56 protein-coding genes and 1 tRNA gene (2 of these 57 only partly in view) are annotated in these 56,249 nt (G+C 71.8%); 19 read left to right on the top strand and 38 right to left on the bottom strand.

Annotated elements, in window-relative coordinates:
- The 3 genes from G514_RS28235 to G514_RS28230 all read right to left on the bottom strand — a co-directional run.
- Positions 1-160: the start of a hypothetical protein gene (locus G514_RS28235; RefSeq protein WP_211222203.1), read on the bottom strand. The gene continues 1,385 nt to the left of window position 1, outside the view; the window shows 160 of its 1,545 coding nt (coding positions 1-160); it begins with the start codon at positions 158-160; its stop codon lies beyond the left edge, outside the window.
- A gap of 118 nt (positions 161-278) precedes the next feature.
- Positions 279-689, bottom strand: a complete 411-nt coding sequence (locus tag G514_RS29570; protein WP_028653434.1) for a hypothetical protein — start codon at positions 687-689, stop codon at positions 279-281.
- A 367-nt stretch (positions 690-1,056) separates the two neighbouring features.
- Complete coding sequence (locus G514_RS28230; protein WP_051247984.1) at positions 1,057-3,402, bottom strand: AAA family ATPase; 2,346 nt, start codon at positions 3,400-3,402, stop codon at positions 1,057-1,059.
- 327 nt (positions 3,403-3,729) lie between these two features.
- Here G514_RS28230 and G514_RS30530 point away from each other — a divergent pair, with 327 nt between their 5' ends.
- From G514_RS30530 to G514_RS0121465, 5 genes are all read left to right on the top strand, one after another.
- A complete protein-coding gene (locus tag G514_RS30530; RefSeq protein ID WP_157545106.1) occupies positions 3,730-4,680 on the top strand; it encodes a hypothetical protein in 951 nt (316 codons plus the stop codon).
- 144 nt (positions 4,681-4,824) lie between these two features.
- Complete coding sequence (locus tag G514_RS0121480; protein ID WP_028653432.1) at positions 4,825-5,238, top strand: single-stranded DNA-binding protein; 414 nt, start codon at positions 4,825-4,827, stop codon at positions 5,236-5,238.
- Between the two features lie 12 nt (positions 5,239-5,250).
- Positions 5,251-5,787, top strand: coding sequence for a hypothetical protein (locus tag G514_RS0121475; protein ID WP_028653431.1), 537 nt, complete (start codon positions 5,251-5,253; stop codon positions 5,785-5,787).
- A gap of 120 nt (positions 5,788-5,907) precedes the next feature.
- On the top strand, positions 5,908-6,207 hold the full coding sequence (locus G514_RS0121470; protein ID WP_028653430.1) for a hypothetical protein: 300 nt from the start codon (positions 5,908-5,910) through the stop codon (positions 6,205-6,207).
- On the top strand, positions 6,207-7,517 hold the full coding sequence (locus G514_RS0121465) for a hypothetical protein (protein WP_028653429.1): 1,311 nt from the start codon (positions 6,207-6,209) through the stop codon (positions 7,515-7,517). The genes G514_RS0121470 and G514_RS0121465 overlap by 1 nt, the downstream gene beginning before the upstream one ends.
- 42 nt (positions 7,518-7,559) lie before the next feature.
- Here the strand turns inward: G514_RS0121465 and G514_RS0121460 are convergent, their stop codons facing one another.
- From G514_RS0121460 to G514_RS30995, 7 genes are all read right to left on the bottom strand, one after another.
- Positions 7,560-8,753, bottom strand: a complete 1,194-nt coding sequence (locus tag G514_RS0121460) for a tyrosine-type recombinase/integrase (RefSeq protein WP_028653428.1) — start codon at positions 8,751-8,753, stop codon at positions 7,560-7,562.
- Between the two features lie 6 nt (positions 8,754-8,759).
- The gene (locus G514_RS0121455; RefSeq protein ID WP_028653427.1) at positions 8,760-8,990 is read right to left on the bottom strand and encodes a helix-turn-helix domain-containing protein; all 231 of its coding nucleotides are present in this window, start codon (positions 8,988-8,990) and stop codon (positions 8,760-8,762) included.
- A gap of 182 nt (positions 8,991-9,172) precedes the next feature.
- Positions 9,173-9,246 (bottom strand) — tRNA-Met (locus G514_RS0121450).
- A 43-nt stretch (positions 9,247-9,289) separates the two neighbouring features.
- On the bottom strand, positions 9,290-12,385 hold the full coding sequence (locus G514_RS0121445) for a UPF0182 family membrane protein (protein ID WP_028653426.1): 3,096 nt from the start codon (positions 12,383-12,385) through the stop codon (positions 9,290-9,292).
- Complete coding sequence (locus G514_RS0121440; RefSeq protein WP_028653425.1) at positions 12,382-12,954, bottom strand: PPA1309 family protein; 573 nt, start codon at positions 12,952-12,954, stop codon at positions 12,382-12,384. Before G514_RS0121440 ends, G514_RS0121445 begins: the two co-directional genes overlap by 4 nt.
- On the bottom strand, positions 12,951-14,039 hold the full coding sequence (locus tag G514_RS0121435) for a YlbL family protein (RefSeq protein WP_028653424.1): 1,089 nt from the start codon (positions 14,037-14,039) through the stop codon (positions 12,951-12,953). The genes G514_RS0121440 and G514_RS0121435 overlap by 4 nt, the downstream gene beginning before the upstream one ends.
- A gap of 42 nt (positions 14,040-14,081) precedes the next feature.
- Positions 14,082-14,405, bottom strand: a complete 324-nt coding sequence (locus G514_RS30995; RefSeq protein WP_028653423.1) for a hypothetical protein — start codon at positions 14,403-14,405, stop codon at positions 14,082-14,084.
- Between the two features lie 30 nt (positions 14,406-14,435).
- On the opposite strand from G514_RS30995, the gene G514_RS0121425 reads away from it, so the two are divergent.
- From G514_RS0121425 to G514_RS0121415, 3 genes are all read left to right on the top strand, one after another.
- The gene (locus G514_RS0121425) at positions 14,436-14,888 is read left to right on the top strand and encodes a molybdenum cofactor biosynthesis protein MoaE (protein WP_036565804.1); all 453 of its coding nucleotides are present in this window, start codon (positions 14,436-14,438) and stop codon (positions 14,886-14,888) included.
- Positions 14,889-14,963: 75 nt separating this feature from the next.
- Entirely contained in the window at positions 14,964-16,331 is a 1,368-nt protein-coding gene (locus tag G514_RS28225; RefSeq protein ID WP_051247981.1) for a zinc-dependent metalloprotease, read from the top strand.
- Positions 16,328-16,876, top strand: a complete 549-nt coding sequence (locus G514_RS0121415) for an NUDIX hydrolase (protein ID WP_028653421.1) — start codon at positions 16,328-16,330, stop codon at positions 16,874-16,876. Before G514_RS28225 ends, G514_RS0121415 begins: the two co-directional genes overlap by 4 nt.
- Here the strand turns inward: G514_RS0121415 and G514_RS0121410 are convergent.
- From G514_RS0121410 to G514_RS0121400, 3 genes are all read right to left on the bottom strand, one after another.
- Positions 16,873-17,415, bottom strand: coding sequence for a M48 metallopeptidase family protein (locus G514_RS0121410; RefSeq protein ID WP_028653420.1), 543 nt, complete (start codon positions 17,413-17,415; stop codon positions 16,873-16,875). The genes G514_RS0121415 and G514_RS0121410 overlap by 4 nt on opposite strands.
- Positions 17,416-17,465: 50 nt before the next feature.
- Entirely contained in the window at positions 17,466-18,515 is a 1,050-nt protein-coding gene (locus G514_RS0121405; RefSeq protein ID WP_028653419.1) for a PHP domain-containing protein, read from the bottom strand.
- Positions 18,516-18,903: 388 nt separating this feature from the next.
- Positions 18,904-19,698: an enoyl-CoA hydratase/isomerase family protein gene (locus G514_RS0121400; protein WP_028653418.1), complete on the bottom strand. Its 795-nt coding sequence runs from the start codon at positions 19,696-19,698 to the stop codon at positions 18,904-18,906.
- 237 nt (positions 19,699-19,935) lie between these two features.
- Between G514_RS0121400 and G514_RS30795 the strand changes: the two genes are divergently transcribed.
- A complete protein-coding gene (locus G514_RS30795; protein WP_169576535.1) occupies positions 19,936-20,094 on the top strand; it encodes a DUF5679 domain-containing protein in 159 nt (52 codons plus the stop codon).
- Between the two features lie 133 nt (positions 20,095-20,227).
- Positions 20,228-21,031, top strand: coding sequence for a hypothetical protein (locus tag G514_RS0121390; protein ID WP_157545104.1), 804 nt, complete (start codon positions 20,228-20,230; stop codon positions 21,029-21,031).
- Positions 21,032-21,184: 153 nt separating this feature from the next.
- Here G514_RS0121390 and G514_RS30790 read toward each other — a convergent pair whose 3' ends face one another.
- The 5 genes from G514_RS30790 to G514_RS0121365 form a co-directional block, all read right to left on the bottom strand.
- Positions 21,185-21,346, bottom strand: coding sequence for a hypothetical protein (locus tag G514_RS30790; RefSeq protein ID WP_169576533.1), 162 nt, complete (start codon positions 21,344-21,346; stop codon positions 21,185-21,187).
- Positions 21,347-21,521: 175 nt separating this feature from the next.
- Positions 21,522-21,719, bottom strand: coding sequence for a hypothetical protein (locus G514_RS28220; RefSeq protein ID WP_028653416.1), 198 nt, complete (start codon positions 21,717-21,719; stop codon positions 21,522-21,524).
- A 71-nt stretch (positions 21,720-21,790) separates the two neighbouring features.
- Entirely contained in the window at positions 21,791-22,117 is a 327-nt protein-coding gene (locus tag G514_RS0121375) for a WhiB family transcriptional regulator (RefSeq protein ID WP_084152286.1), read from the bottom strand.
- 157 nt (positions 22,118-22,274) lie between these two features.
- Entirely contained in the window at positions 22,275-22,490 is a 216-nt protein-coding gene (locus tag G514_RS0121370; RefSeq protein ID WP_157545102.1) for a hypothetical protein, read from the bottom strand.
- 154 nt (positions 22,491-22,644) lie between these two features.
- On the bottom strand, positions 22,645-24,678 hold the full coding sequence (locus tag G514_RS0121365; RefSeq protein WP_028653413.1) for an ATP-dependent DNA helicase UvrD2: 2,034 nt from the start codon (positions 24,676-24,678) through the stop codon (positions 22,645-22,647).
- 83 nt (positions 24,679-24,761) lie between these two features.
- On the opposite strand from G514_RS0121365, the gene G514_RS0121360 reads away from it, so the two are divergent.
- The gene (locus G514_RS0121360; protein ID WP_036565801.1) at positions 24,762-25,013 is read left to right on the top strand and encodes a mycoredoxin; all 252 of its coding nucleotides are present in this window, start codon (positions 24,762-24,764) and stop codon (positions 25,011-25,013) included.
- Positions 25,014-25,044: 31 nt separating this feature from the next.
- Here the strand turns inward: G514_RS0121360 and nudC are convergent, their stop codons facing one another.
- Positions 25,045-25,953 (bottom strand): NAD(+) diphosphatase, encoded by a 909-nt coding sequence (gene nudC / locus G514_RS0121355; RefSeq protein ID WP_028653411.1) that lies wholly within the window; start codon positions 25,951-25,953, stop codon positions 25,045-25,047.
- A gap of 24 nt (positions 25,954-25,977) precedes the next feature.
- On the opposite strand from nudC, the gene deoD reads away from it, so the two are divergent.
- Together deoD and G514_RS0121345 are read left to right on the top strand one after the other, a co-directional pair.
- Positions 25,978-26,679 (top strand): purine-nucleoside phosphorylase, encoded by a 702-nt coding sequence (gene deoD / locus G514_RS0121350; RefSeq protein WP_028653410.1) that lies wholly within the window; start codon positions 25,978-25,980, stop codon positions 26,677-26,679.
- A 64-nt stretch (positions 26,680-26,743) separates the two neighbouring features.
- A complete protein-coding gene (locus G514_RS0121345) occupies positions 26,744-27,808 on the top strand; it encodes an NAD(P)-binding domain-containing protein (RefSeq protein ID WP_028653409.1) in 1,065 nt (354 codons plus the stop codon).
- A 281-nt stretch (positions 27,809-28,089) separates the two neighbouring features.
- On the opposite strand, the gene G514_RS0121340 is transcribed toward G514_RS0121345, so the two are convergent.
- A complete protein-coding gene (locus tag G514_RS0121340; protein WP_245582297.1) occupies positions 28,090-31,326 on the bottom strand; it encodes an ATP-dependent helicase in 3,237 nt (1,078 codons plus the stop codon).
- Between the two features lie 8 nt (positions 31,327-31,334).
- Entirely contained in the window at positions 31,335-34,583 is a 3,249-nt protein-coding gene (locus G514_RS0121335; RefSeq protein WP_036565800.1) for an ATP-dependent helicase, read from the bottom strand.
- Between the two features lie 92 nt (positions 34,584-34,675).
- Between G514_RS0121335 and G514_RS0121330 the strand changes: the two genes are divergently transcribed.
- Positions 34,676-35,242: a hypothetical protein gene (locus tag G514_RS0121330; protein ID WP_028653406.1), complete on the top strand. Its 567-nt coding sequence runs from the start codon at positions 34,676-34,678 to the stop codon at positions 35,240-35,242.
- A gap of 6 nt (positions 35,243-35,248) precedes the next feature.
- On the opposite strand, the gene G514_RS0121325 is transcribed toward G514_RS0121330, so the two are convergent.
- The 8 genes from G514_RS0121325 to G514_RS0121295 form a co-directional block, all read right to left on the bottom strand.
- A complete protein-coding gene (locus G514_RS0121325) occupies positions 35,249-35,914 on the bottom strand; it encodes a lysophospholipid acyltransferase family protein (RefSeq protein WP_245582296.1) in 666 nt (221 codons plus the stop codon).
- Positions 35,915-36,182: 268 nt separating this feature from the next.
- Entirely contained in the window at positions 36,183-36,593 is a 411-nt protein-coding gene (locus G514_RS28215) for an MGMT family protein (RefSeq protein ID WP_342662601.1), read from the bottom strand.
- On the bottom strand, positions 36,590-37,108 hold the full coding sequence (locus G514_RS30525; RefSeq protein WP_028653404.1) for a hypothetical protein: 519 nt from the start codon (positions 37,106-37,108) through the stop codon (positions 36,590-36,592). The genes G514_RS28215 and G514_RS30525 overlap by 4 nt, the downstream gene beginning before the upstream one ends.
- Positions 37,105-38,406 (bottom strand): DUF58 domain-containing protein, encoded by a 1,302-nt coding sequence (locus G514_RS0121310; protein WP_028653403.1) that lies wholly within the window; start codon positions 38,404-38,406, stop codon positions 37,105-37,107. The genes G514_RS30525 and G514_RS0121310 overlap by 4 nt, the downstream gene beginning before the upstream one ends.
- Positions 38,403-39,383 (bottom strand): AAA family ATPase, encoded by a 981-nt coding sequence (locus G514_RS0121305; RefSeq protein WP_051247979.1) that lies wholly within the window; start codon positions 39,381-39,383, stop codon positions 38,403-38,405. The genes G514_RS0121310 and G514_RS0121305 overlap by 4 nt, the downstream gene beginning before the upstream one ends.
- Entirely contained in the window at positions 39,380-39,856 is a 477-nt protein-coding gene (locus G514_RS28210) for a hypothetical protein (RefSeq protein WP_036565797.1), read from the bottom strand. Before G514_RS28210 ends, G514_RS0121305 begins: the two co-directional genes overlap by 4 nt.
- A complete protein-coding gene (locus tag G514_RS0121300) occupies positions 39,853-40,587 on the bottom strand; it encodes a DUF4129 domain-containing protein (RefSeq protein WP_157545100.1) in 735 nt (244 codons plus the stop codon). Before G514_RS0121300 ends, G514_RS28210 begins: the two co-directional genes overlap by 4 nt.
- Before the next feature lie 228 nt (positions 40,588-40,815).
- Positions 40,816-41,688 (bottom strand): S1 family serine peptidase, encoded by an 873-nt coding sequence (locus G514_RS0121295; RefSeq protein WP_028653400.1) that lies wholly within the window; start codon positions 41,686-41,688, stop codon positions 40,816-40,818.
- 145 nt (positions 41,689-41,833) lie between these two features.
- Between G514_RS0121295 and G514_RS0121290 the strand changes: the two genes are divergently transcribed.
- Positions 41,834-43,000, top strand: coding sequence for a CaiB/BaiF CoA transferase family protein (locus G514_RS0121290; RefSeq protein ID WP_028653399.1), 1,167 nt, complete (start codon positions 41,834-41,836; stop codon positions 42,998-43,000).
- A gap of 382 nt (positions 43,001-43,382) precedes the next feature.
- Here the strand turns inward: G514_RS0121290 and bar are convergent, their stop codons facing one another.
- From bar to G514_RS0121270, 4 genes are read right to left on the bottom strand one after another with little or no spacing between them, the layout of a single operon-like run.
- Positions 43,383-44,486 carry a barbiturase gene (bar, locus tag G514_RS0121285; RefSeq protein ID WP_028653398.1) on the bottom strand — a complete coding sequence of 368 codons (1,104 nt, stop codon included), beginning with the start codon at positions 44,484-44,486 and terminating at the stop codon, positions 43,383-43,385.
- A gap of 12 nt (positions 44,487-44,498) precedes the next feature.
- Complete coding sequence (locus G514_RS0121280) at positions 44,499-45,437, bottom strand: carbamate kinase (RefSeq protein ID WP_028653397.1); 939 nt, start codon at positions 45,435-45,437, stop codon at positions 44,499-44,501.
- 60 nt (positions 45,438-45,497) lie between these two features.
- Positions 45,498-46,841 carry an ArsB/NhaD family transporter gene (locus G514_RS0121275; RefSeq protein ID WP_245582295.1) on the bottom strand — a complete coding sequence of 448 codons (1,344 nt, stop codon included), beginning with the start codon at positions 46,839-46,841 and terminating at the stop codon, positions 45,498-45,500.
- A complete protein-coding gene (locus tag G514_RS0121270; RefSeq protein WP_051247977.1) occupies positions 46,828-47,373 on the bottom strand; it encodes an SPFH domain-containing protein in 546 nt (181 codons plus the stop codon). The genes G514_RS0121275 and G514_RS0121270 overlap by 14 nt, the downstream gene beginning before the upstream one ends.
- Positions 47,374-47,510: 137 nt before the next feature.
- Here G514_RS0121270 and G514_RS0121260 point away from each other — a divergent pair, with 137 nt between their 5' ends.
- The 3 genes from G514_RS0121260 to G514_RS30520 all read left to right on the top strand — a co-directional run bounded on the left by G514_RS0121260 (position 47,511) and on the right by G514_RS30520 (position 49,560).
- Positions 47,511-48,464 carry a sensor histidine kinase gene (locus G514_RS0121260; RefSeq protein WP_028653394.1) on the top strand — a complete coding sequence of 318 codons (954 nt, stop codon included), beginning with the start codon at positions 47,511-47,513 and terminating at the stop codon, positions 48,462-48,464.
- On the top strand, positions 48,461-49,123 hold the full coding sequence (locus tag G514_RS0121255) for a response regulator (RefSeq protein WP_028653393.1): 663 nt from the start codon (positions 48,461-48,463) through the stop codon (positions 49,121-49,123). The genes G514_RS0121260 and G514_RS0121255 overlap by 4 nt, the downstream gene beginning before the upstream one ends.
- A 98-nt stretch (positions 49,124-49,221) precedes the next feature.
- Complete coding sequence (locus G514_RS30520) at positions 49,222-49,560, top strand: hypothetical protein (protein WP_028653392.1); 339 nt, start codon at positions 49,222-49,224, stop codon at positions 49,558-49,560.
- Between the two features lie 46 nt (positions 49,561-49,606).
- On the opposite strand, the gene G514_RS0121245 is transcribed toward G514_RS30520, so the two are convergent.
- From G514_RS0121245 to G514_RS0121235, 3 genes are read right to left on the bottom strand one after another with little or no spacing between them, the layout of a single operon-like run.
- Positions 49,607-50,404 carry an isocitrate lyase/PEP mutase family protein gene (locus G514_RS0121245; protein WP_028653391.1) on the bottom strand — a complete coding sequence of 266 codons (798 nt, stop codon included), beginning with the start codon at positions 50,402-50,404 and terminating at the stop codon, positions 49,607-49,609.
- Positions 50,405-50,450: 46 nt separating this feature from the next.
- Positions 50,451-52,382, bottom strand: coding sequence for a hydantoinase B/oxoprolinase family protein (locus G514_RS0121240; protein ID WP_028653390.1), 1,932 nt, complete (start codon positions 52,380-52,382; stop codon positions 50,451-50,453).
- A complete protein-coding gene (locus G514_RS0121235; protein ID WP_028653389.1) occupies positions 52,379-54,487 on the bottom strand; it encodes a hydantoinase/oxoprolinase family protein in 2,109 nt (702 codons plus the stop codon). Before G514_RS0121235 ends, G514_RS0121240 begins: the two co-directional genes overlap by 4 nt.
- 52 nt (positions 54,488-54,539) lie before the next feature.
- Here G514_RS0121235 and G514_RS0121230 point away from each other — a divergent pair, with 52 nt between their 5' ends.
- On the top strand, positions 54,540-54,788 hold the full coding sequence (locus G514_RS0121230) for a DUF2630 family protein (protein ID WP_028653388.1): 249 nt from the start codon (positions 54,540-54,542) through the stop codon (positions 54,786-54,788).
- A gap of 4 nt (positions 54,789-54,792) precedes the next feature.
- On the opposite strand, the gene G514_RS0121225 is transcribed toward G514_RS0121230, so the two are convergent.
- On the bottom strand, positions 54,793-55,539 hold the full coding sequence (locus G514_RS0121225) for a GntR family transcriptional regulator (protein ID WP_028653387.1): 747 nt from the start codon (positions 55,537-55,539) through the stop codon (positions 54,793-54,795).
- Positions 55,536-56,249: the 3' portion of an amidase gene (locus G514_RS0121220; RefSeq protein WP_028653386.1), read on the bottom strand. Its footprint extends 675 nt past the window's final position; the window shows 714 of its 1,389 coding nt (coding positions 676-1,389); the start codon falls outside the window, past its right edge — the gene reads right to left on this strand; its stop codon occupies positions 55,536-55,538. Before G514_RS0121220 ends, G514_RS0121225 begins: the two co-directional genes overlap by 4 nt.

Genomic DNA, 56,249 nt, shown 5'->3' with positions numbered 1-56,249 from the left:
CGGCGGGGGCACCCAGAGGTCCGAGGACTGTCTTGCTGAACTCCTTGACGATGCCCATCACCGCGAGCAGTGCTGATGTTGCGCGGCGCTCCTGTTCATCCGCACCAGAGATCCCGGATGTTGGGATCAGACGCGCCTCGTGCCAGGCCTCTTCAGTCACGACCATCGCCTCCCTGCAAACCGTCGCGAGACTGCAGGGTAAGTCGGCAAACGGCCAGATGGGCTCAGCGAACGTTTGCGCGCGCGGCGACACGGAGAGATCCTCATCGCCCGCGCCGCTACCCCTTGGGCAGCCACTCGGCGGTCTCGGTGCCGCCTGGTCGCCAGACGACTGAGGCGATCTTGGTGCCCTTGGGCGCCTGCAACGAGACCCAGCCCTTGTAGCAGCGGCCGGGGTTGAGGGTGACGCTCTCGGGGAACTTCGGTGACGGCCAGTCGCTCCAACTCGATCCGTCCCCGCCGTACTCGAAGCCCTGCGGGTCCAGGATCACCCAGTCGCCGTTGTAGGTCGTGGTGTCCGGGTACTCCGGGTCCACCTGGGCGTCCTTGTCGAAGCACTGCTCCAGCTCGAGACCGACGAAGTCGTTGCCGGCGTCGGGCTCCCGCGCGTAGTCCGGCGGGTACGGGTACTTCACGCCCTTCAGCGTGGTGCGGATCGCCTGGCCGACTCGGGTGTCACCGATCTTCAACGCCCGCTCGCCGACGTTTGGGGCGTACGGGTCCGCATCCTCACTGGGTGTCGGCTCAACCTCCGGTTCGATAACCGGCGCCGTCTCTGTCACGGTGATGGTGGCGGTGGGCAACGCGGCAGGATCACCCGAATCGTCTGAGCACCCCATCAAGATCCCAAGCGACGCCAACATCACGACAACCAGTCCTGCTCCCCGTTGCATGGCCGCAGAGTAAGCACGTTCCGACGCCATTGTCAGTGCCGTCGCTCTGACATTGGCGTGACATCTGCGTCATACCCCCGCCTGACGGACACACGGATCTGCCGAGATTCGTGCTGACGAGGTCACGCTCAAGTCAACACAGTGCAACGGGCGATGAACTGGGTTAGTCATCACCAGCGGAGCCGAGCCGCTTCTGGTATTCCAATCGCTCCAGGTGGCGCAGGTTCCTGAGGCCCTCAACGAAGGCCCCATAGTTCGAGACGTTCTTGAGGGGATCCTTGTCGAGCTCGAAATCTCTCCGCAGTTGTGCCGCGCCTCCCCGGATGATGTCGCCAGCCGAGGTGTTGTCCACGGCTGCTTCAACCCGAGACAACGTGGCGGCTGCGACGTCGCGCTTACACCCGATCGGGTGATCCGCGGTGAATGAGTCGATGATGCGCTCGAGACGGTGGTCGCGACGTTCGTCGAACTCACGCTCGCGGGCGCGAGTCAGCGTCGCTGACACCGTCTTGATTAGGGCGGCAAAGTTGGCATCCAATGCGGGGACACCTACGGGCCTAGAGTTGCCCTTGGTTCTCGAGGCGTAGGCAATGACCTCTTTCGCGAACCCCGCTTTGGTGATATCTGTCTCGAAAGCTGCGACGAAAGCTGCCTCAAGGGCATCCCACAGACTGCCATTCGCTGCCTCAAGGCGCGATGAGATGTCCTGGTCGGACAACCTCTTCGCGTCAGTCTCACTTAGCCCGAGGAGATTGACGGCGTAGCCACGTGCAGCTGCGACAGCGACTGCCAGGGGCACTAGGTCTTCTGGCTCGCGGACGGTCACTCCTTCGGCGACATCAGGAGTCGCCGAGGCCGCCCAGTCACCCAACATGACGATCAGGTCATCGCCTATCGCGGGTCTTCCTCGCGCACCGCCGCGTCGGATCTGCCTCTGCATAGTCTCGCCCGAGCTGTCGCTGTCGAGGAGCGCAGCACATGGAGGCTTCACCTTGTCGCGACCTCGCGCGAGGTAGAGCATGTAGGGGACGTCGGCGCCGCTGGGAACGATGGTCACCCGATTCAGGTCGATGCAATCTGACGGCGACCAGCCTGTTCGCAGGAGACGCGAGTTCATCCCGGCTAGGTAGACCTGGTCCGAGATGCCCTCAACAAACAAGTTGTCGCCTCCGATGAATGCTGTCTCAGCAAACAACGCTCCGAGCGACGATCGGAGAGGTTCGTAGCTCGCCTGGGTGGCGTCCTTGACGAGTCTCGTGCCCTCGTCTTTAGAGCCCTTATCGACGACGCGCACTCGGTGACCGGCATTTCTGTCGATCAAGAACGGAGAGTGCGTCACGTACACGACCTGGTCCAGCCGGTCGGAATCTTCCGGGCGGGCATGGTTCTCAAGTACGCGTAGGAGGTCCTGCTGGCCGCTCGCTGACAGGTAGGCGTCAGGCTCATCCATCAACAGGACCTCAGTCCGGTCGACGGGCAGGTCGTGTGCGAGCAGCTGTACGTAGTAACTGAGGAAGTAGGTCAGGCCGCGGCTTCGCTCTGTGAACGAGTAGTCGGTGCCCGTTCGGTCCCGGATAGTGAACACCAGCTCGTGCTCGCGAGGCGACACCCGAAGCTGGAACTCCGAGTCTTGACTCCACCAACGCGAGATGTTGAGGTGACGCGCGAGGGAGTTGTTCATCTCTTGGATCAGGCCGTTGACGAGGCCTTCGCGTTCGTTCTGAAGGGCGTCGAGTAGTTCGATGAAGCTCGATTGCTCGATGCGAGCGACCTTGACAAGCAGGAGCTTTCCGAGGTCTTGCGCCGCCTCCGCCTCCTCGGTGAGTGGGGTCGTGGTCTGGAGGAGCGCTAGCAAAGCGGCGGCGTTCGTGGTGATGTCATCCGCCGTGAGAATCGCAGCCAACAGCTTCAAGAGTTCGAATCTGCGACGCCGTCCGCTCAATGAGTCGTCCGATCCAGCCAACGCCGCGATGGAAACTGCGTCAGGCAAAGCCACCCGGGTGTTCAGCCAGTGCGGGACCGGAAGGAGCTGCTGAAGACCAGCGCTCTGCTCGCGGGTCAGGACCTGACGTTCATCCTCGTCGTCAACAACCACGACCGTATTGGGCGCCGACCTAAGCATGATGACGTCGCCGTTCTTGCGAAGCGGGATGCCCAGAGCCACGAGAGTCTCGGCTTCCTCCTCATCAGCTACCAGAGTGGCGCCAACCTCTGGGTACAGGCGCTCACCGCGCTCGACCGAGAACAAGGTTGAGTACCGGCAGAAATCCCGCTTGCGCAGTCCGGTTCCGGTTAGTGCAATGTCGATTGCATCCAACAGATGGGTCTTCCCTGACTCGTTCGCACCGACGACAGCAGTGACGTCATCACTGAGCCGGATGCGGACGTGTGGCCACCAGACTCCCTCGAGCGTCTGCCACGCGGGCCCTTCGGCTCCTGGGTTCGCTTTCAACTCATAATCGAAGTTGAAGGACTTGTAAAAGCGGATCCAGACCTCTCGCAACTGCACTGCAGTCTCCCATTCGTAGGACCCCCGAGATGTCGAGATCTAGCGGATCACACACCACCGACACTCGCTGGTCAAGAGGAGCTGAATGAGCAGATCCCTGTGCGGGTGTGTCCACGAGCCGAAGCCACGTAGCGCATGCCTTACGGCACGCGGATCTGCCGCTCTTCGGACGACCGAGCGTCGGGCTGCTGACTCCGCGCCTGAGCTGCGAGCCTTGGGTGCGTGGCCCGCAGGCGTGAGAGACAGGGAGACGGGCGGTCGCAGTTCGCCCGGCGGTACTGAGCACACCCGGCCGCCAGTGCGCCATCGCTGGCTAGGGTCCGTCGCATGACCGATGGTGAAGCGTCGCGGGTGCGCGCCTTCCGCAACGGTCTGATGCGCAGAACGCCTTCGGGCGTCGTCTACAAGCCAGCTTTCTTAGTCGGACTCTCCAAGGACGGCGGAGTCTTCGCCTCGCCATATCAGCGTTCTGGGGCTTGGCACTACGGAGTAATCAACAAGGACGTGCCGGTAGGCGAAACCAGAGCCGAGACATGGCATCGGCCGAAGATTCACTACCACCGTTCGGGATGGGTCTACGCCACCCTCAGCGGGCAGGACCTTGAGCAGCGGAGTCTTCAGCTTCCTCCCCTGTTCTCGTTGCGGAGCAGCCAGATCTTCTCGGTGATGAGCTTGCGAACTTGGGAACTGCCATCGCGACATGACTTCGGGATCCGAGCCGGCGATGGCGCGACCGCCGTACGTCGGTGGCCGGACGTCGCTACTTGGAATGTCTTTCTGCTGGAAGCATCAGATGACGAACGTCGTCCGTTGCTGCTACCCGAGATGCAATCGATGGGCCTGCTGGCCACGGAGGACTACACCCACGGCATCGTGTCGCTCTCCGCCTACGGGCGCCAAGCCGTCCTGCTCATAACCGTCAGCATCTACGACAGTTGGAGTGCGTTGACGCAACCGGACGGCTGGAACAAACCCGACCTCCCCAGGTCGGGCGGCACGACGATCGCTGCACTCCCTTGGCACCCCGGCAGACCGACAAGCGACGACGACGGCTTTGGGTTGTGGAGCGCAAGTCTCCGGAACCCCCTCGTCAACTGGGCGTCCTCGGCGCCGGACGACCTGACTCCCTCATCAACGACCAGCCAACGCACCGCCGATGAGGCCATTTACCGTCTGGCTGACTTCACGGTGCCTGAGGGCGGGTTCGCGCCCCGCCGTCCGGCGACGTATCCGGACGACCTCGCGGGGACTCCGTTCGCTCGACCCCCTGGCGACTAGCTTCCGCCGGTTCGGAATCCGGATCTGCCGCGATCCTTACGTCTCGCTTCCCACTGCGAAGGACCTAGCGCACCCTACTGTCGCGGCCAGCCCACCTAACTCCCGAGCGCGGCGCACCGAGCGCCGCCGGAATCGGGAGTCATCATGTCCATCCCCACGCAAATGAGCCTGGTCGGCTTCATCGCCTCAGCACCCGAGCTGCACTTCACCAAGGCCGGCGCCGAGTGCTGCCGCATGCGCGTCGGCATCGAGCAGTGGCGCAAGGAGGTGGACGGGAGTTTCACGAAGCTCGACCCGACGTTCCACGACATGGTCGCCTTCGAGAGCACCGCCCGCGAGACCTATGCCCGATTCCGCAAGGGCGACTCGTTCGTGGCCAGTGGCTACGTCCATGAGTACGAGGTCGACGGCCGCGAGGGCAGCGTCATCAAGGAGGAGTTTGTCGCCCGCAAGATCGGCCACAACGCCAACAAGACCGACTACGTCGTCCAGCGCGGACGGCAGGCCGCGGAGCGGTCGCTGACCGCGGTCCCGCAGCCTCCCGCTGTCGGTCTGTAGTCGTTATCGGTCATGGCTCTGCACCCGGAGGAGCCCGCCAACCAGGACGCCTATCGAGGCGTCATCGACATGCTCGAGCGCCCTCCAGTCCCGATCAACTGGAACCTTCTCGACGCCGCGCAGGCCGAGGTCGAGTGGCACGATCTCGATCAGTGGGTGAAATGGCTCAAGTGCGCGTTCGGCTTACCGGCCAACATCGTGCCGCCGTACTGGCACCGCCACGACGAGATCGTGTGGGAGCTCTCCGCGCTCCACTGTCACTGGCTCAGCTGCTACCACGAGTCGGCGTCACCGTCCGCTCCGGTGGGTTGGATGCGGGACTTCGCCGACACACGCGCACGGTTGCGGGACTGGGTCTCAACCTGCGGCACTCGACTCGACCGAGACCGCCCGACGCGGCAAACCGCCTGGCCGGGTGAGCGGCCGACGGAGGCCGGCGCGGAAATCGAGATCCGCGACAGGGACAGGGACTTTGCCGACTTCGTTCGCGAAGACGTTCTCCGCCGACGTCGGATCGAGGCGATCACCAATCAGCAGCTCATCGGGTGAGCCAGCCAGTGGCGCTCCATGACCAGCTCTTCAGCTATTCCGTCCACAGCGGTCGCGCGGTCGGGGGCCTGTCTGCGATCACCCGTCGCACGGTCGCTACCCGACCTCGAAGGAGGGAACATGCTTCTCGCCCACGCACAGACGCTGGCGCAAGCCAGGTCTTACGTCGCCGCCCTCGCCGACCGAGCACCGACCATCGATGCGTCGTCCGCGTACGAGCGGGTGCTGCTGGAGCTCGACCGCGTCCACGGCGACGACTGCCCAGCGATCCACACCGACGAACTGACAGACGACCGCGACGTCCTGCTCGCCGTCGCGCGCAACGCCGTGGAGGAACTTGAGAAGTACGGGGTCGACCCCCTGTCGATCGAGCTCATCCTGGCGATGCTCGTCGGCGCACACGATCTGGATGTCGGCTGATGTACGGCGAGACCGGTGCCCAGATGCGCACGGAGTTGGCGGCACTTCTCCGGCAGCACCGAGTCATGCACCGGCTCGCCACAGACTCGCCGACCGAGCGAGCCGAGATCGGGCAGCAGATCCTCCGCTTCAGGCAAGCGGTCGTCGTATGGTCCGCACAGGCCATCCGGGCGGCGCAGCCACTCACCTTCCCCAACACCCCGAGAAAGCCGGCCGACCCGTTCCGCGCCACGAACGAGCATGGCTCCGCGCTGCGGGAACTGGCACGGGCGCTCGAGTTCGCCCGAGATTCGTCGAAGACCCGCGCCGCGTCGAGCCAGGAGTTCTCGACGCCGACCGGGAACGACCTCGTCGAGCATTGGCGCTTGGCGGCACGCGCTGCGGCACTCGCGGAACACGACACCGCGCCCGACCAAGCCGTTCATCTGACCGCAGCCCAGGCACGAACCATCGCAGGAGACGTCGCGGCGATCAGCCAAGCCCTCGTCGTGCTCGATCGGCGCTACCGGAACACGCCCGAATGGGAGTCGCTCGCTGGGTGCGACCGCCTCGGGTGGGCAGCCCTCGCAACCGCGCTCGACGTCAGCCTCGGGCAGCCCGACTACAGCGTCGACCAGACCGGCTGGCGCCCGCGAACCAAGCCGATCCGTGGGCCGGCCAAGCCAGGAATCCTCGGCGTCCTCCAGGCCGAGCACAACCTCCTCCTCCGGCTTCAGTCGCTACCGGACGCCATGAACCTGCGCCTGATCGTCGACTCCCAGCGCGTGCTCAGCTCGCAGCTTGTTCCCTTCGCCGAACGGGTTGATCCCGTACTGGCTGACCAATGGCGAGCCCGCACCGCGACGTACTCGCGCATCCAGCGAGAACTCCGGAACATCGGCGGACGACTCGGCAACGGCACCGGAGCCACAGCGGAGGCCGCCAACGCAGTCAGCCGAATGAAGTCGCTGCCATCCAGCACGGTGATCGAACCGCGGATGCTCGGTGGCATCCAGACACTCTTCCGCCGCCTCGACGCGCGCATCTCTGGTGTCCTCGAAGCCGGAGTCGAGAGCGCGGCGTTCGTCCAGCGCGTGACCGTTCCGCGCCTGGTGAGCGGTGACGGGCACCTGGTACACCCGGTTCGAGAGCGCTTCGTGCCCGTCGCCCGCGCCGCCGACCTGGAAGTCATCCAGATCGCGCGCCGAGAGCTGTGCCCGGCTGCGCAGGTCGTCGTGGCGTCACCTGGTCCGAGCCGGGTCGAGTTGCATGCGGCGCTTGTGCACCGCCCGCCGGACAGGCCAGCCCCGGGGCATGCCCCGCACCTTTGATGCCCGCGTCTACTCCTGTGTCCAGCAGTTCAGCCGACCCGCCTACGACGTACCGTCTGCACGCTTTGGCGCCAACGACTCGAGGATCTGCGCCGTGACCGGATCGACGGCCTCGTCCGGCTGGATGTAGTGCTCCTTGGTGATCTTCGACGAGGTATGGCCGAGAAGCTCGGCAGCCAGATCGGCGCCGCCAGCCCGATCGACGACGGTTGCGACCGTGCGGCGGAAGGAATGCGGAGTGACGCCTGCAATGCCTGCGTCGCTGAGCACCGCCCGCAGCCGTCGCCGAATGTTGTTAGTGGTCAACGGCGTCCCGTTCCTGCTGACGAAGATCAGGTGATCCGCCTCCTCGTCCGCCACCTTGACCAGTCGGTCACGCAGGACGGCCGACGTGAAGGACGGAACCGAGACGCGCCGTGTCGACTTCGCAGTCTTCGGATGGGCCTGCCGGTGCGTCGGCTTCCCGGCCGGCGAAACGATCGTCCCGGCAATCCGCACCGTCGCCGGTGAGCTCGTGACGTCGACGTCGCACTTGCGGATCGCTAGCACCTCACCGATCCGAGCGGATGTGCCCAGCATGACCTCGATGATCTGCTCAAGCTGCCCGTCCGGCGGTGGCCCGGAGTGACCCGGGCCTCTCCTCCAGCTACGGACCGCGACGCGGATCGCGTCGACCTGGACGGCGGAGAGCGCCATCGCCTGTGACGGGGGCTTGCGGAGTCGGGCCGTGTCCCGCACCGGGTTCTTCTGTATCGCGTCATAGCGCACCGCCAGTCCGAACGCGAGACTCAACACGGTCCGTGCCTGCTTGGCCATGCTGTAGCTCCTGTTCGAAGCGAGGCCCTTGATGAACTTATCGACCTTGCTCACTGTGATCTCGCGGAGCGAGTACCCCTCGAACACCGGCATCACAAGCTGCCGCATGTTCCGCTCGTAGAGCGCTCGCGTACTCGGAGCCAGAGTGCCTTCAAGGTCGAGGTCGGCCAGCCACACCTCAACCAGCGTGCTGAAGGAGCTGTTGGCCGTCAGCTCACCGCTTGCGCGGTACGAGGACCGTTCCGCCAAGGCCTGCTTCAGGTTGCGCTCCGCTTCGCGCCTTGTCACCCCGGTCGCGGAGACCCGCCGCACCTTGCCGTCATCATCGCGGTAACGGGCGCGAGCACGGACCCGGCCGCCGCTTGCCTTGACGTAGGAGATGTCGCCGAACGTCCCGATGGGTGTCCTGGGCCTAGCCACGAGCCATCACGCCCCGTCGGGTGCCCGACCGGGTTCGCGCTCGCGCTGGCTGGCGAGCCAGGCATGCACGTCGCTCTCGAAGTAGCGCAACTGTCGACCGACGTGGACCGCGCACGGTCCCTTGCCGGAGAGGCGCCAGTCGTACAGCGTCCTGACCGGCACGTGGAGGTACTCCGAGAGCTCCTCGATGCTCATGAGCGGCTCGAGCCCGCTCAGTGTGGGTGCGGTGGACTCCATGCAGGTGAGGTGCACAGCTGGATCCGCATATGTCCGCAGCAGCCGTGCCGGCTCCGCGCCACCCGTGTGGCAGAGGTCCCTGGAGGGTTCCTGGACAGGGTTCTTGGACCGTTTTCGGTACGAGGATCAATTCTCTAAATGCTTTCAGGCTCGGAATCCGTAGATTCCGAGCCTGAAACTTGTAGCGGGGGCAGGATTTGAACCTGCGACCTCTGGGTTATGAGCCCAGCGAGCTACCGAGCTGCTCCACCCCGCGTCGGTGCTCACAAGGTTACGGCACCAGCGGGGCGGACCCCAAATCAGGGGGTCGGGCTGGGTGAGGATCCCGAGGGTGACGAGGTGCCCGTCGGCTCGCCGCCGCCACTGCCGCCACCGCTCTGGCTGACGGCCTGGGCGACGAGGTCGCGGGCCTTGTCGTAGTGCTCCTGGAACTCGGCGAGGTTGCCCTGGCTGAGTGCTTGGTCGGCGAGCACGAACTCGTTCTGGGCCTCGGCGAGCAGCTCGTCGACGTCGCCGCTGATCGCCGCGGTCGGCTCGTCCGTGGGCTCGTCGGTGGGTGTCGGCTCGTCGCTGGGCGTGGGCTCGCCGGACGGGCCGCCGTCGGAGTCGTCGACGTTCGCGATCGCGGTCTCGAGCGCGCTCTGGAGGGTGAGGCCGAGGCCGACGCCGCCCTTGTAGGAGACGAGCACGTAGCGCAGGATCGGGAAGTTCGCCTCGCTGGCGGTGGCGCGGCGGGCGTAGACCGGCTCGACGTACATCAGCTCGTCGCCCAGCGGCACCGTGAGCAGGTTGCCGTAGGTGAGCGAGTTGCCGGAGCGGTTGAACTCCGCGAGCCGCTCGGAGACGTCGGGGTCGGACTGCATGCTGTTGGCGACCTGGCTCGGCCCCTGCTGCTGCTCGTCGATGACGTCGATGACGCGCATCTGTCCGTAGGTCTTGGAGGTCGCGTCGGAGTCGACCGAGACGTACGCCGCGAGGTTGAGCCGCTTGTAGGGCACGAACGTCGACGTCATCGACCACACCTGGCCGGTCGGGACGTCCGGCAGCCCCTCGGGGTTGTCCGGCGAGGGGACGAGCCCGGGCGGCTGGGTCACGAACATGCGGTAGGGCGGCTGGTAGGCCTTGGCGCCGTTCGGGTCCTCAGGCACTTCCCACCTGTTGTTGTCCTGGAACCACGCGTTGGGGTCGGTCACGTGGTAGCGCGCGAACTGGTAGCGCTGCACCTTGAACATGTCCTCCGGGTAGCGGAGGTGCTCGAGCAGCTCGTCGGAGATCTTCGACTTCGGCTCGACCGTGCCGGGGAACGCGTCCGACCACGCCTTGAGCAGCGGGTCCTGGTCGTCCCAGGCGTAGAGCGTGACGGTGCCGTCGTAGGCGTCGACGGTCGCCTTGACCGAGTTGCGCATGTAGTTGATCTCGTCGGTCGGCAGGGTCCGCAGCCCGGTCTCGTCCTGCAGCGTGTCGTCGGTCATCGTCTTGAACGACTCGCGCTCCGAGCCCGGGAACCGGTCGGTGGTCGTGTAGCCGTCGACGATCCAGAGGATCTTGCCGTCGACGATCGCCGGGTAGGCGTCGTCGTCGAGGGTCAGCCACGGCGCGACCTTCTGCACCCGGTCCTTGGGGTCGCGGTTGTAGATCACCTCGGAGTTCTCGTTGACGCGTCCCGACAGCAGGAAGTTCGTGCTGCCGAACTTGATCGCGTAGAGCAGCTGGCGGAACGTCGAGCCGACCGGCACGCCGCCCTTCCCGGTGTACGTCGTCGTCGAGCCGGTGGCCGCCTCGTCGCCGCCGTCTCCTGCGGCCTGGTCGTCACCCTCGTCGGCCGACGCGGCCTTGCTCAGGTTGAGCTCGACGTCCTGCGCGCCCTCGCTCGCCTTGCCGACGACGGAGTAGTCGGGGCTGTGCTCGCCGAAGTAGACGCGGTCCTCGTAGTCGCCGACCGCGTCGCCGAGCGCGTCCTGGCCGAGCTGGTTGCCCTCGGCCCACTGGGTCTTGTCGGTGTCGCCGAGCACCAGCTCCTGGTTGGAGGCCGTCCGCTGGTTGGCGAACGCCGCGATCACGTCGTTGCCGTGGGTGTAGACGGTGTGCAGGTTGAGCCAGTTCTTGACGTCGCTGTTGAGCGCGTTCTGGTCGAGCTCGCGGACGCCGAGCACCAGCGCGCGGTCGACGCCGTCGATCTCGTAGTGGTCGACGTCGAGCACGTCGGCGGTCGAGTAGTAGCCGCGGACCTGCTGGTTCTGCTGGAAGACCTGCCGCACCAGCGCGGGGTCCATCAGCGGGATCGAGGTGATCCCCGGGTCGGTCTCGGCGTCGACCTCCGTGGCCGGCGTGCCGGCCGCCGGGAGCTTGTACTCCTCGACTGTGTCGATGTCGTAGGCCGCTCTGGTCGCCGCGATGTTCTTCTCGATGTACGGCGCCTCCTTGTCGGCCTCGGAGGGCTTGACCTGGAACTGCTGCACGATGCCCGGCCAGATCAGGCCGAGCAGGATCGCCGAGAGCACGAGCAGCGCGAGCCCCATCGACGGCAGCAGCCACGTGCGGCGCCAGATGTTGAGGAAGAACAGCACCGCGCAGATCAGCGCGATGCCCATCAGGATCGACTTCGCCGGCAGCACGGCGTTGTCGTCGGTGTAGGTGATGCCGGTGAGCAGCGAGCCCGACTGGTAGGCGAGGTCGTAGCGGTCGAGCCAGTAGTCGAGCGCCTTGGCGAGCACGAAGACCCCGAGCAGCACCGACAGCTGCGCCTGCGCCGCGCCCGAGAGCCGGTCGGCCGGCGTCTGCAGCCGGATGCCGCCGTAGAGGTAGTGGACGACGGCCGCGGCCAGCAGCGCGACCACGCTCATCGCCATCACGAAGTCGGTGAGGAAGTGGTACCAAGGCAGGTCGAAGACGAAGAACCCGATGTCCTTGCCGAAGTAGGCGTCCTCGCGGTCGAACGCCACGCCGTGGCGCCACAGCATGAAGTTGCGCCACTCCCCCGCGCCCGACGTGCCGGCGAACAGCCCGAGGAGCACGCCGACCCCGATGACCAGCCACGTGCGGATCGGGGTGACGGCCTGGCGGTAGCGGTCGAGCCCGCTCTGCTCGGGCGACTGCGGGTGGAACAGCGGCCGGACCCGGAACGCGATCACCATGTTGACCACGACGACGACGGCCATGAGCAGCCCGAAGACCGCGAACAGCGCGATCTTGGTCCAGAGCAGCCGGCTGTAGACGCCGCCGAAGCCGACGTCGCGGTACCACAGCACGTTGGTGTAGAAGTTCGCGAACGTCGTGAGGGCGAAGAAGGCGAGGACCAGCACGACCGCGGTGATCACCAGCGCGCGCGAACGCCGCGACGGCGGCGGGCGGTCGGCGGGCTCGTCGCGCGCGTCGTCGTCGAACAGCTCGCTCATTCGTCCTCCACGTCGTCGATCGGCTCAAGGGTCGCACCCAGGAGGGTGATCAGCTCGGGGACCAGGTCGGCACCGCCCACGACCGACTGGTCGTCGTCGTGTGAGCGCAGCCGCAGGGCACAGTACGACGCGCCGGCCCGGGTGACGCCGACGACCATCCGGACCTCCTGCCGCTCCGGGTGCTCGGAGGCGTACGCCGCCGCGGCCGCCGGGTCGTCGGGGATCGCGTCGTCTGCGTCCGGTGGCAGCACCAGCCGCTCGACCACGGCCGCGCAGCCGCTCACCTCGGGACCCCACGCGAGCGAGGCCAGCGCGGCCTCGAAGCGGTCGGCGGGCAGCTGCTCCTGCTCGACCGGGGTGAGTGAGCCCTCGGCCGAGGCGTCGTCGAGGCCCATCGCGGAGGCGAGCGCCGGCTCGCGGCGCACGAGCGCCGCGGTGTCGACCAGCGCGTAGAGCCGGCTCGGCTGGTCCCAGCCGCCCTCGGCGATGTGCGACTCGATCTCGAGGACGGCCGCGGCGAGCGCGGGGTCGACGTCGAGGTCGAGGCCCGGTGTCCCTGACGACGTCATGAGCAGCTCGGGAGGTCGGCGTCGTGGTCGGCGGCCCAGGCCTCGAGCGCGGACCTGGCCGTGTCGAAGGTGTCGACGCGCACCAGTCGCATGTCGTCGTTGTGCGCGCCCTCGACGTCCTCGCAGTTGTCGGCGGGGACGAGGAACAGCTGGGCGCCGGCCTTGCGCGCGCCGACGATCTTCTGCTGGATGCCGCCGATCGCGCCGACGGTGCCGTCGGCGGCGATCTCGCCGGTGCCGGCGACCGCCGCGCCCCCGGTCAACGACCCGGGCGTGAGGGTGTCGTAGATCGCCAGGGAGAACATCAGCCCGGCGCTCGGGCCGCCGATCCGAGGGTCGATGGTGACGGTGACCGGGAAGGGCAGGATGAAGCCCTGCCCGAGGAAGATGCCGATCTGCGGCGAGCCCGTGATCGTCACGGCGGAGAACAGGTCGGCGCTCCGCTCCTCCGGCGTCACCGGGACCTCGACCTCCTTGCCGTCGCGCAGCACCGTGAGCGTGACCTTGCCGCCCGGCGGCGTCGACCGGATCGCCGCCCGGAGCTCTTCGGACGCCTTGCCGATGTCGTCGCTGAGCGCGGTGCCGTTGACCTCGCGGATGAGGTCGCGCACCGCGAGCGCCCCGTCGGCGGGCGAGCCCGGGCTGACCAGCGTCACCTCGAGCGACGGCGTCACCGTCTCGCCGAGCGCCTGGAGGGCCACGGCGACGGCGGTGTCCTGCGAGGACACCATCTGCACCTGGCCCTCGTCGCGCACCTGGTCGGCGGTCTTGTCGTCGGGGTAGACCGCCTCCTTCGGGTAGACGGCGTCGTCGCGGTCGAGCCAGGCGGCCATCACCTCGAACAGGTTGAGGTCGCTCTCCTTCGGTGTCACCGACACCGTCGTCATCCGGAGCTGGCCGTCGTCGCGGTAGGTCTTCTGCCCGTCGGGGAGCTGGATGATCTCCTTGCCGTTGGTCGTGCCGAGCACGTCGATCGTCGGGCCCGGCGCGTAGGTGGTGTACGGCAACGGCTTGAACAGTGCGATCACGGCCAGCGCGACCACCAGCGGCATGGCGAGCACGGCGGCCCATGCGCGCTGGTTCATGCGGCAAACTCTCTCAAACCGGTGGTGAGCAGGGTGCGGGGGTCAGCCCGCGCGACGCTGCTCCTCGTGTCCGGGCTCTCCAGCCGGCTCCGCAGCCGCCCGCGGACCCTCCCGCGGCGCCGGGTGCGCGGCCGGGGGCACGGCGCTGCGCGGCGTACGCCGGACCGCCACGCCGGTCGAGCGCTCGCGGCGGTGCGGCAGCCGCGCCGGTCGCGCCGGCTGCTCACGCTCGAGGGCCTCGCCGAGGCGGCGCACGGCCTCGTCGCGGTCGACCGCGCCGCGTCCCTCGCGACCCACCCAGCCGACCCAGGCCATCGCCACGAGCGTGACGAGGACCGGAGGCACGAGCCAGAGCAGGATCTGCACCCTGCGAGGGTAGGTACTACGGTCGTCGACATGTCGGAGCCCACGCCCGCGAGGGTGCGCCGGTCGCCGCTACGGCTGGTCGACTTGCGCGAGACCGCGCTCGACGTCGCCGAGGTCGTCGCCGCGCTCGACGACGACGGCTCGGGTGGGCTGACGCTGTTCGTCGGCCGGGTGCGCGACCACGACCACGGCAAGGGCGTCCTCGGGCTCGACTACTCCGCGCACCCCACGGCCCTCGACAAGCTGCGCGAGGTGTGTGAGCGGGTGGCCGCGGCCCACGAGGTCCACGGCGTCGCGGCCGTCCACCGCGTCGGCACCCTGGCGATCGGCGACATCGCCGTGGTGGTCGCGACGACCTCTGCCCACCGCGGCACGTCGTTCGACGCCTCGCGGCTGCTGATCGACACCCTCAAGGCCGAGGTGCCGATCTGGAAGCACCAGCGGTTCGGCGACGGCACCGAGGAGTGGGTGGGCTCTCCCTGACCCCGCCCCTGGTCTCCCCCTGGTCGTCGCCGCGGGCGCGGGTCCTCCAGCCGGGCGCCGCGTACCGTTGAGGCCATGGCAGACGAGCCGGAAGAGCCCCAGAACCCGTTCAAGGGGACGCCGTTCGAGCAGTTCTTCACCCAGGGCATGGCGGGCATGTCCGGGATGGGCGGGCAGGGCATGCCCGACCTCAACCAGCTCTTCGGGCAGCTGCAGTCGATGATGCAGCCCTACGACGGACCGCTCAACTGGGACGTCGCGCTCGACCTGGCCCGCAAGACGGTCGCCCAGTCGCCAGACCCGACCCCCACCTCGGCGCAGCAGAACGCCGTCGCCGACGCCGTGCAGCTCGCCGACCACTGGCTCGACGAGGCCACCGGGTTCCCCTCCGGCGTGACGACTGCCACCGCCTGGAGCCGCGCCGAGTGGGTCGTCAACACCACCGACGTCTGGAAGGTGCTGGTCGAGCCGGTCGCGCGCCAGTCGGTCGGCGCCCTCGGCTCGGCGCTGCCCGAGGAGGCCCAGGCGCAGGCCGGACCGATCCTCGGCATCCTCGGCCGCGCGATCGGCATGCTCCTCGCCAACCAGGTCGGGTCCGGGCTGGGCACCCTGGCCGGCGAGGTGCTCTCGGTCTCCGACGTCGGCGTCCCGCTCGCGCCCGCGGGCCGGGCGGCGCTCGTGCCGGCCAACGTCACGGCGTTCGCCGACGGGCTCGACGTGCCCGCCGACGACGTGCTGCTCTACCTCGCGCTGCGCGAGGCCGCCCACCAGCGGCTCTTCGCGGGCGTCCCGTGGCTGCGCGACCACCTCGTCGGCGCCGTCACGGCGTACGCCGAGGGCATCGAGGTCAACGTCGAGGGCATCCAGCAGCGCGTCGAAGAGCAGATGCGCGGCATCGACCCCGCGTCGCTGGGCAACCCCGAGGCGATGCAGCAGATGCTCGAGGGCGGCATGTTCGAGCTGCCCGACTCCCCCGCACAGAAGGCCGCGCTCGAGCGGCTCGAGGTGACGCTCGCGCTCGTGGAGGGCTGGGTCGACGAGGTCGTCGGCCAGGCCACCGAGGGGCGGATGCCGAGCGCCGCCAAGCTGCAGGAGGCGGTCCGCCGCCGCCGTGCTGCCGGCGGGCCGGCCGAGCAGACGTTCGCGACCCTGGTCGGCCTCGAGCTGCGGCCGCGCCGGCTGCGCGACGCCTCGACGCTGTGGGGCTCGCTGCGCACGCGGCAGGGCACCGAGGCGCGCGACGGCGTCTGGATGCACCCCGACCTGCTGCCGACGGCGGCCGACCTCGACGACCCGCTCGGCTTCCGCGAGGGCGCGAGCGCCCCCGAAGCTCTGAGCGAGGAGGACTTCGACGCCGAGCTGCGCAGGCTGCTCGACGGCCCGCTCGATGGCCCCGACTCGTCCGAGACGCCCGGCGACGCACCGGCCGACCCGGAGGAGTGAGCCTCCACTCGTCCGCGCTGTCACTGCTCGGCGGCTGGACCGCGCCCGACGACGAGCAGGAGGCGCTGCGCCGGCGGTACGTCGCGCACCTCGACGCGCACGCCGACGGTGCCTACGGGAGCTGCCGGCCCGACCACCTCACGGCGGGCGCGCTCGTGCTCTCCGCCGACCAGCGCCACGTGCTGCTGACCCTGCACGCCAAGGCGGGGCGGTGGTTCCAGCTCGGCGGGCACTGCGAGCCGGGTGACGACTCGCTCCCGGCAGCAGCGCTGCGCGAGGCCACCGAGGAGTCGGGGATCGACGGGCTGGTGCTCGACCCGGTGCCGGTCCACCTCGACGAGCACCCGGTGACGTTCTGCGGCGAGCCCGGGCTCGTGCACCACCTCGACGTGCGCTTCGTCGCGGTCGCCCCGCCCGGCGCCGTACCCGTCGTCAGCGACGAGTCCACCGACGTCCGCTGGTGGCCCGTCGACGACCTGCCACTCGACGACTCCCCGCCCCACACCGGGCTGGTCGCCCGGGCGCTGGAGCGGCTCGCTCTCTAGTCGACCTCCTGGCCGGGCGGTGGGTCGACCTTCGACGCCGCCGACCAGCCGAGGAGGTAGCCCTTGGCGCGCTCGGCCTGCGGGTAGCGGTCGACCCAGCCCCAGAACGCCGCGTCGTGGCCGGGCTCGATCAGGTGCGACAGCTCGTGGACCAGCACGTAGTCGATGACCCAGCCCGGCATGCCCTGCAGCCGCACCGAGAGCCGGATCGTGCGGTCACCCGGGGTGCACGAGCCCCAGCGCTGCTTCTGGTTCTGGACCCAGCGGACCGAGCCCGGCACGGCGAGCCCGCCGAGGTAGCGGTCGTTGAGCACCAGCCCGCGCTCCATGAGCTCGGCGTCGGTCATCGGCGTCGTGCGCTCGGAGCGCTGGACGCGCGCGACCATCTGCTCGACCCACTCGGCCTCCTCGGAGCGGGACAGCGAGGCCGGCACGAGCACCACGATCTTCTCGCCGTCGCGATAGGCCGAGACCGTCCGCCGACGCCGCTTGCTGCGCCGGACCTCGACCTCCGGCGCGGGCTCTGAGGCGACCGCCATGCCCGGAATGTACCGGTTGGCCGCGCCCTACGACGGGACCTGGCGCGGCACTAGTGGTTGCTCGCCCACTCGAGCAGGCGGTCCTTCGGCCAGGTGTTGACGATCCGGTCGGGGTCGATGCCGGCGGCCTCGGCGCGCTCGGCGCCGTACCAGAGGAAGTCGAGCTGGCCGGGCGCGTGCGCGTCGGAGTCGATCGAGAAGAGGCACCCGAGGTCGCGCGCCAGCTCGAGCAGCGCGGTCGGCGGGTCGCGGCGCTCGGGTCGGGAGTTGATCTCGACGGCGGTGTCGCCCTCCACGCAGGCGCTGAACACCGCCTTCGCGTCGAACTGCGACTGCTTGCGCGTGCCGCGGCCCCCGGTCACGAGGCGCCCGGTGCAGTGACCGAGCACGTTGACCCGCGGATTGCGGACCGCCGCGACCATCCGCTTCGTCATGTCCGGGGCGTCCATCGCGAGCTTGGAGTGGACGCTCGCGACCCGCAGGTCGAGCTGGTCGAGCATCTCGTCGGTCTGGTCGAGGCTGCCGTCGTCGAGGATGTCGACCTCGATCCCCTTCAGCAGCGTGAAGTCGCCCGCTCCCCCGGACGACAGGTGCTGGTTCACCGCGTCGACGACCCCGAGCTGCTTGCGCAGCCGCTCCACGCTCAGCCCGTTCGCGATCCGCAGGCGGGGCGAGTGGTCGGTGAGCACCTGGTAGTCGTGGCCGAGCTCCATCGCGGTGAACGCCATCTCCTCGATCGGCGACCCACCGTCGGACCAGTCCGAGTGGGAGTGCAGGTCGCCGCGCAGCCGCTCGCGCAGCGCGTGACCACCCTCGGTCAGCGGGCCCCCGTGCTCCTCCTCCAGGCCGGCGAGCCGCTCGGGTACCTCGCCCCTCACGGCGGCCGCGATCACCTTGGCGCTGCTGGCGCCGACGCCGGGGAGCTTCGTGAGGGTGCCGTCGTCGACCCGGGCGCGCACCTCGTCCTCCGACAGCGGCAGGATCGCCGCCGCGGCGTTGCGGAAGGCCTTGACCTTGAAGGTGTCCTCGCGGCCCCGCTCGAGGAGGAAGCCGATCCGCCGCAGCGCCGCGACCGGCCCGCCGTCGTACGCCTCCGCCACGCGTCCACCCTAGGACCGCCTCGGCGGGCGGAGAGGGCGGCCGTCGTCGAGATTCCTGAAGAAGATTTTCGTCCACAGGCAGTGGAATCGCGTTGCCGCAGGTCAGGCGCCGAAACGGAGGGCACGTCCACCTGCTGTCCACAGGCGGACTCACGGCCCAGGCGCGTGTCCTCCACGTGTGTACGAAGTTCTGCACAGACTTATGCACACCGTTGTCCACAGGCTGGGGGTCCCAGGCATTGCTCCTCGGGCGGCCAGTGCCTACGGTTGCGCGCAGACGAGGCCCCCGGGCCCGTCGAGGGAGATCCGCAAGGGGAAGGCGGGTCTCCGTCGGCGAACTCGGGGGCTTCGGCGCGAGCGGGGTCCTTCGTCGGTCCTGACCGTCGCCTCAGCGGCCGCGGAACTGCGGCGGGCGCTTCTCCTTGCTGGCCCGGATCCCTTCCTGGAGGTCCTCGGTGGCCAGGGTGACCGGCTGGGCCAGCGCCTCCCACTGGAGGGCGGTCTCGAGGTCGGTGTGGCCGCCGTCGCGCAGCGCGAGCGTGGTCAGCCGGGTGGCGATGGGCGCGGAGGCGGCGACGCCGGCGGCGATCTCCAGGACGTCGTCGAGGAACGTCGCGGGCTCGAGCACGCGGGAGACGAGACCGAGCCGGAGCGCCTCGTCGGCGTCGACGACCCGGCCCGTCAGCAGCAGGTCGCGGGCGTGCGCCTCCCCCACCACCTCGGGCAGCAGGTGGGTGCCGCCCATGCCGGCGTGCATGCCGAGCTTGACGAACGGCACGCCGAGCCGGGCGCCCCGCGCGGCGTACCTCAGGTCGCAGGCCAGCGCCAGGCACAGCCCCGCCCCGATCGCCGGGCCGTTGACCGCTGCGATGGTCGGGACCTCGAGGGTGCGGATCGCGAGCCACGACCGGTAGAACGGGAGCATCCGGGTGCGGAGCTCGTCGACCGTGGCGTCGGGCTCGCTGGCGATCCACGAGGTGTTGCCACCCGAGCAGAACGCCGACCCCTCGCCGGTCACGACGACCGCCCGCAGGTCCTTGTCGGCGGCGAGCTCGGCGACCGCGGAGACCCACGCCGAGGTCATCTCGTCGGACATCGCGTTGCGCATGTCGGGGTTGTCGAGGGTCAGCAGCGCCACGCCGTCGGACGGTCGCTCGACGCGCAGGTGCGAAGGGGCGGACATGGGCGCACCCTACTGACCCGTTCCGGACGCCCGCCGTGAGCCGTTTCACGCCTGAAAACCGGCCCAGATGCCGAGATCCGGCGCGCCGCGCACCTACGACGGGTTGGCCGGGGGTTGGAGTACGGTCGAAGCGGCTCGAGGACCGTTCCGAGAGCTTCCGGCGGGCTTCCCCGACCCGAGCGATTGGGCGCAATCCCCGCCGCGACGACCGATGGATGAAGAGGCAAGGAGGCCGTCATGGCGGAGACCTGGAGCGGCGAGTTCTACTGCGTGAAGTGCAAGGAGAAGCGGCAGGCGGACGGCGAGGTCCGCGTCAACGACAAGGGCACCCGCATGGCGCAGGCGCTCTGCCCCGTCTGCGGGACCAAGCTCAACCGCATCCTCGGCAAGGCCTGACCAGCTCGTCCCATACTCGACGACGGCGCCCCCGGTCCGTTCCGGGGGCGCCGTCGTGCTGTCCCCGGCCGTCCGAGACGGAGCTGTGGAGGACGACCGCGACGCCCGGCCGAACCGTGTGACAGTGGGCGCCATGACGTGGCTGCTCCGCCCGGGGGTCGGGCTCGCCCGTCGCGACGCCGACCACCTCCAGCTGGGGACCGACGCGCCACTGGCGGCGGCGGTGCCGGACACCCGGGCCGTGCGGCTCCTGCTGGTCGAGCTGGCCCATGGCAGCCCGGTCAGCACGCTCGATGCCACCACCGCACCGGTCCTCGACGCGCTGGTCGCTGCGGGCCTCGTGGTCGCGGCCGACGAGCAGGCCGGGCGCGCCGAGAGCCGCGCGGCCTCCCGGGTCCACGTCGACGCGCCCGACGGCGTGCTGCCGATCGTGCTGCGGCTGGTCGGTGAGTCGGGCCTGGGCCTCGCGCGATCCGTGCGCGAGGCGACGGCCGCCCTGGTCTGGAGCGTGGGCGAGCCGGCACGCGCCCGCCTCGATGAATGGATGCGGTCCGGCACGCCCCACCTCGTCGTCCGCGAGGGGCCGGCGGGCCCGGTGGTCGGACCGTACGTCGCCCCGGGCGCCACCGCCTGCCTGCGCTGCGTCGACGCCCACCTCGGCGAGACCGACCCGCGACGGTCGCTGGTCGTCGAGCAGGTCGCGACGACGCCGGCGCTCCGGCCGCTCGAGCCCGACCCTGCGCTGCGCGCGCTCGCGGCCGGCTGGGCGGTGCGCGACCTGGTCACGAGCGCGGAGGGCGGCAGGCCGGCCACCTGGTCGGCGACGGTGGCGCTCGGCTCGCTGCCGCCGACGGTCACCGTCTACCGGCGACACCTCCACTGCGGCTGTGCGTGGGCGGAGGACCTGGTGGACCGGGCCGACCGCGCCGCGGGCTGACCGCGCCGCGGGCTGAGCGCTCCACGGGCTGACGGGGCCACGGGCTGACGGAGCCACGCACGTCCCAGCCCCGGGCCCGGAGGTTTCGACACGCTCCGGTCGCTGCTCAACCACCATCGATCGGGCCGGCCGTCGTTCCTCCGGCCGCTCCGATCACCAGTACTCGCTGTCGAGCTTGCCCTCCATCGCTCGCAGGTGCTCGCGCGAGCAGGTGTCGCAGTAGGTCTTGGCGCGACCGTTCTCGACCGAGGTGCTCCAGGCGAGCGTCTTCGCGTCGTCGGCCTCCTGCCTCCCGCAGAAGTCGCAGGTCTTCACGGGTCGAACCTAACCGGTCCGCCTGCGACCCGGCGCACGGCGGCCGGCGGGCGAGAGTCGAAGAAATGACCAAGGAGCCGGGCACGACCTCGGTGGTCGTACCCGGCTCCTCGATTGCACCCGCGATCAGGGTGCCCCGCAGAGGCCGCTTGACTGGCGGCATCCCATCAGGGTCTTACAGTGCGCGGGCGAGGGCGAGACGCGCCTGCTGCGCTGCCTGCTCGGCCTTGCGGCTGAGCCGACGGGAGCGGGCCAGCTGGTGGCCACGCCGCAAGTTCTGCGCCTCTCCCAGGCGCGCGGACATCTGTGCGCGCGCCAGGTTCTCGTTCATGAGATTCATCTCGGTGCTCCTGGTCATGTAGGTCTGGTTCATCTGAATTGATTGGTCCTTCTCGGATGGGATGCGGCCGTCGGTGACGGACGCTCGTGTTGGTCGCCTGCTGGTCACGCGGCCACCTCGTTCTTGCGCGGACGGCCACGCGGACGCTTGCGGGGGACGACGACGCCCTGAATGAAGAGCTGTCCACCCCAGACGCCCCACGGCTCACGACGCTCGAGAGCGCCGTCGAAGCACATGGCTCGGACCGGGCAGTCGACGCAGAGAGCCTTGGCGTACTCCACGTCGCTGGGCGACTCGGCGAACCACAGCTCCGGGTTGTTCACCCGGCAGGGCAGGTTCGTCTCGTCCACCTTGCCGGCCTCGTCGTGGAGGTTGCCCAAGGTCGACTGGGCGCCACCCGACGCCACTGTGTCGAGAAAGCTGACGGTCATTTTTTCACCTCCTCTGCTCACCTTGATCGCGGTTGCTTGGTCATTCGGTCTGGTGGGACCCGGCCCGGTGTCTCCAGGAATCGATGCTGGAGAAACAGAAAGGCCGCGGATCCCTTGTCGGGTTCCGCGGCCTGGAGGCTGCCGATCAGCTGAGTTGTCAACTGGTCGGTGGACTCCAGGCAGTGGTCCCCGGGACGTAGGCGGCGAGGCCCATGTCACCCTTGGCGCCGGCCTGGCGGTCACGCACGACAAAGGTCGTGGCGAGGCCGCCGAAGATCGGCTCGGTGCTCGTCGCAGACAGGTGGCCGCCGCAAATGGGCATGCCAATGCTGGACGGGATGTTCGCCGTCATGTCGATGGTGTTGGTGTTCACGTGGGCCACCTCCTCTGCTTCCTCATGCGCCGGGGTTGTCAGTCCCGTGATGCGCGAACGTGTTGGGACGAGCAAACTACCGCTGCCCCCCGGTAAGGGGCAATTGATTTTATGGGTATTTCTCGTCTTTTTTCTGCCACCCTGCGCGCGGGCCTCAGCTGACGAGCCCGAGGAGGTCCTCGCCGTACTTCTGGAGCTTCTCCTTGCCGACGCCGCTGACCTTGAGCAGCTCGCGCGTCGACTGGGGACGCCGGGTGGCGATCTCCTCGAGCGTGGCGTTGCTGAAGACCATGAACGCCGCGATCTCCTCCTCGCGGGCGCGCTCGGTGCGCCACTGGCGCAGCCGCTCGAAGAGCTCCTCGTCGTAGGGGGCGGGACAGCCGGCGCAGCGGCGCCGGGCCTTGTCGGCCGCGGTCTGCAGCGGCTTGCCGCACTCGAGGCACATGCGGGCGCCCTTGACCTTGGGCGCCTTGGGTGCCGGCAGGGCGTCGTGCGGGAGGAGCGGGGTCAGGAAGCGCGACGGCTTGCGGGAGCCGCGGCCGCCGGGCTGCCGGGCGAGCGCCCAGGAGAGCGCGAGGTCGACCCGGGCGCGGGTCATGCCGACGTAGAGCAGCCGGCGCTCCTCCTCGACCTGGGCGGGGGTCTCGGCGTAGGTGATCGGGAGGGTGCCGTCCTGGAGGCCGCAGAGAAAGACGGTGTCCCACTCGAGGCCCTTGGCGGCGTGGTAGGTCGCGAGCGTGACCCCGTCGGCGACGGGCGCGTGCTGCTCGGCCGCGCGCCGGTCGAGGTCGGCGACGAACTCGTCGAGCGTGGGCTCGGCGCCGCCCTCGCGCTGGGAGAACTCGAGGGCCTGGCTGATCAGCGCCTGCCACGACTCCCAGCGGTCGCGGGTCTGCCCGCGGGCGGCCGGCGCCTCGGGCGTCCAGCCCATGCCGGCCAGCGTGGCGCGCACGGTCTCGAGCACCCCGCTCCCGTCGGCCTCGCCCGACCGCGCGGCACCGCGGAGGCGGGTGACGGCCTCGCGGACCTCGGGGCGCTCGAAGAAGCGGGCCGCGCCACGGATGACGTAGGGGATGCCGCGCGCCGCGAGCGCGTCCTCGAAGCCCTCGGACTGGGCGTTGATGCGGAAGAGCACGGCGATCTCACCGAGCTCGCGACCGGAGTCGCGCAGCCGGAGGATGCGGGCCGCCACCGCCTCGGCCTCGGCGACCTCGTCGGGGTGGGCGTCGTAGGTGACCGCCGGCCCGGCCGGCTGCTGCGAGCGCAGCGCGACCCCCTGGCTGGCGGTGCCCTCGAGCAGCGTGTTGGCGGCCTCGACGACCTGCGGGGTCGAGCGGTAGTTGCGGACCAGCTCGATCGAGGTGGTGCCGGGGAACTTGGCCGGGAAGTCGCGCAGGAAGTCGGCGTTGGCGCCGGCGAAGGAGTAGATCGTCTGGGACGGGTCGCCCACGACGCAGAGCTCGTCGCGGCCGCCGAGCCAGAGGTCGAGGAGCGCGGACTGCAGGGGCGAGACGTCCTGGAACTCGTCGACGACGAACCACTTGTACTGGCGCCGGACCTGTGCGGCGACGCGCTCGTCGTCGGCGAGCATGCCGGCGGTGAGGAGCAGCACGTCCTCCATGTCCATCCGGCCCTGCTCGCGCTTGACCTCCTCGTAGGCGTCGAAGACCCGCGCGACGACCTCGTGGGAGTGGCCGGCGACCGACCTGCTGCGCGCCGCGGCGACGTCGGGGTACGTCGCGGGCGCGACGTTGCTGACCTTGGCCCACTCGATCTCGGACGCGAGGTCGCGGAGCAGGGCCTGGTCGGTGTTGAGGCGCTGGCGGCGGGTGGCACTGGCGAGCAGCCCGAGCTTGGACTCGATCAGCTGGGGCAGCTCGGTGCCGTGGACGTGCGGCCAGAAGTAGCGGAGCTGGCGCAGCGCGGCGGAGTGGAAGGTGCGGGCCTGCACGCCGCCGGCGCCGAGCGCCCGGAGGCGGCCGCGCATCTCGCCGGCGGCGCGGGTGGTGAACGTCACGGCCAGCACCTCGGACGGCGCGTAGACGCCGGTGGCGACGCCGTGGGCGATGCGGTGGGTGATGGCGCGGGTCTTGCCGGTGCCGGCGCCCGCGAGGACCCGCACGGGGCCGCGCAGGGCCTCGGCGACGAGGCGCTGCTCGGGGTCGAGGGCGGCGAGGAGGTCAGGCAAGGAACAACTCCGGCGGGGTGGTGGTTCTCCAGGTGCTTGCAACAGCTTCGATTCACCCTAGATGCCGGAGGCGACACCCCCTGATGAGCGCAGGCTTCACGATGTACACGACCCCGTGGTGCGGTTACTGCCACCGGCTCAAGAGCCAGCTCGACCGTGAGGGCATCAGCTATGACGTCGTCGACATCGAGCAGGTGCCGGAGGCGGCGAAGATCGTCGAGTCCGCCAACGGCGGCAACCAGACCGTCCCGACGCTGGTCTACAGCGACGGCACCGCGCAGACGAACCCCTCGCTCGCGCAGGTCAAGGACAAGCTCGCCGCGCTCGTCGGCTGACGCCGGCTGACGTCGGCGTCCGGCGCCCGGCTCACCACTGGCCGGGCAGCGGCCCGCCGTACCAGTGCTCGACGAGTGACCGGCTGATCGAGACGCCGCCGGGCAGCACCAGCTCACCCACCTCGGCGCCCGCCTTCATGTCCGCGCGGGTGAACCAGCGCGCGTCGTCGATCTCGTCGTTGTCGACGTTGATGACCTCCGACACTGCGCGCCCGATGAACCCGAGCATCAGGCTCGCCGGCAGCGGCCACGGCTGGTTGCCGAAGTACTCCACGTCGCCCACGACGACACCGGTCTCCTCGAGCACCTCCCGGCGTACGGCGTCCTCCAGCGTCTCCCCCGGCTCGCAGAAGCCCGCCAGGGTCGAGTAGCGGCCCTCCGGCCAGGACGCCTGGCGGCCCAGGAGGCAACGCTCGTCAGCGCTGCCCGGCTCGCCCGACGTGACGACCATGATCACCGCCGGGTCGCTGCGGGGGAACTGCACGTGCCCGTGGGGGCAGGCCAGCTCGTGCCCCGCGGCTCGCGGGGCCAGCGGCTCGCCGCAGCGCGGGCAGTAGCGCGTGGCCCACAGCCACTCGGCCAGCCCCAGCGCGTGGAAGACCAGCGGGGCCTGCGCCAGGCCGTCGCCGGCGAGGTGCGGGAGGACACCGCGCAGAGGGAACCACTCGTCCTTGGCCTCCTGCGCCGCCTCCGGGCCTGTGACGAGCGCGAACCACGCGCGGCCGTCGTTCTCGCCCAGCAGCACCCGGACCCCGTCCGGCGCCTCCTGCGCGGTGACCCAGGGGATCCGGCCGTCGCGGGGCCGCACGCGGGTGCCGGAGACGACCAGGACCCGGGTGTCGGGGTCGGCCCACCGCTCCTCGAGCCAGGCGTCGTCGCGGCGCCGTACGGCGATGCGGTCGTGGGCGCCGGCGGCCAAGCGCTGGTGCTGGTAGTCCACCTGCCTGACGTTAGTCTCCCGCCAGTGAGCACCCACATCGGAGCCGCTGCCGGCGACATCGCACCCCTCGTCCTCATGCCCGGCGACCCGCTGCGGGCGAAGTGGATCGCCGAGACGTTCCTCGACGACGCGCGCTGCTACACCGAGGTCCGCGGCATGCTCGGCTTCACCGGCACCTGGCGCGGCCAGCGCGTGTCGGTGCAGGGCTCGGGCATGGGCCAGCCGTCGCTGGCGATCTACGCGACCGAGCTGTTCCGGGAGTACGACGTGCAGTCGGTCATCCGCGTCGGCTCGGCCGGGGCGCTCACCGAGAAGGTGAAGATCCGCGACATCGTGATCGCGTCGGGCGCGTGCACCGACTCGGGCATGAACCGGATCCGCTTCGAAGGGCTCGACTACGCCCCTGTCGCCGACTTCGGCCTGCTCGCTGCGGCGGCCGGCGCCGCGGGAGACCGCGACGACGTGCACGTCGGCCTGATCTTCAGCGGCGACTCGTTCTACGCCGCGCGACCGGAGCTCATGACCCGGATGGTCGAGCACGGCGTGCTCGCGATCGAGATGGAGGCCTCGGTGCTCTACACGATCGCGGCCGGCCACGGGCGCCGCGCGCTGGCGATCTGCACGGTCTCCGACCACATCGTCACCGGCGAGGAGACCACGGCCGACGAGCGGGAGCGCACGTTCGGCGACATGGTCGAGATCGCGCTGGCCGCCGGCCTCGGCTGATCCGGGCGCTGGTCGCGTGGGCTTCCGCCCGGACTAACTCGGAGGGCGACGGCGTTCACCCGACGTGGACGTCCTCGACTCGGTGGTGATCGGCGCGGGCCAGGCAGGGCTGTCGTCGTCGTACCACCTGCAGCGCCGGGGCATCCCGCATGTCGTGCTCGACGCCGACGCCGAGCCCGGCGGCGCCTGGCAGCACCGCTGGGACTCGCTCACCATGCGCGACGTCCACGGCATCGCCGCGCTGCCCGGCGCGGAGCCGCTCGCCGAGGACGAGGGGCGGGCCAACGAGGTCGTCGCGGCGTACTTCGCCGACTACGAACGGACCCACGGGCTGCCGGTGCTGAGGCCGGTGCGGGTCGACGCGGTCGTCGAGGCCGACGACGGGCTGCTCGAGGTGCGAGCGGGCGAGCGCCGCTGGCTCACCCGCACGGTCGTCAACGCGACGGGCACGTGGTCGCGGCCGTTCGTCCCGGCCTACCCGGGCGCCGACACCTTCCGCGGGCGCCAGCTGCACCCGCACGACTACCCGGGGCCGGAGGCCTTCCGCGGCCGCCGGGTGGTGGTCGTCGGCGGCGGCGCGTCCGCCGTACAGCTGCTCGGCGAGATCGCCCCGGTGGCCGCCGACACCCTCTGGGTGACCCGCCGCGCCCCGGTGTGGCGCACCGACGACTTCACCCCCGAGGTCGGTCGGGCTGCGGTCGCGCTCGTCGAGGAGCGCGTGCGCCGCGGTCTCCCGCCCGCCAGCGTCGTGAGCGTCACCGGGCTCGCGCTGCGCGAGCAGGAACGCGAGGCCGAGCGGCTCGGCGCCTACGAACGGCACCCGATGTTCACCGCCGTCGAGCCCGGCGGCGTGCGGATGCCCGACGGTGCGCTCTGGCCGGCCGACGTCATCCTCTGGGCCACGGGTTTCCGGCCGGCGGTCGGCCACCTCGCGCCGCTGCGCCTGCGGTCCGAGCACGGCGGCATCCGGCTCGACGGCACCACGGCGGTCGCCGACCCGAGGGTGCAGCTCGTCGGCTACGGCCCGTCGGCCAGCACCATCGGCGCCAACCGCGCCGGCCGGGTCGCGGCCCGTGGTGTCGCCGCGTGGCTGGCGCGGGACACCGAGGGCGACGCGGTCAGCGCCTGAGCGGTCGTGTGCTCCCGCTTCGGCCCGGGGCAGCGGTCAGCCAGCAACCTCCGACCTGGGCGGCGCGGCCTCTCCAGGTTGCCTGGTGACCGCCACTCCGCCCGCGGCCCCGGGCAGCGGTCAGCCAGCAACCTCCGAGCCGGCCACCGCGGCCTCTCCACGTTGTCTGGTGACCGCCACCCCGTCGCGGCCCGGGGCAGCGGTCAGCCAGCAACCTCGGACCTGGGCGGCGCGACCTCTCCAGGTTGCTCACTCACCGCCACCCCGCCCGCGGGCGTCGATCAGCGGTCGAGGTACACCAGCTGTTCGAGCGCGTGACGGTCCGGCAGGTCGTCGGGCTCGACGGTCGTGCCGGTGCGGACGTAGTGGAAAGCGGCCCGCACGTGCTCGAGGGGTACGCCGCGGAGCTCGGCCCAGGCGAGCCGGTAGAGGGCGAGCTGGAGCGGGTCGGCGTCCTCGTGGCGGTTGGTCTTCCAGTCGACGATGAGGAAGCCTGCGGACCCGTCGGCGGCGGGCTCGTCGTAGATCGCGTCGATCCGGCCCCGGATCACCTCGCCCGCGAGCACGAGCGCGAACGGTGCCTCGACGGCGTGCGGCACCCGGTCGGCGAACGGCCCGTTCTCGAAGGCCTCGATGACTGCGTCGAGGTCGGCGTCGTCGTCGATGCCGGTGTCGTAGCGGCCGGGGAGCTCGTCGGGGTCGAGCAGCGGCTGCTGTGCGAAGCGGTCCTCGACCCAGGCGTGGAAGAGCGTGCCGAACCTGGCGGCTCGCGACGGCGGCTTGGGCATCGGGCGCGCGAGCTCGCGGGCGAAGGAGTCGGGGTCCTGGCGCAGGCGCAGCAGGGCCGACGCGGACAGGCTCGACGGGAGGGGTACGGCGACCGCTGTGCTGCGCTCGGACCGGGCCTCGGCGACGAGCCGCTCGATCTCGGCGTCCCAGTCGGCGACCCGGGCGGCCTCGACCATGTCGAGCCCGTCGTCCTCCAAGGTCGGGTCGGCGGCGCGCACCATCGCGGCGGCCTCGAGGCGCCGCTGCACCTCCGCGCCGGGTCCGGCCGGCGGCCACGGCCGCGACTGGTCCTCGCCGTCGTAGGGGTTGGGGGCGCCGCGCTCGGGCTTGTCGAGCCAGGGCGGCGTCGGCTCGCCCCACTCGGCCAGGAGGTCGCGGACGATCGCCTGGTATTCGGACGGGCCGAAGCAGGTCGTGCGCGGCGTCCACAGGTAGGACGTGACCGACAGCCGGTGCGCGGCACGGGTGAAGGCGACGTAGCCGAGACGCAGCTCCTCGGTGCGGTCGTGGGACTTCTGGTCGGCGCGGAACGCGTCGAGCGCGGCCTTGTCGTAGCCCTGGAGCCGCGGCAGGTCCTTGGCGTCACCGCGCAGCGGACTGGGGAGGACGGACGGGGACGACGTCCAGAGCGGCCGCGACCGGTTGGCGGGGAAACGCGTCTCGCAGACCCCGACCAGGAACACCGACGCCCACTCGAGGCCCTTCGAGCGGTGGACGGTGAGCAGCTTGACCGAGTCGGCCGAGGTCGGCGTCGCGACGTCGAGGCCGTTGCCCTGGTCGTCCTCCGCGGTGAGGTAGGCCAGCAGCGCCGGCAGCGTCACGTCGCCGTCGACGGCCTGGAAGTCGGCAACCGCCCGCACGAACAGGTCGAGGTTGTCGCGCCGGGCCGGTGCGGCCGAGCTGACCGCCGAGGCCAGCTCGACGTCGGCGCCGGTCGTGTCGATGATGCGCCGCACGATGTCGAGCAGCGGCTCGCCGACGTGCGAGCGGAGCATCCGGAGCTCGCGCGCGAGGAGCCCGAACCGCTCGAGCGCCTCCGGCGAGTACGCCGCGTCGCCCGGGTCGACCAGGGCGTCGTCGAGGCACGGGATCTCGGCCGGGTCGATGCCGTCGGCGATCTGCACGAGGTGCGCCGTGATCGACGCCGGGTCGTCTCCGCGGCCGCGGCGGCCGGCGAGCTCGGCGGCGCGGTTGCTGAGCAGGCCGAGGTCGCGCGGCCCGATCGCCCAGCGCGGCCCGGTGAGCAGCGTCAGCAGCGAGGCGTTGGCGGTCACGTCGTGCATCAGCCGCAGGATCGCCACGACCTCGGCGACCTCGGGCAGCCGGAGCAGGCCCGAGAGACCGACGATCTCGACCGGGATGTCGGCCTCGGTGAGCGCGTCGAACACCTCGGCGGCGTGCTGGTTGTCGCGCGTCAGCACCCCGATGTCGGACCACCGCTCGGTGCGCGCCGCCCGCACCCCGTCGACCAGCGCGGCCAGCTCCTCGCGGTGGGTCTCGAAGACCGCGGCGGTGACGACGCCCGGGCCGGCCTCGGGCTTGGCCTCGAGCGGCGCGACGCTGGCGTGGGCGGCGTAGAGGGGCGCGGCCAGCCGGTTGGCGGCCTCGAGGATGCGGCGCTCGGACCGGCGGTTGACAGTGAGCGGGTAGGTCTCGACCGCGCCCGAGGCGGCCGGGAACGTCTCGGGGAAGTCGAGGATGTTGGAGACCGACGCACCCCGCCAGCCGTAGATCGCCTGGTTGGGGTCGCCCACCGCGGTCACGGCGTGCCCGCGCCCGGTGGCCGGGTCGGGCCCGGAGAAGAGCCTGGCGAGCATCGTCGCCTGGGCGACCGAGGTGTCTTGGTACTCGTCGAGCAGCACCACCTTGAACCGCGCCCGCTCCAGCGCGCCCACCTCGGGCTGCGCGGAGGCGAGGCGCGCGCCGAGCTCGATCTGGTCGGAGAAGTCCATGAGGCCGAGGTCGGCCTTCAGGCGGCGGTACGCCGCGACCAGGCCCAGGAGCTCGCCGCGGCGGTCGATCGCGCTCATCGCGTCGGCGATCGGCTTGAGGTAGGTCTTGCGCGCATTGCCGGCCGCCTCCTCGGCGTGGGCACGCTCGAAGCCGGCGCGCTCCGCGAGGTCGAACGCACGGACGTCGTCGGGGCCGACCAGGTGCTCGCTCATCGCCGAGTCGAGGGCGAGGAGGTTCTGGATCGCGGTCTCGGCGTGGTCGGTGAGCTGCACGATCTCGCCCGGGTAGCGGTCGACGACACGCGCGCCCAGCTGGTAGCGGGCCGCATCGGTGATGACGCGCGTGTCGGGCTCGTGGCCGATGCGCAGCCCGTGGTCGGTGAGCAGGCTGGCGGCGTAGGCGTTGTAGGTCGCCACGGTCGGCTCGAGGACGTCGTCGTCGCCCGGGCCCGGCTCGTCGAGGGCGCCTGCGGCGAGCAGCGAGTCACGGATGCGGCCGCGCAGCTCGCTGGCGGCCTTGGTGGTGAACGTGAGGCCGAGCACCTCGTCGGGCCGGACCTGGCCGGTGAGGACGAGGAAGACGACCCGCGCAGCCATCAGCGTGGTCTTGCCCGAGCCGGCGCCGGCGATGACGACGGCCGGTCGCAGCGGCGCCGAGATGGCCGCCCACTGCTGGGCGCTCGCCACCCAGGACGCCCCCATCGCGGCCGCGAGGTCGTCCGGCGTGCGCAGCTCGCGTGCCGGCGCCGCGGCGGGGGCGATCACTGGGCCGCTCACTGGGCCGCTCACTGGGCCACCACGTGGCCAGCGCTCTTGGCCGGGCAGATCGGCTCGAACGGGCACTCGCGGCACTGGTCGCCGACGATCGCCGGGAACTGCTCGGCGCGGAGCAGCTGCGCTGCGCGCGCGAGCTGTCCGCGCAGCGCGGTGCGCTCGGGCCCGTCGTCAGCCTGCGCGCCCTGCGTCTGGACGACGGCGTCGGGTCCGCCGTCGCGGAGGCCGAGCTGCACCAGCTCGGCACCGCCGGCCTCGGCCCGGCCTTCGGGGAGCCCCGGGAGGCCGTCGATGGCGCCCTGGTCGACGGCGAGCTGGTAGAGGCCGAGCTGCACGTTGGTCGCCAGCGACTTGTCGGTCGGCTTGGAGCGGGTGGTCTTGAGGTCGACCACGACGACTCGCCCGTCGGCGTCGAGCTCGAGCCGGTCGGCGTAGCCGGCGAGGCGGATCCGCTCGCCGTCGGGCAGGTCGACGACCGCCCGGAACTCCTGCTCGATGCCGATCACGGTGCGGGCGTTGGCGGTGTGCCACGAGAGGAAGCGCCCCAGCGCCGCGCGGGTGCGCTCGAGCTCGCGGGCGCGGGCCCACGGCGTGCGGAACTCCATGCGGTCCCAGACCGCGCCGACGTGCTGCATGAGCGCCTCGACGCCGGCCTCGTCGGGGGTCACGTCGAGCTCGCCCGCGGCGATGCGCTGGGCGAGCGCGTGGACGATCTCGCCGAGGTTGGCCGACTGGTGCGAGCGCGTGACGCCGCCCGCCTCGCGCGCGAGGAACCACTGCGTCGGGCAGGTGGTGATGGCGTCGAGCAGGCTCGCCGAGACCGGCACCGGCTGGTCGGGGTCGCGCAGGGGCCGCACCGACCTGGTCGCCGCGCGGGTGCCCCACCACGTCGACGGGTCGGCCATCGGCACCAGCGCCCGGTCGCCGGTCGTCTCGGCCGCCAGCCGGGCCAGTCGCCGGGCGGCCGCCTGCCGGAGCGCCGGGCTCACGGCGGGATCGGCGGCGGTGCGGCGCAGCTCGCTGACCAGGCCGCCGAGGGACAGCGTCCGGGCCGGGCGGCCCTCGACGACCTCGATGCTGACGCCGAGCTCCTGCAGGAACCGCGACGGCTGGTCACCGTCGTCCTCCGGCGAGGCCACCGCCGTCACGACCAGGCGCTCGCGAGCGCGCGTGCAGGCGACGTAGAAGAGCCGCCGCTCCTCGGTGAGCATCTCGCGGGCGGTGGTGGCCGGCACCAGGCCGTCGGTGCCGATCCGGTCGGCGCCCAGCAACGTCGAGCGGCGCCGCAGGTCGGGCCAGCCGTCCTGCTGGACGTGGGCGACGACGACGAGCCGCCACTCCAGGCCCTTGGCGCGATGGGCGGTGAGGAGGCGGACGGCGGCTCCGCGGGCGCCGCGCTCCGCAAGCGTGTCGGCGGGGATCTGCTGGGCGACGAGGGTGGCGAGGAACTCGCGGGCGCCCACGCGGTCGCGGGTCTCCTCCGCCCGCGCGGCCGCCTCGAACAGCGCGCAGATCGAGTCGAGGTCTCGGTGGGCTCGACGGGCGGCCCCGCCGCCGAGCTCGACGGACCGGCGCAGCCGCGTGGGCCAGGACGTGCCCGACCACAGCGTCCAGAGCAGCTCCTCGGCCGAGGCGCCCTCGTCGAGCTGGGCGCGGGTGCGCGCCACCAGCCCGGCGACCGCCCGGGCCCGGTCGACCTCGGGGCCCTCGAGCCCGTCGAGCAGGCTGGGAGCGAGCACGGCGAGCCGGACCAGCTCTCGCGAGTGGACCGGCGGTCGCTCCTCGGCGGCGGCCGCGGCCTTCTCGCGCTGGCGAAGCTGACGCGCCAGGCGGCGTACGTCGCCCGCGTCGAGCCCGCCGAGCGGACCGGTGAGCAGCGCCTCGGCCCGCGCCGCGTCGATGTGGTCGGGGTGGTCGACGTCCGCGTTGTCGAGGTTGAGCACGACCCTCATGGCATCGATAAGCGGCAGCGCCGCGGGGTCGCGCACCAGCGGCACCTCGTCGCTCGCCACCTCGACCGGGACGCCGGCCGCGCCGAGCGAGCGCCGCAGCGGCTGGATGGACGCCCGGCCTGAGCGGACCAGCACCGCCATCTCGTCCCACGCGATGCCGTCCTCGAGGTGCGCGCGCCGCAGCAGGTCGGCGAGGTGCTCGGCCTCGGCGCGGTCGCTGTCGAAGGTGCGCACCGTGACCCGGCCGTCGCCGTGGTCGCCGGCCACCGCGCGCGGCTCGAGGAAGGCCGTGCGGGCCTGCTCGGGGATCGCGCCGGGCAGCCCGATGCGCTCCGCGACCCGCTGGGCGGCGGTGAGGATGCGCGGGCCGAACCGGCGCGTGGTGCCGAGCGCCACCACCTCCGCAGGGCTGCCGTCGGCCTGCGGGAACTCGGTCGCGAAGTCGAGGATGCCGCGCACCTCCGCGCCCCGGAACGCGTAGATGGACTGGTGGGGATCGCCGACCGCGACCAGGTTGCGGCCGTCGCCGGCGAGGGCGCGGAGCAGGGCGACCTGGCCGGAGTCGGTGTCTTGGTACTCGTCGACGAAGACGTGCGCGTAGGTGCCGCGCAGCTCGTCGCGGTGGACGGTGGCCTCGATGGTGGCGCGCCGGATGAGGTCGGCGTAGTCGACTGCCCCGCGGTCGTCGAGGATCGTGAGGTACTGCTCGAGGAACGCGCCCGCCGCGACCAGCTCGGGCAGCCCCTCGCGCTCGCCGAGCTCGGCGAGCTGGTCGCCGTCGAGCCCCTTCTCGCGGGCGCGGGAGAGCACTGCGTGCACCTCGCCGGCGAAGCCGCGCGTGCCGAGCGCGACGCGCAGCGACTCGGGCCAGCGCACCGACTCGGGGTGGTCCTGGAGCAGCTCGCGCAGGACGACGTCCTGCTCCGGCGCGGACAGCAGGCGCAGCGGGCCGACGTAGAGCTGCGCGGGGGCGTAGCGACGGATCAGGCCGTAGGCGAAGGAGTGGAACGTCGACCCGATGCTGGCCGACATCGTGCGGCCGACCCGCGCGCTGACGCGGTCGCGCAGCTGCTCGGCCGCCTTGCGGGAGAAGGTCAGCGCCAGGATCTGGTCGGGGTGGACGCCCTCGTCGATGCGCCGCACGATCGCCTCGACCAGCGTGGTCGTCTTGCCGGTGCCGGGGCCGGCCAGCACCAGGAGCGGCCCGGCGTCGTGGTAGACGACGCGCTGCTGCTGCTCGTCGAGGACGGGCGTCTCGACGGTGAGCGAGGGCCGGACCAGGTGGTAGGTGGTCGCGGTCTCGGTCACCGGATCACTCCATCACGAACCGCCGACACACGCGTGCGCGCACGGCCGTCGTGTCGTGGCACGCGCGTCCGCGGCTCTGCCAGAGTTCAGCCATGACAGCGGAGGCGACCGCGAAGAGCCAGCCGTCGCGGTGGGCGAGCAAGGCCGTGCCGGCGACCGTCGTCAGCGTGCTGGTCCTCGGGATCACCCTGACGTGGACGTTCTTCTCGATGCGCGCGGTGATGAACGTGGGCGGCGCCTGCGCCGACGGCGGCCCGTACGTCAGCGCGCAGCCGTGCCCCGACGGCTCCTACCTCATCGCGATCGCGGCGCCGGTCATGATCATCACGGCGATGGCCGGGTCGGCCGCGGCGCTCTCGATCAACGCGCCCAACCTCCTGATCCCGATGTGGGGACTGCTGTTCGGGTCGCTGGGGTGGAACTTCCTCGAGTACGCCGTCAAGGGTGACGGCATCGTCTGGGGCTGGATGGTCTGCGGCGTGATGTTCTGGCTGATGGCCGCGCCGGCCGTGTTCGGGATCCTCGTCGGCATCAAGAACGCCGTGCTCCCGCCCGCCCGGCAGCCCTCGACCGGCTCGCGGTGGTGGGTGCCGGCGTACGCCGCGCTCGGCGCGGTGGGGTTCCTCGCCGGCGTCTGGTCCTACAACGCGCTGAGCTAGGCCTACCTACTCGACCGGCCGCTCGTTGTAGATGCCGGCCTCGACCTGCCCGGTGATCCGCTGGATGGCGGCCATCACCTCGTCGGTGGCCTCGCGCCGCGCGCGGCCGGACGGCACCCCGTCGAAGCGGCCCCGGAAGTCGATCGGCGCCCCGAACTCGACGGTGATCGGGACCACCCGCGGCCGCCTGGAGCCCACCGGCTGGACGTGCTGGGTGCCGGTCAGGCCGACCGGCACGACCGGCACGCCGGCCGTCAGCGCGAGGTGGGCGACGCCGGTGCGGCCGCGGTAGAGCCGCCCGTCACGTGACCGGGTCCCCTCGGGATAGATCCCGAAGGCCTCTCCCCTGCCGAGCACCTCGAGGGCGATGTCGAGGCTGGCGATCGCGGCGCGGCTGTCGTCGCGGTCGACCGGCAGCATGCCGAGGCCCTCGAACCAGACCCGCGACGCGAGCCCCTTCAGGCCGCTGCCCGTGAAGTAGTCGGACTTCGTCAGGAACACGACCTTGCGCGGCGCCACGGTCGGGATGACCACGGAGTCGACGAAGCTGAGGTGGTTGCTGGCCAGGATCACGCCACCCGACCTCGGCACGTGCTCGAGCCCGCGGATGGTGGGCCGCCAGATCGCCTTGAGCGCCGGCGGGAGGACCGCGTGCATCACGTCGTAGAGCACCCGACGAGTGTCGCGCCTACCGCGAGGTATGCCGAATCGCGTCCACGAGGGAGCGGAGGTGTCCGAGACAGGCGAAGGGCCCGAACAAGTATGAGTTGTTCGGGCCCTTCTTGCACCCCCACCGAAGTGGCGGTGCAGGAGAAGTTCTATTGCCTCCGGCGGCGGCCGCGCAAGGGGTCCCGGCAACATTCTTCCGGTTCCACAGCTTCATCCACCGGCCAAGGAGGTTTCTCCACCGGTTCGCGGAGTTTGTGCACAGGCCAGACCCTCACACCTCGCGCGGCACGGGCAGGTCGGGTGGTTCGGGCTCCCAGAACGCCGCGGCCATGTCGACCGCGCCGGAGGGCCGCAGCGGGGTGCCCTCGTCGAGGTAGTGCGGGCGCGCGTTCTCCTCGTGGCTCGGCGGCAGCGACCCGTCGGCGCGGACCACCCGCCACCACGGCACCGGGCCGCCGTGCCGCGACATCACCGCGCCGACCTGGCGGGGACCGCCGCCGACCACGCCGGCGATCGCGCCGTACGACGTGACGCGGCCGCGCGGGATCTCCTCGACGACGGAGAGGACGAGCTCGACGTACTCCTCGGGGTCGGGCGTGCTCGAAGCCTTTTCGCGGTCCCCGCGGCGTCGTTCGGCGGAGGAGCGAAGCGCGGGAGCCGGAGAACGCCGTGGGGTGATCACGCGTCGGCCTCGCGCATGGTCACGGCGGTGGCGGCGACGATGCAGACGACCACGGCGCAGGCGAGCCCCGAGATCCAGATGCCCGGCGGCTCCGGCTGGTCGTCGACGAGCGCCGCGACCAGCCACACGAGAGGGGCAGCCACGGCGACTCCGAGGCCGCGGCGCACCCAGCGAGTCAGCAGCGCCGCGCCGATCGGGAGCGAGGTCGGTCCGTAGGACAGCAGCACGGCCGCCACGTGCGTGGCCAGCAGGAGGAGCGCCGCCGGGATCGCCTCGACGCGGACGCCGTCGGCGGTGTCAAGCGCCCACCAGAAGACCACGAGCCCCAGGCATCCGGTGCCGAGCGGCGACTCCGGCATCGCCGCGAAGCCCAGCGACAGCACGACGGTGAGCGCGACGAACCAGCCGTGCGGCAGGTCGGCCGGACGGGCGACGAGCAGCGCGAGCACCGGCCCGACCAGCACGACGGCGCGCAGCACGAGGCGCGGGCGCGACTCGTTGAGCAGGAGGTTCACGGGGCCGCGACCCCGGGCAGCGCGCGCGGCACGTCGGCGCGTCGGGCCAGACGGCGCAGCACGTCGTCGAGGGTGCCTCCCCCGCGCCACGGGATGACGGGGCAGCCGAGGGCCTCGAGGCCGGCCAGCACCTGGTCGCGCTCCAGGCGGCGCATCCGCCAGGCGAGGTCGACCAGCCGTGGGTCGACGCCGTCGGGCGTACGCGGGCTGGCGTCGGGCGGCAGCGTGTCGACGACCACGACGGGCAGGCCGCGCTGCACCAGGCTCGCGGTCGCGGTGACGATCGCCGGGCCGAGCATCGGTGAGAACACGAAGACCACGCTGCCGCCGCTGACCCGGAGCTGGATCCGCTGGGCGATGCCCTCCGGGAGCTCTCCCGCGCGGACGCCGGCGAGCAGGTCGAAGATCGCGCGCAGGTGGCGGGTGCCGGCGCCCAGGCCGAGCAGCCCGCCGTCGCCGCCGACGATGCGCAGGCCCACCCGGTCGCCCGCCCGGACGTGGTGCTCGGCGACGGCGGCCGCGGCGCGCACGCCCTGATCGAGGCTGCTCGCCTCGCCGTCGAGGCCGCCCGAGTGGCCGTGGTCGCCGAGCGCGTCGACCACGAGGAGGACGCCGCTGTCCTCCTCGGCCGGGGACGTCGTGACGTGCAGCTCGCGGCTGCGGACCGAGACGCGCCAGCTGATCCGGCGCAGCCGGTCGCCGGGCCGGAACGGCCGGATGTCGGCGAACTCGACGCCCGACCCGAGGCGCGGCGAGCGGTTGACGCCGACCAGCCCGACCGGCCGCGGCGTCTCCGCCCGCGACACGAAGCGCTGGGTGTGCGGCAGCACCCGCAGGCCGTCGCCGTGCAACCCGACCGGCCCCCACCGGTAGCCGGCCCACGGGGTGGTGAGGCAGACCTGCTCCTCGCCCAGCACCCGGCGGCCCCAGCGGCGTGGACCGACCTCCAGCGTCGGCAGGTCGGGGACGAGGCCGGCGGCCAGCCCGGTCGGCGGGTGCAGCGCGACGAACGGCGTCGGGGCCATCACGCGGGCCACGTGCTCGACGTCCTCGCCGTCGCGCAGCGTGAGCCGCGAGGTGGTGCCCTGGCCCTCGTGGAGCCACCGGTGGTCGAGCGCGGCGACCACCACCGGCGCGGAGTCGGGCCGGTGGAGCAGCCCGAACGCCGCGAGCAGGATGAACGGCGCGCCCAGCACCATCACGGTCGGCGCGGAGCCGACGACCGCGGCCACCACGGCGACGGCGCCGACGACGACCGCGCGGGCCAGGGCCGGTGTGGGACGCCAGCGCGTGGTCACGGGTGTTCGAGCGTGGCCGGGGTCGGGACCTGCACGAGCACGGCGTCGACGATCGAGCGGCCGGTGGTCTGGGTCATCCACAGCTCGGGACGCACGGTGACCCGGTGCGACAGCACCGCGCGCGCAACCGCCTTGACGTCCTCGGGGATCACGTAGTCGCGGCTGCGGAGCGCGGCGAACGCGCGGGCGGTGAGGACCAGGCCGAGCGACCCACGCGGCGACGCACCGGTAAGCGTGTCGCGGTGGTCGCGGGTCGCCGCGGCGAGCGCCACGCAGTAGTGGCCGATGCTCTCGTCGACCCGGACGGTCTCGACGGCGGCCTGGACGGCGCGCAGCCCGGCCGGGTCGGTGACCGGCTCGAGGTCGACCTCCTCCTGGCGCCGCGCGACGCGGCGGGCGATGACGTCGTACTCCTCGTGCGCCGCCGGGTAGCCGAAGCCGACCCGCAGCAGGAACCGGTCGAGCTGCGCCTCGGGGAGCGGGTAGGTGCCTTCGTACTCGATCGGGTTGGCGGTCGCGAGCACGTGGAACGGCTCGGCCAGCGGGAACGTCTCGCCCTCGACGGTGACCTGGCGCTCCTGCATCGCCTCCAGGAGGGCGGACTGGGTCTTGGGCGGCGTGCGGTTGATCTCGTCGGCGAGGAGCAGGCCCGTGAAGAGCGGGCCGCGGCGGAACTCGAACTCCCCGGTGCGCTGGTTGTAGAGGAAGGATCCGGTGAGGTCGGACGGCAGCAGGTCGGGCGTGAACTGCGCGCGGGCGAAGTCGAGGCCGAGCGCCCGCGCGAAGGAGCGGGCGGCCAGCGTCTTGCCGAGCCCGGGGTAGTCCTCCAGCAGCACGTGGCCCTTGGCCAGGATCGCGCACAGCACCAGTCGCAGTGCTTCCTGCTTGCCGACGATCGCCTTGCCGACCTCGTCGAGCACGCGGCCGGCGATCGCCGAGGCCTCCTCGATGGTCGGTGCCTCCGGAGCCGTGGTCACAGGTCCTCGATTCCCTTCACGCAGCGGTCGATCTGGTCGGGTGTGAGCTTGGTCGGGCTCTCCTGCAGCACGCGGCGCAGGTCGTGGCCCAGCAGCCCCTCGGCACGCGGGTCGTCGACCGAGAGGTCGTGGCGGACCCGAAGGGTCCGGTCGGTGAGCTCGCGGAGACGGTGGCGGAGCGCGCCGTCGGCTCCCCGGGCGGTCAGGTGGGTCTCGAGGACGCGGAGGTACGACGCCGTGCGGGGGTCGAGCCGCCCGAGCCCGGGCTCCGGCTCGACCTGCGTCGACCACGCGGCGGGCTCGACCGGCGACGCGTCGACGAGCAGCGCCGAGGCGCAGACCACGAGCGCCACGACGAGCGCGAGCCGCAGCTCGTCGGCCTCGCCGTGGATCAGCAGGACGGCCGCCTCGATGCCGCCGAAGGCCACGAGGCCGCCCGCCAGCCGCCACCACCAGCGGCGCCGGCCCGTCATCGGCCTACCGGCTGGCGCAGGCTCCGGTGGACGCTGTCGAGCGCGTCGAGGGCCTCGCTCCGGTGGCGGTCGGTCATCGGGTGGTCGGAGAACCGCGCCTCGCGGTAGAGGTCGGCGAGGCGCGAGACCGCGCCGCGGTCGGCCCCGACCAGGTCGAGGACGCCGAGCACGAACTCCGCCGTGGTCTGCCAGGCGTGGCGCTGGACCCCCGCCCGGACCGCCTGCTGCTCGAAGCGGTGCCAGCACTCGACGATCGCGTTGCGCGGCTCGGCGCCCGCAGCGAGCTCGCGACGCTGCTCCTCGGCGTCCTCCGACATCACCTCGGTGACCTGGGCGGCCGAGCCGATCACCTCGAAGGCGACGTCCTCGGGCAGGCGCCGGCGCCGCCGTGGGCGGGCCAGCCACCACCGTCGCAGCCGGCGCAGCAGCCGACCGACGAGGAACACGACCACGCCGATGGTGAGGAGCTCGAGGACGAAGGCGATCGTGCCGAGCCAGCCCGGCGGCTCGCCGCGCTCCTTCTGGCGCTCCTCGGCGATCGGGTCCTTGGGGTCACCCAGCGCGGTCGCGCTGACCGATGGCTCGTCGGGGCGGATCCGGTCGACGTGACCACCCGACACCACCCGGTCGGGCCCGATCGAGGCCGCCCACGTGACCAGCACGAGCAGGAGCCCCACCGCACCGATGACGGCGACCACCGCCGACGTACCGGAGCGGGCTGGGGAGGTCACGGGGCGAACGTAACCGCGGCGACCGACCCAAAGCGATCACGTGCCGGTCACGAATCGGGCCGGTGAGCGCCCATCACCCCCGCCGGTGGGTGAACGCTCATCAACTCCGCAGGTTGATGAGCGTTCACCCACCGGCCGCGGACAGACCGAGGCCCCGTCCGGCGCGTGGACGGGGCCTGGGCCGTCCGGTCCGTGCGGAGGCACGGACCGTTGCTCCCTGGGGAGTGGTCAGAGGACGGGGTCGAACGGCTCGGTGCCGAGAGCCAGCGTCAGACCGGCGATGCCGGAGCTGGCCTGGGCGAACGCCAGCTCGTGAGCGAGGTCGCCGATGTTGTTGGACAGCGGGAGCGGCAGCAGGCCGAGCGTGGAGAGGACGCCGACCGCCTTGCCGTCGGCCGAGACGAACGCCGAGCCCGAGTCGCCGGGGACGCCCGGCGTGACGGTGTAGAGCGGGTGGGACCAGCCACCGTCCGCGGCGTCGTCGCCGAGGCTGATGCCGGTGTGGGGCGAGAGCGGGCTCAGGCCGGCCCGGAGGCTGGAGTTGCCGTAGGTGTAGACGCGGTCGCCGGGGGCCGTGCCGTCGGTGTCGATGCCGGTCGGGCCGCCCCAGAACGGGATCGACGGGTTGACCTTGCCGACGTCGGCGGCGTCGACCCGGACCAGCGCGAGGTCGTTGTAGGCGCAGGCGTTGGCGTCGTCGGTGCCCAGCGACTTCATCGTGAGCCAGGAGGAGTAGACGAGGGTGCCGCGGCCGACCACGGTGCCCTCGGAGAGGAGGTTCCCGCCCTCGTTGAAGGTGACCGCGGTGCCGAGCGGCAGCGAGCCCGCCTGGCAGCCGTTGGTGTCGGTGGCCTCGCCGGTGCCGGCGCAGTGCGCGGCGTACCCGACGTAGACCGAGCCGTCGGAGCCGGTGAAGACGAAGTTGGCGGTGCACTGGGCTCCGGCGGTGTACATCATCGTGCCGGGGTGGATCTTCGCCGTCGCGGCGGGCGCCCACTGGGGCGCGGCCTGGGCGGGCTCCGAGGTCACGGCGGTGGCGCCGAGCAGCGCGCTGGCCAGCACGGCGAGGACGGCGACGGTTCGACGGAGCAGGCGGTTCATGGGAAACCCAACGAGAGGGGGCCCGATCGGGTTACGTGGACGTAGTCATTTGTGACTACTCGGCCCTCGGAGCCGGGCACGTGCCCGACGTCCCGGACAGGGCCTGAGCGGCAGGCACGTCGACGGCGTCTGGGACCATCGGTCCATGGCTGACGGTCCGCTCTCCGACCTGCTCGTGCTCGACCTGACGCGGGCCCTGGCCGGCCCGCACGCCGCGATGATGCTGGGCGACCTCGGGGCGCGGGTCATCAAGGTGGAGCCGCCGGCCGGGGACGACACGCGCTCGTGGGGACCGCCGTTCGTGGGGCCGGAGGACGACCGCCAGTCGACGTACTTCCTCTCGGCGAACCGCAACAAGGAGTCGCTGGTCCTCGACCTCAAGTCGCCGGACGACCGTGACGTGCTCGCGCGCCTGGTCGAGCGCGCCGACGTGCTCATGGAGAACTACCGGGTCGGCGTGCTCGACCGGCTGGGCTTCCCGGTGTCGCGGCTGCACGAGCTCAACCCCCGCCTGGTCGTGCTGTCGATCACGGGGTTCGGGCACGACGGCCCCGAGGCGACGCGCGCAGGCTACGACCAGATCGCGCAGGGCGAGGGCGGGCTGATGTCGATTACCGGCACCTCACAGCCGACCAAAGTGGGCGTGCCGATCGCGGACCTCATCGCGGGCATGAACGGCGCCTTCGGCGTGCTCGCCGCGTTGCACGAGCGGGCGACCACCGGCCGCGGGCGGGTGGTGCGCACGTCGCTGCTGGCCGGCATGGTCGGCGTGCACGCGTTCCAGGGCACCAAGTGGACCGTGGCCGGCGAGGTACCGGGACTGTCGGGCGACCACCACCCGTCCATCGCGCCGTACGGCATGTTCGCGACCGGCACCGCGCCGATCCAGATCGCCTGCGGCTCGGAGAACCTGTGGCGCGCGCTGTGCGCCGCGCTCGGCTGGGACGCGGCCGAGGCGGGCTTCGCCACCAACCCCGAGCGGGTCGCGAATCGCGACGCGTTGATCGCGAAGCTCGAGTCGCAGTTCGCGCCCGCGGACGCCGAGCACTGGCTCGCGCTGCTCGCCGAGGCCGGCGTGCCGGCCGGCAAGGTGCGGACGATGGACGACGTCTACTCCTGGGACCAGGTGCTGTCGCAAGGGCTGCGGCTCTCGGTCGACCACCCGACGCTCGGGACGGTCGACCTGCCCGGCCCGCCGCTGCGCTTCGACGACAACACCTACGCCGGTGGCCGCTCCTCGCACGTCGCTCCCCCGACGCTCGGCCAGCACAACGAGTCGATCCGGGAGTGGCTGGACTCCTCCGACTCGTGAGCCGCGACTGACCGCTTCGCTGCCCGGCGCGGGGCCAGGGCAAGCCAGGGCAGCGGTCAGCCAGCAACCCGCCGGGGTCTCCATCCGGCCACCCTGAGGTTGCCTGCTCACCGCTGCACCGGCGCGGCCCACCTCAGCGGTCAGCCAGCAACCCGCCCAGACCCCGAACCCGCCACCCGACGTTGCCTACTCACCGCCGCACCGGCGCAGCCCACCTCAGCGGTCAGCCAGCAACCCGCCCAGGCCCCGAACCGGCCACCCGAGGTTGCCTGCTCACCGCTGCACCGGCGCACGCCACCTCAGCGGTCAGCCAGCAACCCGCCCAGGCCCCGAACCCGCCACCCGACGTTGCCTACTCACCGCTGCCCTGCCCAGCCCGAGCTCAGCCCAGGTCGACGATCGCGGCCACCGGGCCGCCGCCGTCGGGGCCCTGGTGGGCGGCCGAGACCGAGACGAACACGGCCGGGTCGCCGGTCACGGCGGCGGTGACGCCGCCGACGCAGGCCTTGATCTGGCGGTGCCAGTGGACGTCGGAGTCGTCGAGCATCGCGTTGCGGCGGCCCCGGACCTCGCCGTCCTGGGAGGCCTCGCACTTGAGGAACACGTTGACCAGCCGGCCGTCGAGGTCGCTCGGGTGCGGGCGGTCGGGAAGGTCGAGGCCCGCGTCGCGGATGGCGTTCCAGATGCCGTCCTGGTCGAGGGCGTCGTTCATCACCGAGTGGCCGATGCGGTAGCGGCCGCCGACGCCGGGCGCGTTGCCGACCACGACGACCTGGGCCTGGTCGAGCTCGACGCCCGAGGAGCAGGACGCGACCGACGAGAACAACGACCGGTCGTGCATCACGTCCTCGTCAGAGGGCATGTCGATCTCGCCGAGCGCGACCGCGATGCCCAGGGCGGTGCAGCCGTTGGAGAGGTCCATCGACTGGTGGGTCTCCTCGGTCCACACCGTCTTGCCGCGCGACTTCGCGTCGCGGATGGTGTGGATCGTCAGGAGCGGGGTCTTGGTCTGGACGTAGTGGACGTCGGCCGGGTCGGTGATGCCGGCGCGCTCCATGGCGACCTTCACGGCGTCGGCGACCTTGGTGATCATCGGCGTGCGGCCGATGTCCTCCGGCAGCAGCTGCTCGCTCATCGCGAAGCCGACGGTGAGCCGCGGCTCGTCGGTCGGGGTCACGTCCTCCGGCGGGACGGTCGCGAAGATCGTCGCGTGCGGGCTGATCACGCCGTCGGTGCCGCCCGACCACACGATCGGGATCTGCTTGACCGCGTCGGCGGCGGCGCCCTTCTCGACGAGCACCTCGCGGAACGCCCGGTCGGCGATGATCCGGGTGTAGTCGTTGACGCCGCCGTTGCCCTCGGTCTTGCCGATGATCGCGACCACGCGGTCGGCGTGGAGCACGCCGTCGTCGATCAGCGTGGCGAGCTCGCTCGCGTCGGCGACGGAGTGGATGGGGACCTTGCGTACTTCGATGGCGTCGGGCATGGGGCCACTCTCTCAGGTTGCGGGTACGACGACGGTGCCCACGTCGCCCCGGAGGGCGCCGGTCAGGTGGGCGAGATCGGTGATGATCGCACGGCTCCCGCCGCGCTCGACGAAGCGGCACGCTGCGTCGACCTTCGGGCCCATCGAGCCGCTGGCGAAGTGCCCCTCGGCGGCGTACGCCCGCAGCTGGTCCACCGTGACGGTGCCGATGTCCCCGGCCTCGGGCGTGCCGTAGCGCAGCACGGCGTGCGGCACGTCGGTCGCGATCACGAGCACGTCGGCCCCGACGGTGCGCGCGAGCAGGGCCGCGCCGAGGTCCTTGTCGATGACGGCCTCGACGCCGCGCAGGTTGCCGTCGCCGTCGCGCACGACCGGGATGCCCCCGCCGCCGTTGGCCACGACCACGAACCCGCCCTCCACGAGCGCCTGGACGGCCGGCGCGTCGATGATCTCGAGCGGCTCGGGCGAGGCGACCACGCGCCGCCAGCCCTTCTCGCCGCGGTCCTCCCACGTCTCGCCGTGCTCGACGAGCAGCTGCGCCTCCTCGGCCGGCAGGAACCGCCCGATGGGCTTGGTCGGGTGCTCGAAGCCGGGGTCGCTGCTGTCGACGAGCGCGCGTGTCACGACGGCCGCCGAACGGCGCAGCACGCCGCGGCGCAGCAGCGACGCGTCGAGTGCGTCCATCAGCACGAACCCGAGCGTCGCCTGGGTCTGCGCGCCGCACCAGTCCAGCGGGACGGGGGGTACGACGGCGGCGGCGAGCTCGTTCTTGACCAGCAGGTTGCCGACCTGGGGGCCGTTGCCGTGGGTGATCACGACCTCGACGTCCTGGGCGAGGAGGTCGGCCACGGCCTCCATCGCGACCTCGGCGGCGGCGATCTGGTCCTCCACTCGCGCCCGACCCTCGGCGTTGGTCATGGCGTTCCCGCCCAACGCAAGCAGCACCCTCACGCGTGGACCCTAGGGCATCGCGCCCGGGCCGAGGTGGAGGCCGGGCCCCCGTGCTGTCGGTCAGGCGAGGACGAAGTAGCGGAGCCAGATGTAGGCCCAGCCGACGGCCAGCGACGCGAAGGTCACGACCAGGCCGTAGCGGGTGAACTGCCAGAAGCTGATGCGGTGACCGGCCCGGTGGGCCAGACCGAGGACGACCACGTTCGCCCCCGCCGCCACCGCGGTGGTGTTGCCACCGAGGTCCGCGCCGAGGACGAAGGACCACCAGAGCGGGCTCCCCGAGCCGGAGTTGGGCGACGCCGCCACCATGTCGTCGACGATCGGGACGGTCGCCGCGGTGTAGGGGATGTTGTCGACGAAGCCGCCGACCACGGCCGAGCCGAACAGCAGCACCGACGAGGCGAGCAGCTCGTGCTCCGCCATCGCGTCGGCGGCGACCCGCCCGAGGTCGCCGATGACGCCGACCTCGACCAGGCTCCCGACGAGGACGAAGAGCGCCATGAAGAACGCGAGCGTCGTCCACTCGATCTCGGCGAGGAACTCCTCCGGGCTCGCCCCCGAGACCACCACCATCGCTCCCGCACCCAGCATCGCGACGATGGAGGGGTCGAGGTGGAGCATGTGGTGGAGGCTGAACGCGACCATCGCGAGCCCCAGCACGACCAGGCAGCGCACCAGCAGCCGGATGTCGGTGATCGCCTCGCCCGGCCGGATGTCCGCGATGTCGTTGTGCGTCGGCTGGTCGAGCTCGCGACGGAACATGAACCGGCAGAGCACCACCAGCCCGACGGTCATGACGACGGTGATGGGCAGCGAGTGCACCAGGAAGTCGTTGAACGTCAGCCCGCCGCGACTGGCGATGATGATGTTCGGCGGGTCCCCGATCAGGGTCGCCATCCCGCCGATGTTGGCGGCGAACACGACGGTCATCAGGTACGGCGCCGGCGACAGGCCGAGCCGCGCGCAGACCTTGAGCACGACGGGCGTCACCAGGAGCACGGTGGTGACGTTGTCGAGGATCGGTGAGGGCACCGCGGTGACCAGGACGGTCAGCGCCAGCAGGCGGCGCGGGTCGCCGTGGGACTTCCGGGCCGCCCACAGGGCGAGGAACTCGAACAGCCCCGTGTGCTTGAGGATGCCGACGATCACCATCATCCCGAACAGCAGGAAGATGACGTTCCAGTCCACGCCGGTGTCCCGGTCGAAGAACGCGCTGTCGGCGTCCACGAGCCCGATGGCCGTCATCGCCGCCACGCCGCCGAGGGCTGCCGCCACGCGGTGCACCTTCTCGGTCGCGATGAACGCGTAGGTGATCGCGAAGATCGCCACGGCCGCGACGACGACACGGTGATCGGTGGCCGCGGCCTCCAGGGCGCGCACGACCATCAGGTCACGGACGTCCACGGTTGGCGGCAGGCTCGTCGACAGGGACATCGATCAGGACGTCGACCTCGACCAGGTCGAGGTCGAGGAGGGTCACGCCGTGGTCGTCGACCGCAGCGCTCACGGCGTGCCTGATCGGCAGGCCGGCGACCACCCCGGCGCGCAGCAGGTCGGCGGCCGGCCGGGACCCCACCACCCCGGCGACCGCCGCCTCGGCGGCCCCCTCCGCGGGAGGCCACGGATCGGCGTACGGCTGCCCGGGCCGAGGGGCGAGGAGGGAGATGTGGGCCTCGGCGAGCACCAGCACCCGTACGCCGTCGGACGTCGCCGCGCGAACCATCAGCGGCACCTCGTGCACGCCGGCCGGCTCGGTCACGAACCGGTCCAGCACCGGCACCCGCGCCGCCAGCCCCAACCCGCAGACCCGGCGCACCAGGCCCCCTCGGGTGACCACGATCCGGTGCCCCTGCGGCACCGGCCGGAGCGCGGTGGCGAGCCAGCAGACGACCGGCAGGGCGAGCGCGATGCCGACCGTCGTCGTCGTCACGGTCATGGGCCCTCCGTCCGTCTGCTGGCTCGCCCCCAGTCTTCGAGGCCGACGGGCCGGACTGAATGGGTGCTGCCACCCATCTCCGCCCTGACGGGTCCCGCTCCCTTGGCCCGGCCGCCGCTCTCGGAGAGGCTGGCGTCGTGCGGTTGTACTGGAAGGTCGTCCTCATCAACGGCGTGGTGCTCTGCCTCGCCCTGCTGGCGCTGGTGCTGGGCCCGATGAGCGTGAGCCGGAGCACCGTCGCCTCCGAGGTGCTGGTGCTGGCGGGCGGCCTGGCCGCGATCCTGCTCACCAACGCGCTGCTGCTGCGCTCGAGCCTGGCCCCCGTCGACCGGGTGGTCCGCGCGATGGCGTACGTCGACCTCACTGGCCCTGACGGTCGCCTCGCCGCGCCGCCCTCAGGCCCCGGACGCAGCCTGGTGGACGGGTTCAACGCGATGCTCGACCGGCTCGAGGAGGAGCAGGGCACCAGCAACGCCAAGGCGCTCGCGGCGCAGGAGGCCGAGCGGCACCGCATCGCGCAGGAGCTGCACGACGAGGTCGGCCAGCACCTCACCGTGGTGCTGCTCGGGCTCAAGCAGCTCGAGGGTCAGGTCCCCGCGGCGCAGGCCGCGGAGGTGGCGGTGCTGCGCGAGAGCGTCCGCGACGGTCTCGACGACGTACGCCGGGTCGCCCGCCGGCTGCGACCCGGGGTGCTCGAGGACCTCGGGCTGACCAGCGCGCTCGCCGCGCTGACCAACGACCTCGGCCGGCACCACCCGGCGGAGGTGCGACGCGTGATCGCCCCGGGGCTGCCCGGGCTGGCCAGCGACACCGAGCTGGTGGTCTACCGCGTCGCGCAGGAGGCGCTCACCAACGCCGCCCGGCACTCCCGCGCGAAGCAGGTCACCCTGTCCCTGGTCAGGATCGGCGAGGGGCTGGTGCTCGAGGTGGCGGACGACGGCATCGGGTTCGACGCGTCCACGTCCGGCGCCGGGCTTCGGGGCATGCACGAGCGCAGTCGGCTGGTCCGGGGTGACCTGCGGATCACCAGTCGTCCGGGGCAGGGCACCACGGTGCGGCTCGCCGTACCCCTCGCGGTCGGACCCTCGTGACCGCGCCGGCGCGGCTGCTGCTCGCCGACGACCACGCCCTGGTGCGCCGCGGTGTGCGCCTGATCCTCGAGCAGGAGCCCGACCTGACCGTCGTCGCCGAGGCCGGAGACGGCGCCGAGGCGGTCGAGGTGGCACGGCGTACGCCGCTGGACCTGGTGGTCCTCGACATCGCCATGCCCCGGATGACCGGCCTCCAGGCCGCACGCGAGATCGGCCGCGCGCGCACCGGCTCCCAGCCACCGAAGCTGCTGATGCTCTCGATGCACGACAACGAGCAGTACTTCTTCGAGTCGCTGAAGGTCGGCGCGTGCGGCTACGTCCTGAAGTCGGTCGCCGACGAGGACCTGGTCGGCGCCTGCCGGGCCGCGCTGCGCGGCGAGGCGTTCGTCTACCCCGGAGCGATGAGTGCGCTGGTCCGCGACTACCTGGGGCGGCTGCGGCGCGGGGAGCGGGTGCCGTCGACGGTGCTGACCGAGCGCGAGGACCAGGTCCTGAAGCTGATCGCCGAGGGGTCGTCGTCGAAGGAGATCGCCCGCGAGCTGACCATCGCGGTCAAGACCGTCGAGCGGCACCGCGCCAACATCCTGGCGAAGCTCGACATGCGGGACCGCACCCAGCTGACCCGCTACGCGATCAGGGCCGGCCTCATCGAGCCGTGAGGCCCGGGCGCACCCTCGTCGTGCGGGTGTCGCCGGAGCGCGCCCCGACCTCCCGTGGCCGAGTGGGTACCGCTCTCGCGGAGAGGGAGGTGAGCGAGATGCGTATTCTCCGTGCTCTCGTGGGGTCCGTGCTGTGGATCCTTGCCGGTGTCCTGGGCCTGGTGGGCGTGCTCCTGAGCGTGACCCTGATCCTGCTGCCCCTGGGCATTCCGGTGCTGATGCTGTCGAAGAAGCTGTTCTCCTACGCGATGACGCTGATGGTCCCCCGCAAGGTCCGCCACCCGGTGGCCGAGCTGGGCAAGTCGGCTCGGCGCAGCGCGGGGAAGGCGCGGGACGCGGCTCCCAGCGTCGACACCAAGAAGCTGACGAGGGCGGCCCGCCGCACCCGGAAGAAGGGTCGGTCGTTCGTCAAGCAGCAGCGGAAGCGGTTCGCCTGAAGGACCCGAGCGGCCACGCAGGGGCGACGCGGCCGCGGCTGCCCGCTCAGGCGCCGAAGCGGCGCTGCAGGTCGGCGTAGGACACGGCGCCGTCGAGGAAGCCCAGCGTGCCGGAGTCGAGCAGCTCGCGACCGGCCCGCTCGAGGAAGCTGAGGGCGGCCCGGGTGAGGCTGCCGCCCAGGCTGACCCGCTTGACCCCGAGCGAGAAGAGGGTGGGCGCGTCGGTCGTGCTCGCCAGCCCGGCGACGATGTTGAGCGGGGCGGGAACGGCGGCGGCCAGGCGCCGGACGTCGTTCTCGTCGGAGACACCCGGCACGAACACGCAGTCGGCGCCCGCCTCGGCGTAGCGCGTCGCCCGCTCGACCGTCTCGTCGAACACGTCGCCGGTGGTGCCGCCGAACCACGTGTCGGTGCGCGCGTTGATCACGAAGGTCCCGGCCGGGGCGGCCGCCCGCGCGGCAGCGATGCGCTCGACGGCCTCGTCGATGGGGAACAGCGTGCCGCCGACCTGGTCCTCCAGGTTGGCGCCGACCACGCCGACCTCGACGGCACACGTCACGGTGCGCGCGACGTCGTCGGGGGTCGCGCCGTAGCCCGACTCGAGGTCGGCGCTCACGGGGACGCCCACCGCGGCGACGATGCGGCCGACGTGCTCGAGCATCGTCTCGGCGTCGAGGTGTCCGCCGTCGGGCAGACCGCACGCCCACGCGATCCCCGCGCTGGTGGTGGCGATCGCCGGGAAGCCGACCTGCTCGAGGATGCGGGCGGAGCCGGCGTCCCAGGCGTTGGGGAGCACGAGGCCGGTGCCGTGGTGGAGCGCCAGGAAGTCAGCCGCGGAGGTCACCGCCCCACGGTAGGCCCGGCCGCCGACCACGGTCGGGGCGGGAGCGCTACAGGACGTCGACCTCGGCGTGGGCCGGGCCGCCGGACAGGCGGGCGTAGCCCGGGCCGCGGTCGAAGAACGCCTCGGTGGGCGCCGGGCGGGCCGCACGCTCGGCGTCGGTCGCCGCGGCGTCGTGTGACAGCGAGTCGTCGTCCAGCGAGCCGGTGAGCACCACGCCGTAGTCGGCCAGCGCCGCCTCCGGTGACACCTTGCGCCAGACCACGTCGCGAACGACGAGGGCCGGGTCGCGCTCGAGCGGGTTGCCCCAGCCACCGCCCCCGGTCGTGCGGATGCGGATCACCTCGCCGGCCTTGACCGGCTCGGCGTCGGCGAGCGCGTCGACCTCGCGCTCGGCGGGGCCGCCGGGGTCGATCGTGACCTCGAACGGCCGGCCCGCCTTGCCGCCCTTCACGCCCCAGCACGCGAGGATCGAGCGGTCCGCGATGGACATGAAGTGGCCGTCCTTGAGCATCCGGATGTGCTTCTCGTAGCCCAGGCCGCCGCGGAACTGCCCGGCTCCCCCGCTGTCGACGGCGAGGGACAGCGACTCGACCCGGAACGGGAACCGCGCCTCGGTGAACTCCGTGGGCAGGTTCCGCGAGTCGGGTACGACATGGATCGTGTCCTCGCCGTCGGCGTAGTAGCGGCCTCCTGAGCCGCCGCCGAGCACCTCGCGCATGAGGTAGGGCCGGCCCTCGAGGTCCTCGCCGTAGACGCCGGTGTAGCGGATCGTCTCCTGGTCGGCCGGCATCCGGCCGTCGACGGCCTTGGCCACGACCCCGGCGAGCACGCCGAGCAGGCGCAGGATCACGAAGGTGCGGGCGTTGGTGGGCGCCGGGAAGACCGGCGTCAGGAGCGTCCCGGGCGGCGGGAACCGCATCTCGATCAGCGGCACGATGCCCTCGTTGACGTCGAGCTCGGCCATCCGCTCGGGGGTGTCGGCGAGGTTGCGCAGGATCGGCGCCAGCCACTTCTTGAGGAAGACCCCGTCACTGGCGTCGCCGACGTGGTTGATGGGTCCCTTGGCCTGCGGGCTGGTGCCGCCGAAGTCGAGGATCAGCCGCTCGCCACTCTGCCCATCAGCACCAGGGTCGTCGGCGGCCGTGCGGGTCAGCGTGATCCGCTGGGTGTGCAGCATCGGCTCGTCGACGCCGTCGTGCTCCGCGTAGTCCTCCCAGACCCAGGTGCCGACCGGGATCTTGCCGAGGATCTCGCGCCGGTAGGTCTCCGTCGTCCGGCTCAGGATCGCGTCGAAGCACGATTCGACCGTCTCGACGCCGTACCGGTCGAACAGCTCGCCCAGCCGGCGCGCGCCCATCAGGCAGGCCGAGCACTCCGCGTCGAGGTCGGCGGCCAGCGACTCGGGCATCCGGGAGTTGCGGGTCATGATCGTGAGCGCCGCGCGGTTGGGCACCCCGGCGTCCCAGAGCCGGATCGGGGGGACCATCAGGCCCTCCTCGAAGACGCTCGTCGCGTGGCTCGGCATCGAGCCGGGCACGGCGCCGCCGATGTCGTCGTGGTGGCCGAACGCCTGGACGAAGGCCACGACCCGGCCGCCGCTGAAGACCGGCACCGTCACGCACAGGTCGGGCAGGTGGCCGATGCCGCCCTCGGAGCGGTAGACGTCGTTGTGGAAGAAGACGTCGCCCTCGCGCATCTCCTCGAGCGGGAAGTCGCGCGCGACGGGGTGGACGAGCGCGGAGTACGAGCGCCCGGTCAGCTTGCGCAGCAGCCGGTCGTGGATGCCGGCGCGGAAGTCGTGGGCGTCGCGGATCATGGGGCTGCGGCTGGTGCGCCCGATCGCGGTCTCGACCTCCATCTCGACCGAGGCCAGCGAGCCCTGGACGATCTCGACCAGCACCAGGTCGGCGCCGGCGCCGGCGTCCGCGGTGAGGTGGCCGTAGGGGAACTGGGTCGGCGCCCTCCTGCTGTCGCTCACGCGTCCTCCCTCGTCACGATCAGGTTGAGGTACTCGTCGACCCGCACCCCGAAGCCGGGGTGCACCGGCACCGTCGACCCGAACTCCTCGATGATCACCGGCCCCGCGACCTGCTGCCCCGGGGCGAGCGTGCTCCGCTGCACGACCGGCGTGTCGACGTACCCCTGCTCGGCCTCGAAGCAGACCCTCCGCCCTCCGTCGAGTGACCCATTCAGCAGGTCGGGAGCGTTCCCAGACCTGCCATCTGGGTCACTCGACGGCGAATGGCGGCGGATCTCGGGCCGCCGGATCGGACCGATGCCGGAGACACGGAGGTTGACCCACTCGACCTGCTGGGTGGGGTCTCGGGAGAAGTCGTAGCCGTAGAGCGCCCGGTGCTCGGCGTGGAAGCGGTCGGCGACCTGGGCGAGCACGGCCGCGTCGACCGGGCCGTCCGGCACCGCGACGCGCACCTCGAAGGCCTGGCCGAAGTAGCGCAGGTCGGCTGTCCGGGCGAACTGGTGCTGCTCGGGCGCGAAGCCCTCCTTCGCGAGCGCCTCGGCGGCGCGCGTGGCGAGCTGGTCGTACGCCGCCGCGACCGTGGCCGGGTCGAGCGCCGAGGCCAGGGCGACGTGGGTCTGCACGTAGTCGTTCTTCACGTCGACCGTGAGCAGCCCGAACGCCGAGACGTTGCCCGGGTTGGGCGGCACCAGCACGGTCGGGATGCCGAGCACGTCCATCAGCCGGCACAGCAGCAGCGACCCGGAGCCGCCGAACGTCGTCAGCGTGAAGTCGCGGACGTCGAGCCCGCGCTTGACCGTGACCTGGCGCAGGGCGTTGGCCTGGTTCCAGGCCGAGATCTCGAGGATGCCGGTGGCGCAGGCCTCCGGCGAGAGGCCCAGCTCGGAGGCGAGCGCCTCGACCCCGGCCCGAGCGGCGTCGACGTCGAGCGGGATCTCCCCGCCGAGCAGGTGCGGCGGGATCCGGCCGAGCACGACGTGGGCGTCGGTGATCGTGACCTCGGTGCCGCCCTTGCCGTAGCAGAGGGGGCCGGGGTCCGCGCCCGCCGACTGCGGGCCGACCTTGAGCGTGCCCTCGGGCGAGAGCCAGGCGATCGAGCCGCCGCCCGCACCGACCGTGACGACGTCGATCATCGGGATCTTCGACGGGAACGCCCCGACCGAGCCCTCCGTCGTGAGCGTGGGCTCGCCGTCGATCACGACCGACACGTCGGTCGACGTGCCGCCACCGTCGGAGGTCAGCACGCGGTCGAAGCCCGCGACCTTCGCGATCAGCGCCGCGCCCAGCGCACCCGCCGCCGGCCCGGACAGCACGGTGGTGATCGGCTGGTGCACCACCTCGTCGGCCGAGAGCACGCCGCCGTTCGACTTCATCACGTAGAACGGGATGACCCGGTCGTCGTACGACGTGAGGCGCGCCTTGATGTTGTTGACGTAGGCCGAGAGGCGCGGCTTGACGGCGGCGTCGACGAGCGTCGTCATCGCGCGCTCGTACTCGCGGTACTCGCGCAGCACCTCGCTGGAGAGCGACACGACGGCGTCGGGGTGCTCCTCGCGGAGGACCTGCCGCATCCGCTCCTCGTGCACCGGGTCGGCGTAGGCGTGCAGGAAGCACACCCCGAGCGTGTCGACGCCGTGGTCGCGGAACCACCGCGCGACGGCCCGCGCGCCGCCCTCGTCGAAGGGCCGCACCTCGTCGCCGTTCACGTCCAGCCGGCCCTCGACGCCCTTGACCAGATCGCGAGGCACGATCCGGTCGGGCTTGACCCAGAAGTAGCTGTTGCCGTAGCCGTCGGGCACCGACTGCCGGGCGATCTCGAGCATCGCCTCGTAGCCGGTGTTGGTCACGAACCCGAGCCGGTCGACCTTGCCCTCGAGCAGCTGGTTGGTCGCGACGGTGGTGCCGTGCGACACCGCGTCGATGTCGGCGCCGGTCGCCCCGAGCAGCCCGAGCACCTTGTCGATGCCGGCCAGGAAGCCGTCGGCCGGGTTGCCGGGCGTCGACGGGGTCTTGGTGGTGACCAGCTCACCGGTGTCCTCGTCGAAGGCGACCACGTCGGTGAACGTGCCTCCGGTGTCGATGCCGATGCGGATGCGGCGCGCCATGGGGCCACTCTGTCAGGCCCGCGAGGTGGCGCGACGGGTGCACACTTGCTCCATGGCGGAGGACAGCGACATCCAGGGCAGGATCAGCTCGCTCATCGACGAGGAGCACCGGTTGCGTGCCTCGCTCCAGGCCGGCGAGATCACTGCCGACGACGAGCACGCGCGGCTCAAGGACATCGAGGTCGAGCTCGACCAGTGCTGGGACCTGCTGCGGCAGCGCCGCGCGAAGCGGGAGTACGGCGAGAGCGCGGACGACGCCGCCGTGCGCGACCCGGGCACGGTGGAGACCTACCTGGGCTGACCGCTCACGCCGGACCGAGCTGGTCGACGACCAGGTCGAAGGTGCCGAGGTCGAGGATGTTCTTGGCGAGGTAGACCGGCACGCCGTCCTCGGCCAGCACGACGGTCAGTGCCGCGGGGATGCCGTGCAGCGGCAGCTCCATCCACGAGAGCCGCTCGGTGGCGCGCGAGATCGGCGAGAGCCGCCAGAGCTCCGCGGTCAGCCGAGCGCGGCGGTCGGCGCCGAGCGCCTCGAGCATCGTCGGCCACTGCGTGAGGTCGTGCTTCTCGCGGTCAAGCTCCTCGACCAGCTCGGGCGGCACGGCGGCGAGCGCCATCATCTCGAGCGTGGAGGCAAGCAGCACGTCGTCGTGCTCGAAGACCGTCTCCCACACGAGGACCCGGGTCTGCGCGCGCAGCAGCTCGTGCGACCAGTGGCTGCCGTCCTCGATGCCGACCAGCAGGCGGCGGACCGGTCGCGCCCGCCCGCCGAGCATGCGGTGGAAGCTGTCGGTGAACGCCGCCGGCTCGACGACCGGCGCGACCCTCCACAGCCCCCGCTCGCGCGAGACCTTGCCGTCCTCCTCGAGCAGGAGCAGGGCCTCCCTCACGAGCGCCCGGGTGACCCCGAGGTCGCCCGCCAGGGCGACCTCCCCGGGCAGCGGGTCGGCGGGGGCGAGCCCGCGCACGAGCTCGAGGATGCGGTCGTAGACCGCCACGAACGCCGGGATGCCGTCGCGGACGTACTGGTCGGCCTCCTCGTCGGCGGTCACGGCGCGACCTCGGCCTCGAGCGCCGCGGCGACCTCGAGGAGGAACCGGTCGGCTCCGTGCGGCGCCACGAGCTGGACACCGACGGGCAGGCCGTCCGGCGTCCGCCCGAAGGGAACGGAGATCGCGGGGCAGCCGGTGACGGTGATCAGGTAGCAGGCCCGCATCCAGTCGAGGTAGGTGTCGAGGGCCCTGCCGTTGATCTCGGTCGGGAACTCCTGGTCGGCGGGGAACGGCGGCACCTGCGCGGCGGGCAGGACCAGCAGGTCGTGGTCGGCGAAGAACTCCCGCATCCTCTCGGAGAGCGAGGTGCGCTGGCGGTAGGCGCGGGCGACGTCGGCGCCGGTCAGGTGCTCCCCCGCGCGGATGTTGTCGGCCAGCGAGGACTTGAAGGCGTCGGGGTGCTCGGCCAGCAGCGCGCCGAACATCGCCTGGAAGTGCCACGCGCGGAGGGTGCGGAAGGTGTCGTCGGCCTCGGTGAGCGTGGGGTACGCCGAGGAGACCGTCGCGCCGGCCCCGGCCAGGACGTCCGCGGAGCGGCCGACCACCGTGGCGACCTCGGCGTCGACCTCGAGCTGGCCGCCGAGGTCGGGCGCGACCGCGACGCGCAGCCCGGCCAGGGAGCCGCTGACCGGCGGCGCGAACACGACGCCCGGGTCGCCGAGCGCCTGGGGCGCCCGCGGGTCGGGTCCGGCGATGACGCTGAGCAGCAG

The organism is Nocardioides halotolerans DSM 19273, assembly GCF_000422805.1.
GTDB classification, from domain to species: Bacteria; Actinomycetota; Actinomycetes; order Propionibacteriales; family Nocardioidaceae; genus Nocardioides; species Nocardioides halotolerans.
This window is presented reverse-complemented; position numbering and strand designations above follow the sequence as displayed.

What these genes read in the sequence shown, in the direction of transcription:
- G514_RS30530 (WP_157545106.1), top strand. Translation starts at nt 3,730, where the DNA reads ATGACCGATGGTGAAGCGTCGCGGGTGCGCGCCTTCCGCAACGGTCTG.
- G514_RS0121480 (WP_028653432.1), top strand. Translation starts at nt 4,825, where the DNA reads ATGTCCATCCCCACGCAAATGAGCCTGGTCGGCTTCATCGCCTCAGCA.
- G514_RS0121475 (WP_028653431.1), top strand. Translation starts at nt 5,251, where the DNA reads ATGGCTCTGCACCCGGAGGAGCCCGCCAACCAGGACGCCTATCGAGGC.
- G514_RS0121470 (WP_028653430.1), top strand. Translation starts at nt 5,908, where the DNA reads ATGCTTCTCGCCCACGCACAGACGCTGGCGCAAGCCAGGTCTTACGTC.
- G514_RS0121465 (WP_028653429.1), top strand. Translation starts at nt 6,207, where the DNA reads ATGTACGGCGAGACCGGTGCCCAGATGCGCACGGAGTTGGCGGCACTT.
- G514_RS0121455 (WP_028653427.1), bottom strand. Translation starts at nt 8,990, where the DNA reads ATGGAGTCCACCGCACCCACACTGAGCGGGCTCGAGCCGCTCATGAGC.
- G514_RS0121445 (WP_028653426.1), bottom strand. Translation starts at nt 12,385, where the DNA reads ATGAGCGAGCTGTTCGACGACGACGCGCGCGACGAGCCCGCCGACCGC.
- G514_RS0121440 (WP_028653425.1), bottom strand. Translation starts at nt 12,954, where the DNA reads ATGACGTCGTCAGGGACACCGGGCCTCGACCTCGACGTCGACCCCGCG.
- G514_RS0121435 (WP_028653424.1), bottom strand. Translation starts at nt 14,039, where the DNA reads ATGAACCAGCGCGCATGGGCCGCCGTGCTCGCCATGCCGCTGGTGGTC.
- G514_RS0121425 (WP_036565804.1), top strand. Translation starts at nt 14,436, where the DNA reads ATGTCGGAGCCCACGCCCGCGAGGGTGCGCCGGTCGCCGCTACGGCTG.
- G514_RS28225 (WP_051247981.1), top strand. Translation starts at nt 14,964, where the DNA reads ATGGCAGACGAGCCGGAAGAGCCCCAGAACCCGTTCAAGGGGACGCCG.
- G514_RS0121410 (WP_028653420.1), bottom strand. Translation starts at nt 17,415, where the DNA reads ATGGCGGTCGCCTCAGAGCCCGCGCCGGAGGTCGAGGTCCGGCGCAGC.
- G514_RS0121400 (WP_028653418.1), bottom strand. Translation starts at nt 19,698, where the DNA reads ATGTCCGCCCCTTCGCACCTGCGCGTCGAGCGACCGTCCGACGGCGTG.
- G514_RS30795 (WP_169576535.1), top strand. Translation starts at nt 19,936, where the DNA reads ATGGCGGAGACCTGGAGCGGCGAGTTCTACTGCGTGAAGTGCAAGGAG.
- G514_RS0121390 (WP_157545104.1), top strand. Translation starts at nt 20,228, where the DNA reads ATGACGTGGCTGCTCCGCCCGGGGGTCGGGCTCGCCCGTCGCGACGCC.
- G514_RS28220 (WP_028653416.1), bottom strand. Translation starts at nt 21,719, where the DNA reads ATGAACCAGACCTACATGACCAGGAGCACCGAGATGAATCTCATGAAC.
- G514_RS0121375 (WP_084152286.1), bottom strand. Translation starts at nt 22,117, where the DNA reads ATGACCGTCAGCTTTCTCGACACAGTGGCGTCGGGTGGCGCCCAGTCG.
- G514_RS0121360 (WP_036565801.1), top strand. Translation starts at nt 24,762, where the DNA reads ATGAGCGCAGGCTTCACGATGTACACGACCCCGTGGTGCGGTTACTGC.
- G514_RS0121330 (WP_028653406.1), top strand. Translation starts at nt 34,676, where the DNA reads ATGACAGCGGAGGCGACCGCGAAGAGCCAGCCGTCGCGGTGGGCGAGC.
- G514_RS28210 (WP_036565797.1), bottom strand. Translation starts at nt 39,856, where the DNA reads ATGACGGGCCGGCGCCGCTGGTGGTGGCGGCTGGCGGGCGGCCTCGTG.
- G514_RS0121295 (WP_028653400.1), bottom strand. Translation starts at nt 41,688, where the DNA reads ATGAACCGCCTGCTCCGTCGAACCGTCGCCGTCCTCGCCGTGCTGGCC.
- G514_RS0121290 (WP_028653399.1), top strand. Translation starts at nt 41,834, where the DNA reads ATGGCTGACGGTCCGCTCTCCGACCTGCTCGTGCTCGACCTGACGCGG.
- bar (WP_028653398.1), bottom strand. Translation starts at nt 44,486, where the DNA reads ATGCCCGACGCCATCGAAGTACGCAAGGTCCCCATCCACTCCGTCGCC.
- G514_RS0121270 (WP_051247977.1), bottom strand. Translation starts at nt 47,373, where the DNA reads ATGACCGTGACGACGACGACGGTCGGCATCGCGCTCGCCCTGCCGGTC.
- G514_RS30520 (WP_028653392.1), top strand. Translation starts at nt 49,222, where the DNA reads ATGCGTATTCTCCGTGCTCTCGTGGGGTCCGTGCTGTGGATCCTTGCC.
- G514_RS0121235 (WP_028653389.1), bottom strand. Translation starts at nt 54,487, where the DNA reads ATGGCGCGCCGCATCCGCATCGGCATCGACACCGGAGGCACGTTCACC.
- G514_RS0121230 (WP_028653388.1), top strand. Translation starts at nt 54,540, where the DNA reads ATGGCGGAGGACAGCGACATCCAGGGCAGGATCAGCTCGCTCATCGAC.